This is a genomic window from Archaeoglobus sp. (assembly GCF_017656475.1).
Lineage (GTDB): Archaea > Halobacteriota > Archaeoglobi > Archaeoglobales > Archaeoglobaceae > Archaeoglobus.
In genome coordinates this window covers 1-53,901 of the sequence record NZ_JACDNT010000006.1, presented here as the reverse complement: position 1 = coordinate 53,901, position 53,901 = coordinate 1, and the positions used below count along the sequence as shown (strand labels likewise).

65 protein-coding genes, 1 tRNA gene and 1 pseudogene (1 of these 67 only partly in view) are annotated in these 53,901 nt (G+C 46.9%); 34 read left to right on the top strand and 33 right to left on the bottom strand.

Annotated features, from left to right (window positions below; all coding sequences use genetic code 11):
• Together H0Z19_RS02980 and H0Z19_RS02975 are read left to right on the top strand one after the other, a co-directional pair.
• Nucleotides 1-789, top strand: partial view of an aminotransferase class I/II-fold pyridoxal phosphate-dependent enzyme gene (locus tag H0Z19_RS02980; protein WP_290723667.1) — the 3' portion only. 333 nt of this gene lie to the left of the window's left edge; 789 of the gene's 1,122 nt are visible here — the last part of the coding sequence; its start codon lies off the left edge, out of view; its stop codon occupies nucleotides 787-789.
• Nucleotides 770-1,336, top strand: a complete 567-nt coding sequence (locus H0Z19_RS02975; protein WP_290723665.1) for an N-acetyltransferase — start codon at nucleotides 770-772, stop codon at nucleotides 1,334-1,336. The genes H0Z19_RS02980 and H0Z19_RS02975 overlap by 20 nt, the downstream gene beginning before the upstream one ends.
• Here H0Z19_RS02975 and H0Z19_RS02970 read toward each other — a convergent pair.
• The 3 genes from H0Z19_RS02970 to H0Z19_RS02960 are packed head-to-tail and all read right to left on the bottom strand — an operon-like array spanning nucleotide 1,333 to nucleotide 4,479.
• A complete protein-coding gene (locus H0Z19_RS02970; protein WP_290723663.1) occupies nucleotides 1,333-3,021 on the bottom strand; it encodes a long-chain fatty acid--CoA ligase in 1,689 nt (562 codons plus the stop codon). The two genes, H0Z19_RS02975 and H0Z19_RS02970, sit on opposite strands and share 4 nt — an antisense overlap.
• A gap of 40 nt (nucleotides 3,022-3,061) precedes the next feature.
• Nucleotides 3,062-4,051, bottom strand: a complete 990-nt coding sequence (locus H0Z19_RS02965; RefSeq protein WP_290723661.1) for a tetratricopeptide repeat protein — start codon at nucleotides 4,049-4,051, stop codon at nucleotides 3,062-3,064.
• A 32-nt stretch (nucleotides 4,052-4,083) separates the two neighbouring features.
• Entirely contained in the window at nucleotides 4,084-4,479 is a 396-nt protein-coding gene (locus H0Z19_RS02960) for an Sjogren's syndrome/scleroderma autoantigen 1 family protein (protein WP_290723659.1), read from the bottom strand.
• A 55-nt stretch (nucleotides 4,480-4,534) separates the two neighbouring features.
• On the opposite strand from H0Z19_RS02960, the gene H0Z19_RS02955 reads away from it, so the two are divergent.
• The 5 genes from H0Z19_RS02955 (at nucleotide 4,535) to H0Z19_RS02935 (ending at nucleotide 7,254) form a co-directional block, all read left to right on the top strand.
• Nucleotides 4,535-4,789, top strand: coding sequence for a UPF0147 family protein (locus H0Z19_RS02955; RefSeq protein ID WP_290723657.1), 255 nt, complete (start codon nucleotides 4,535-4,537; stop codon nucleotides 4,787-4,789).
• Nucleotides 4,782-5,333, top strand: coding sequence for a diacylglycerol/polyprenol kinase family protein (locus tag H0Z19_RS02950; protein ID WP_290723655.1), 552 nt, complete (start codon nucleotides 4,782-4,784; stop codon nucleotides 5,331-5,333). The genes H0Z19_RS02955 and H0Z19_RS02950 overlap by 8 nt, the downstream gene beginning before the upstream one ends.
• Before the next feature lie 15 nt (nucleotides 5,334-5,348).
• The gene (gene suhB, locus H0Z19_RS02945) at nucleotides 5,349-6,107 is read left to right on the top strand and encodes a bifunctional fructose-1,6-bisphosphatase/inositol-1-monophosphatase (protein WP_290723653.1); all 759 of its coding nucleotides are present in this window, start codon (nucleotides 5,349-5,351) and stop codon (nucleotides 6,105-6,107) included.
• Nucleotides 6,104-6,844 (top strand): NAD(+)/NADH kinase, encoded by a 741-nt coding sequence (locus tag H0Z19_RS02940; RefSeq protein ID WP_290723651.1) that lies wholly within the window; start codon nucleotides 6,104-6,106, stop codon nucleotides 6,842-6,844. The genes suhB and H0Z19_RS02940 overlap by 4 nt, the downstream gene beginning before the upstream one ends.
• A gap of 275 nt (nucleotides 6,845-7,119) precedes the next feature.
• A complete protein-coding gene (locus tag H0Z19_RS02935; protein WP_290723650.1) occupies nucleotides 7,120-7,254 on the top strand; it encodes a hypothetical protein in 135 nt (44 codons plus the stop codon).
• A 76-nt stretch (nucleotides 7,255-7,330) separates the two neighbouring features.
• Here H0Z19_RS02935 and H0Z19_RS02930 read toward each other — a convergent pair whose 3' ends face one another.
• From H0Z19_RS02930 to H0Z19_RS02875, 12 genes are all read right to left on the bottom strand, one after another.
• The gene (locus H0Z19_RS02930; RefSeq protein WP_290723649.1) at nucleotides 7,331-7,651 is read right to left on the bottom strand and encodes a Zn-ribbon domain-containing protein; all 321 of its coding nucleotides are present in this window, start codon (nucleotides 7,649-7,651) and stop codon (nucleotides 7,331-7,333) included.
• A gap of 8 nt (nucleotides 7,652-7,659) precedes the next feature.
• Entirely contained in the window at nucleotides 7,660-8,007 is a 348-nt protein-coding gene (locus tag H0Z19_RS02925; RefSeq protein WP_365892275.1) for a DUF2073 domain-containing protein, read from the bottom strand.
• A gap of 5 nt (nucleotides 8,008-8,012) precedes the next feature.
• A complete protein-coding gene (locus tag H0Z19_RS02920; protein WP_290723647.1) occupies nucleotides 8,013-8,648 on the bottom strand; it encodes an Era-like GTP-binding protein in 636 nt (211 codons plus the stop codon).
• A gap of 36 nt (nucleotides 8,649-8,684) precedes the next feature.
• On the bottom strand, nucleotides 8,685-9,989 hold the full coding sequence (locus tag H0Z19_RS02915) for a phospholipase D-like domain-containing protein (RefSeq protein ID WP_290723646.1): 1,305 nt from the start codon (nucleotides 9,987-9,989) through the stop codon (nucleotides 8,685-8,687).
• Entirely contained in the window at nucleotides 9,946-10,893 is a 948-nt protein-coding gene (gene mptA, locus H0Z19_RS02910; protein WP_290723645.1) for a GTP cyclohydrolase MptA, read from the bottom strand. Before mptA ends, H0Z19_RS02915 begins: the two co-directional genes overlap by 44 nt.
• A gap of 52 nt (nucleotides 10,894-10,945) precedes the next feature.
• Nucleotides 10,946-11,266: a nucleotide pyrophosphohydrolase gene (locus tag H0Z19_RS02905; protein ID WP_290723643.1), complete on the bottom strand. Its 321-nt coding sequence runs from the start codon at nucleotides 11,264-11,266 to the stop codon at nucleotides 10,946-10,948.
• Between the two features lie 22 nt (nucleotides 11,267-11,288).
• A complete protein-coding gene (locus H0Z19_RS02900; RefSeq protein ID WP_290723640.1) occupies nucleotides 11,289-12,392 on the bottom strand; it encodes a 3-hydroxyacyl-CoA dehydrogenase in 1,104 nt (367 codons plus the stop codon).
• The gene (locus H0Z19_RS02895) at nucleotides 12,389-13,201 is read right to left on the bottom strand and encodes an acetoacetate decarboxylase family protein (RefSeq protein ID WP_290723638.1); all 813 of its coding nucleotides are present in this window, start codon (nucleotides 13,199-13,201) and stop codon (nucleotides 12,389-12,391) included. The genes H0Z19_RS02900 and H0Z19_RS02895 overlap by 4 nt, the downstream gene beginning before the upstream one ends.
• 8 nt (nucleotides 13,202-13,209) lie before the next feature.
• A complete protein-coding gene (locus tag H0Z19_RS02890) occupies nucleotides 13,210-13,956 on the bottom strand; it encodes an acetoacetate decarboxylase family protein (RefSeq protein ID WP_290723635.1) in 747 nt (248 codons plus the stop codon).
• A gap of 21 nt (nucleotides 13,957-13,977) precedes the next feature.
• On the bottom strand, nucleotides 13,978-15,282 hold the full coding sequence (locus H0Z19_RS02885; RefSeq protein WP_290723633.1) for an acyl-CoA dehydrogenase family protein: 1,305 nt from the start codon (nucleotides 15,280-15,282) through the stop codon (nucleotides 13,978-13,980).
• A gap of 19 nt (nucleotides 15,283-15,301) precedes the next feature.
• Complete coding sequence (locus H0Z19_RS02880) at nucleotides 15,302-15,922, bottom strand: SCP2 sterol-binding domain-containing protein (protein WP_290723632.1); 621 nt, start codon at nucleotides 15,920-15,922, stop codon at nucleotides 15,302-15,304.
• 95 nt (nucleotides 15,923-16,017) lie between these two features.
• Nucleotides 16,018-16,575: a hypothetical protein gene (locus tag H0Z19_RS02875; RefSeq protein ID WP_290723630.1), complete on the bottom strand. Its 558-nt coding sequence runs from the start codon at nucleotides 16,573-16,575 to the stop codon at nucleotides 16,018-16,020.
• A gap of 180 nt (nucleotides 16,576-16,755) precedes the next feature.
• Here H0Z19_RS02875 and H0Z19_RS02870 point away from each other — a divergent pair, with 180 nt between their 5' ends.
• On the top strand, nucleotides 16,756-17,466 hold the full coding sequence (locus H0Z19_RS02870) for an RAD55 family ATPase (protein WP_290723629.1): 711 nt from the start codon (nucleotides 16,756-16,758) through the stop codon (nucleotides 17,464-17,466).
• Here the strand turns inward: H0Z19_RS02870 and H0Z19_RS02865 are convergent.
• From H0Z19_RS02865 to H0Z19_RS02855, 3 genes are read right to left on the bottom strand one after another with little or no spacing between them, the layout of a single operon-like run.
• Nucleotides 17,436-18,071: a hypothetical protein gene (locus H0Z19_RS02865; protein ID WP_290723628.1), complete on the bottom strand. Its 636-nt coding sequence runs from the start codon at nucleotides 18,069-18,071 to the stop codon at nucleotides 17,436-17,438. The two genes, H0Z19_RS02870 and H0Z19_RS02865, sit on opposite strands and share 31 nt — an antisense overlap.
• The gene (locus H0Z19_RS02860; protein ID WP_290723626.1) at nucleotides 18,068-19,171 is read right to left on the bottom strand and encodes an ATP-binding cassette domain-containing protein; all 1,104 of its coding nucleotides are present in this window, start codon (nucleotides 19,169-19,171) and stop codon (nucleotides 18,068-18,070) included. The genes H0Z19_RS02865 and H0Z19_RS02860 overlap by 4 nt, the downstream gene beginning before the upstream one ends.
• Nucleotides 19,155-19,775, bottom strand: coding sequence for a biotin transporter BioY (locus tag H0Z19_RS02855; protein ID WP_290723624.1), 621 nt, complete (start codon nucleotides 19,773-19,775; stop codon nucleotides 19,155-19,157). The genes H0Z19_RS02860 and H0Z19_RS02855 overlap by 17 nt, the downstream gene beginning before the upstream one ends.
• Nucleotides 19,776-19,853: 78 nt before the next feature.
• Between H0Z19_RS02855 and dmpI the strand changes: the two genes are divergently transcribed.
• Entirely contained in the window at nucleotides 19,854-20,045 is a 192-nt protein-coding gene (gene dmpI / locus H0Z19_RS02850) for a 4-oxalocrotonate tautomerase DmpI (RefSeq protein ID WP_290723623.1), read from the top strand.
• On the top strand, nucleotides 20,042-21,124 hold the full coding sequence (aroC, locus tag H0Z19_RS02845; RefSeq protein ID WP_290723621.1) for a chorismate synthase: 1,083 nt from the start codon (nucleotides 20,042-20,044) through the stop codon (nucleotides 21,122-21,124). The genes dmpI and aroC overlap by 4 nt, the downstream gene beginning before the upstream one ends.
• Before the next feature lie 29 nt (nucleotides 21,125-21,153).
• On the opposite strand, the gene H0Z19_RS02840 is transcribed toward aroC, so the two are convergent.
• Nucleotides 21,154-22,398 (bottom strand): acyl-CoA dehydrogenase family protein, encoded by a 1,245-nt coding sequence (locus H0Z19_RS02840; protein WP_290723619.1) that lies wholly within the window; start codon nucleotides 22,396-22,398, stop codon nucleotides 21,154-21,156.
• 332 nt (nucleotides 22,399-22,730) lie between these two features.
• Here H0Z19_RS02840 and H0Z19_RS02835 point away from each other — a divergent pair, with 332 nt between their 5' ends.
• Both H0Z19_RS02835 and H0Z19_RS02830 read left to right on the top strand, forming a co-directional pair.
• Nucleotides 22,731-23,099: an ArsR family transcriptional regulator gene (locus tag H0Z19_RS02835; RefSeq protein WP_290723617.1), complete on the top strand. Its 369-nt coding sequence runs from the start codon at nucleotides 22,731-22,733 to the stop codon at nucleotides 23,097-23,099.
• Nucleotides 23,099-23,815 (top strand): alpha/beta hydrolase, encoded by a 717-nt coding sequence (locus tag H0Z19_RS02830; RefSeq protein WP_290723616.1) that lies wholly within the window; start codon nucleotides 23,099-23,101, stop codon nucleotides 23,813-23,815. Before H0Z19_RS02835 ends, H0Z19_RS02830 begins: the two co-directional genes overlap by 1 nt.
• Here the strand turns inward: H0Z19_RS02830 and H0Z19_RS02825 are convergent.
• From H0Z19_RS02825 to H0Z19_RS02815, 3 genes are all read right to left on the bottom strand, one after another.
• Entirely contained in the window at nucleotides 23,805-24,458 is a 654-nt protein-coding gene (locus H0Z19_RS02825; protein ID WP_290723615.1) for an adenylate kinase, read from the bottom strand. The genes H0Z19_RS02830 and H0Z19_RS02825 overlap by 11 nt on opposite strands.
• Nucleotides 24,459-24,541: 83 nt before the next feature.
• On the bottom strand, nucleotides 24,542-26,473 hold the full coding sequence (locus H0Z19_RS02820) for an acetate--CoA ligase (RefSeq protein WP_290723613.1): 1,932 nt from the start codon (nucleotides 26,471-26,473) through the stop codon (nucleotides 24,542-24,544).
• A gap of 116 nt (nucleotides 26,474-26,589) precedes the next feature.
• The gene (locus tag H0Z19_RS02815) at nucleotides 26,590-27,318 is read right to left on the bottom strand and encodes an amino acid ABC transporter ATP-binding protein (RefSeq protein ID WP_290723611.1); all 729 of its coding nucleotides are present in this window, start codon (nucleotides 27,316-27,318) and stop codon (nucleotides 26,590-26,592) included.
• Between the two features lie 145 nt (nucleotides 27,319-27,463).
• Here H0Z19_RS02815 and H0Z19_RS02810 point away from each other — a divergent pair, with 145 nt between their 5' ends.
• From H0Z19_RS02810 to H0Z19_RS02790, 5 genes are all read left to right on the top strand, one after another.
• Nucleotides 27,464-29,155, top strand: a complete 1,692-nt coding sequence (locus H0Z19_RS02810; protein WP_290723609.1) for a succinate dehydrogenase/fumarate reductase flavoprotein subunit — start codon at nucleotides 27,464-27,466, stop codon at nucleotides 29,153-29,155.
• A gap of 7 nt (nucleotides 29,156-29,162) precedes the next feature.
• Complete coding sequence (gene sdhB, locus H0Z19_RS02805; RefSeq protein WP_290723607.1) at nucleotides 29,163-29,876, top strand: succinate dehydrogenase iron-sulfur subunit; 714 nt, start codon at nucleotides 29,163-29,165, stop codon at nucleotides 29,874-29,876.
• 1 nt (nucleotide 29,877) lies between these two features.
• Entirely contained in the window at nucleotides 29,878-30,252 is a 375-nt protein-coding gene (locus tag H0Z19_RS02800; RefSeq protein WP_290723605.1) for a succinate dehydrogenase, read from the top strand.
• Nucleotide 30,253: 1 nt separating this feature from the next.
• Nucleotides 30,254-30,598 carry a succinate dehydrogenase hydrophobic membrane anchor subunit gene (locus tag H0Z19_RS02795; RefSeq protein ID WP_290723602.1) on the top strand — a complete coding sequence of 115 codons (345 nt, stop codon included), beginning with the start codon at nucleotides 30,254-30,256 and terminating at the stop codon, nucleotides 30,596-30,598.
• 56 nt (nucleotides 30,599-30,654) lie between these two features.
• Nucleotides 30,655-30,726: transfer RNA gene (locus H0Z19_RS02790), tRNA-Arg, on the top strand.
• A gap of 125 nt (nucleotides 30,727-30,851) precedes the next feature.
• Here H0Z19_RS02790 and H0Z19_RS02785 read toward each other — a convergent pair.
• The 3 genes from H0Z19_RS02785 to H0Z19_RS02775 are packed head-to-tail and all read right to left on the bottom strand — an operon-like array spanning nucleotide 30,852 to nucleotide 31,427.
• Nucleotides 30,852-31,127 (bottom strand): YiiX/YebB-like N1pC/P60 family cysteine hydrolase, encoded by a 276-nt coding sequence (locus tag H0Z19_RS02785; protein ID WP_290723600.1) that lies wholly within the window; start codon nucleotides 31,125-31,127, stop codon nucleotides 30,852-30,854.
• 1 nt (nucleotide 31,128) lies between these two features.
• Nucleotides 31,129-31,320, bottom strand: a complete 192-nt coding sequence (locus H0Z19_RS02780) for a hypothetical protein (protein ID WP_290723598.1) — start codon at nucleotides 31,318-31,320, stop codon at nucleotides 31,129-31,131.
• A complete protein-coding gene (locus H0Z19_RS02775; protein WP_290723596.1) occupies nucleotides 31,302-31,427 on the bottom strand; it encodes a hypothetical protein in 126 nt (41 codons plus the stop codon). The genes H0Z19_RS02780 and H0Z19_RS02775 overlap by 19 nt, the downstream gene beginning before the upstream one ends.
• A gap of 335 nt (nucleotides 31,428-31,762) precedes the next feature.
• Here H0Z19_RS02775 and H0Z19_RS02770 point away from each other — a divergent pair, with 335 nt between their 5' ends.
• From H0Z19_RS02770 to H0Z19_RS02700, 15 genes are all read left to right on the top strand, one after another.
• The gene (locus tag H0Z19_RS02770) at nucleotides 31,763-32,113 is read left to right on the top strand and encodes a NifB/NifX family molybdenum-iron cluster-binding protein (RefSeq protein ID WP_290723595.1); all 351 of its coding nucleotides are present in this window, start codon (nucleotides 31,763-31,765) and stop codon (nucleotides 32,111-32,113) included.
• A 46-nt stretch (nucleotides 32,114-32,159) separates the two neighbouring features.
• A complete protein-coding gene (locus H0Z19_RS02765; RefSeq protein WP_290723593.1) occupies nucleotides 32,160-32,594 on the top strand; it encodes a NifB/NifX family molybdenum-iron cluster-binding protein in 435 nt (144 codons plus the stop codon).
• Nucleotides 32,585-32,842, top strand: a complete 258-nt coding sequence (locus H0Z19_RS02760; protein ID WP_290723592.1) for a hypothetical protein — start codon at nucleotides 32,585-32,587, stop codon at nucleotides 32,840-32,842. Before H0Z19_RS02765 ends, H0Z19_RS02760 begins: the two co-directional genes overlap by 10 nt.
• Nucleotides 32,839-33,630, top strand: a complete 792-nt coding sequence (locus H0Z19_RS02755) for an ATP-binding protein (protein ID WP_290723591.1) — start codon at nucleotides 32,839-32,841, stop codon at nucleotides 33,628-33,630. The genes H0Z19_RS02760 and H0Z19_RS02755 overlap by 4 nt, the downstream gene beginning before the upstream one ends.
• Complete coding sequence (locus H0Z19_RS02750) at nucleotides 33,627-34,478, top strand: ATP-binding protein (protein WP_290723590.1); 852 nt, start codon at nucleotides 33,627-33,629, stop codon at nucleotides 34,476-34,478. The genes H0Z19_RS02755 and H0Z19_RS02750 overlap by 4 nt, the downstream gene beginning before the upstream one ends.
• Nucleotides 34,479-35,243 carry an Mrp/NBP35 family ATP-binding protein gene (locus tag H0Z19_RS02745; RefSeq protein WP_290723588.1) on the top strand — a complete coding sequence of 255 codons (765 nt, stop codon included), beginning with the start codon at nucleotides 34,479-34,481 and terminating at the stop codon, nucleotides 35,241-35,243.
• 79 nt (nucleotides 35,244-35,322) lie between these two features.
• Nucleotides 35,323-36,072 carry a hypothetical protein gene (locus H0Z19_RS02740; RefSeq protein WP_290723585.1) on the top strand — a complete coding sequence of 250 codons (750 nt, stop codon included), beginning with the start codon at nucleotides 35,323-35,325 and terminating at the stop codon, nucleotides 36,070-36,072.
• 183 nt (nucleotides 36,073-36,255) lie between these two features.
• Entirely contained in the window at nucleotides 36,256-38,724 is a 2,469-nt protein-coding gene (locus H0Z19_RS02735) for a molybdopterin-dependent oxidoreductase (protein WP_290723583.1), read from the top strand.
• Nucleotides 38,725-38,734: 10 nt separating this feature from the next.
• Nucleotides 38,735-39,283, top strand: a complete 549-nt coding sequence (dsrO, locus tag H0Z19_RS02730; RefSeq protein ID WP_290723581.1) for a sulfate reduction electron transfer complex DsrMKJOP subunit DsrO — start codon at nucleotides 38,735-38,737, stop codon at nucleotides 39,281-39,283.
• Between the two features lie 4 nt (nucleotides 39,284-39,287).
• Nucleotides 39,288-40,205, top strand: a complete 918-nt coding sequence (nrfD, locus tag H0Z19_RS02725) for an NrfD/PsrC family molybdoenzyme membrane anchor subunit (RefSeq protein ID WP_290723578.1) — start codon at nucleotides 39,288-39,290, stop codon at nucleotides 40,203-40,205.
• A 31-nt stretch (nucleotides 40,206-40,236) separates the two neighbouring features.
• On the top strand, nucleotides 40,237-40,875 hold the full coding sequence (locus H0Z19_RS02720; RefSeq protein WP_290723576.1) for a DUF1847 domain-containing protein: 639 nt from the start codon (nucleotides 40,237-40,239) through the stop codon (nucleotides 40,873-40,875).
• 21 nt (nucleotides 40,876-40,896) lie between these two features.
• Entirely contained in the window at nucleotides 40,897-42,051 is a 1,155-nt protein-coding gene (locus H0Z19_RS02715) for a cation diffusion facilitator family transporter (RefSeq protein ID WP_290723574.1), read from the top strand.
• Between the two features lie 79 nt (nucleotides 42,052-42,130).
• Nucleotides 42,131-44,101: an acetate--CoA ligase gene (gene acs / locus H0Z19_RS02710; RefSeq protein WP_290723572.1), complete on the top strand. Its 1,971-nt coding sequence runs from the start codon at nucleotides 42,131-42,133 to the stop codon at nucleotides 44,099-44,101.
• Nucleotides 44,102-44,239: 138 nt separating this feature from the next.
• Entirely contained in the window at nucleotides 44,240-44,449 is a 210-nt protein-coding gene (locus tag H0Z19_RS02705; RefSeq protein ID WP_290723570.1) for a DUF5320 domain-containing protein, read from the top strand.
• A complete protein-coding gene (locus tag H0Z19_RS02700) occupies nucleotides 44,449-44,685 on the top strand; it encodes a DUF5320 domain-containing protein (RefSeq protein ID WP_290723568.1) in 237 nt (78 codons plus the stop codon). The genes H0Z19_RS02705 and H0Z19_RS02700 overlap by 1 nt, the downstream gene beginning before the upstream one ends.
• Nucleotides 44,686-44,699: 14 nt before the next feature.
• Here the strand turns inward: H0Z19_RS02700 and H0Z19_RS02695 are convergent, their stop codons facing one another.
• The 4 genes from H0Z19_RS02695 to H0Z19_RS02680 are packed head-to-tail and all read right to left on the bottom strand — an operon-like array spanning nucleotide 44,700 to nucleotide 47,373.
• Nucleotides 44,700-45,011 carry a hypothetical protein gene (locus tag H0Z19_RS02695; protein WP_290723566.1) on the bottom strand — a complete coding sequence of 104 codons (312 nt, stop codon included), beginning with the start codon at nucleotides 45,009-45,011 and terminating at the stop codon, nucleotides 44,700-44,702.
• Nucleotides 45,002-46,705 carry a ferrous iron transport protein B gene (gene feoB, locus H0Z19_RS02690; RefSeq protein ID WP_290723563.1) on the bottom strand — a complete coding sequence of 568 codons (1,704 nt, stop codon included), beginning with the start codon at nucleotides 46,703-46,705 and terminating at the stop codon, nucleotides 45,002-45,004. The genes H0Z19_RS02695 and feoB overlap by 10 nt, the downstream gene beginning before the upstream one ends.
• Before the next feature lie 4 nt (nucleotides 46,706-46,709).
• Nucleotides 46,710-47,156, bottom strand: a complete 447-nt coding sequence (locus H0Z19_RS02685; protein WP_290723562.1) for a metal-dependent transcriptional regulator — start codon at nucleotides 47,154-47,156, stop codon at nucleotides 46,710-46,712.
• Nucleotides 47,137-47,373, bottom strand: coding sequence for a ferrous iron transport protein A (locus H0Z19_RS02680; protein WP_290723560.1), 237 nt, complete (start codon nucleotides 47,371-47,373; stop codon nucleotides 47,137-47,139). Before H0Z19_RS02680 ends, H0Z19_RS02685 begins: the two co-directional genes overlap by 20 nt.
• 211 nt (nucleotides 47,374-47,584) lie before the next feature.
• Here H0Z19_RS02680 and cdhA point away from each other — a divergent pair, with 211 nt between their 5' ends.
• Nucleotides 47,585-49,981, top strand: coding sequence for a CO dehydrogenase/acetyl-CoA synthase complex subunit alpha (gene cdhA / locus H0Z19_RS02675; protein WP_290723558.1), 2,397 nt, complete (start codon nucleotides 47,585-47,587; stop codon nucleotides 49,979-49,981).
• A 10-nt stretch (nucleotides 49,982-49,991) separates the two neighbouring features.
• Entirely contained in the window at nucleotides 49,992-50,522 is a 531-nt protein-coding gene (cdhB, locus tag H0Z19_RS02670) for a CO dehydrogenase/acetyl-CoA synthase complex subunit epsilon (RefSeq protein WP_290723555.1), read from the top strand.
• 4 nt (nucleotides 50,523-50,526) lie between these two features.
• Here the strand turns inward: cdhB and H0Z19_RS02660 are convergent.
• The 4 genes and pseudogenes from H0Z19_RS02660 to H0Z19_RS02645 all read right to left on the bottom strand — a co-directional run bounded on the left by H0Z19_RS02660 (nucleotide 50,527) and on the right by H0Z19_RS02645 (nucleotide 53,617).
• Nucleotides 50,527-52,163 (bottom strand): annotated as a pseudogene (locus H0Z19_RS02660) (long-chain-fatty-acid--CoA ligase).
• A gap of 316 nt (nucleotides 52,164-52,479) precedes the next feature.
• Complete coding sequence (locus H0Z19_RS02655; protein WP_290723554.1) at nucleotides 52,480-52,611, bottom strand: hypothetical protein; 132 nt, start codon at nucleotides 52,609-52,611, stop codon at nucleotides 52,480-52,482.
• Between the two features lie 59 nt (nucleotides 52,612-52,670).
• Nucleotides 52,671-52,961 carry a hypothetical protein gene (locus tag H0Z19_RS02650; RefSeq protein ID WP_290723553.1) on the bottom strand — a complete coding sequence of 97 codons (291 nt, stop codon included), beginning with the start codon at nucleotides 52,959-52,961 and terminating at the stop codon, nucleotides 52,671-52,673.
• A 461-nt stretch (nucleotides 52,962-53,422) separates the two neighbouring features.
• Nucleotides 53,423-53,617 carry a hypothetical protein gene (locus tag H0Z19_RS02645; RefSeq protein WP_290723551.1) on the bottom strand — a complete coding sequence of 65 codons (195 nt, stop codon included), beginning with the start codon at nucleotides 53,615-53,617 and terminating at the stop codon, nucleotides 53,423-53,425.
• Nucleotides 53,618-53,901 lie beyond the last annotated feature (284 nt).

Sequence of the window (53,901 nt, the reverse complement as noted above, 5' to 3'; positions counted from 1 at the left end):
ATTATTCCTACTCCGAACTTCCTCAGCTACTTTACCTACGGCAAAATGTGTGGTGGCAAAATTGTTCAGGTCAAAACTCACGATAACGGCTTTTTACCCGATGTTGACAAGCTTAACGAAGTCGTTGACAGAGATGTGAGTGTCATTTTCCTCAACTACCCCAACAACCCGACTGGGGCTGTGATTAGGGAGAAGGAGTTAAAAGCAATCGTCGAAATTGCAAGAGACAACGGAGCGGTAGTCGTGAGTGACGAGATCTACGACCAGATTTACTACGACGTCAAGCCGACATCACTTGCGGGTGAGGAGAACGTGGTCTGCGTGAATGGCTTTTCCAAATCTCTTGCTATGACCGGGTGGAGGATAGGCTTCACCATAGCTGATGAAAGCTTGCTCGATCCAATGCTGAAGGTTCATCAAGTAAATGGAGTTTGTGCCCCAGCCTTCGCCCAGAAGGCTGTTGCGGATGTTTTTGCTGAAAGTCTTTTCGACTCAATCGTCTCAAGGATGGTCGGGGAGTTCAGGCGTCGCAGAGATTTCCTTTATGCCGAGCTGAGCAAAATATACGATGTAGTGAGGCCGGAGGGAGCGTTCTACATGTTCGTGAATGTGGGAGAGGACTGCATGAAGTACGCTGAAAGGCTGGTCGAGATGGGAGTTGCCGTCACACCCGGCCTGCCTTTCGGTGATTACAACGAAACCTACGTCAGAATCAGCTATGCAAACTCAATGGAGAACCTCCAGAAGGCCGTTGAGACAATAAAGGACTATGAGAGTCAGAAAGCTTGAAAAAGAGGATGCAAGAGATGCTGTAAGGTTGCTAGTCCTCGCATTCAGCAGAGAGCTGAACGGCATATTTGGTGATACCGAGTTGGCGAGAGAGCTGTTTTTCAAGTTCTTTTCCAAGCATACGGAAGAATGTCTTGTGGCCGAGAGTGAGAGAATCGTTGGATTTGCATCCTACTCTTTCAGGCAAAGGCTACCCGTTTCAGATTTTTTAAGGAAAGAGCTCGGATTCGTGAAGGGTGTTAAAGCATCTCTGCTCATCCGCTACCTCTGCCCGAAGCCAAAAAAAGGAAAGGCTGTGATAAACTTCATAGCTGTCTCACCGCTCAGAAGGAACAGCGGAGTGGGTTCGCTGCTGCTCGAAAAAATCATTGAAAGTGTGAGGGAGGGTGGTGGGAAGGAGATTGAATGCTACGTTTCCGTCGACAACGATGAGGGGATAGGTCTTTTGACAAAATTCGGCTTCGAGATTGTGAAAATGCTGGACAACAGGTTTGCCGAAAAAAATTTTGGGGCAAAGCAGTGGTATTTGATGCGTTTACAGCTTTAACTCCTCCTCCTCATTTCCTCCTCTCTCAGCAACCTCCTCAGCACCTTACCTACAAGCGATTTCGGAAGTTCATCCCTGAACTCCACAACCCTTGGAACCTTGTATGAAGCTAACCTTTCCTTGCAGAACTTTATGATGTCCTCTTCCGTGACCTTCCCTTTCCATTCTGGCTTCAGCTCTATAAACGCCTTAACCGTCTCCCCCCTGTAAGGATCAGGAACGCCAACAACCGCTGCCTCAGCCACTGCCGGATGCTCATACAACACTTCCTCAATTTCCCTCGGGTAGATGTTGTATCCGCCCGCAATTATCATGTCCTTCTTCCTGTCAACGATGTAGAAGTACCCGTCCTCGTCTATTTTTGCCATGTCCCCTGTCAGCAACCAGCCATTGATCAGAGTCTTCTCAGTTTCCTCCCTGCGATTCCAGTAGCCTTTCATCACCTGCGGACCTCTGATCACGAGTTCTCCAACTTCTCTAGGCGGGAGGATGTTGCCGTCATCATCGATGACAACTGCAATGGTGTCTGGATAAGGCACGCCTATGCTACCCTCTTTGTTTAGGCCATATATCGGGTTACAGTGTGTTATGGGCGAAGCCTCACTCAGTCCGTAGCCTTCTGTGATCCTCTTCCCTGTCAGCTCCTCCCACCTCCTCTTCACCTCTATGGGTAGCGGAGCAGCACCACTCGTGCACACTCTTAAAGAGCTCAAATCGTAGCCGTTTTGCTCGATAAGCTTCAGCATTCCGATGTACATTGTTGGAACAGCAGAGAGAGTTGTAACCCTGAAAGTCTGAATCGCCTGAAGAACCATCGGGTAGTTTCTTGGATCAGGCATAGGGATGATTGTAGCTCCGACGAGTATTCCGACATTCATCATCGTCATTCCGTAGCTGTGGAAAACGGGAAGCATGCCAATCCCAACATCAGCGGATGAAGCTTTGGGATCCCAGTTCGCTGCCTGATAGGCGTTGGCGACAATGTTGAAGTGTGTGAGCATTACACCCTTGGGAAAGCCCGTCGTTCCTCCAGTGTACTGCAGCATCGCGACATCCTCTTTCGGATTAATTTCCACTCTCCTGTCCGTTTTCTCAGCTTCCATGATGTTTTTCCATGAGTAAAGGCCTTTTCTCTTTTCAGGAGGATCAGGCATTGCTGCACCAACCATAAAATCCTGAAGGCTGCAAGTAATTACTGCTTCAAGAGTACCATCGTCGAGTAGAGGGGAGACATTGGAGTACATCATGTCCATGCAGAACATCACCTTCGCCCCACTGTCCTCTGCGAGGAACTTCATCTCTCTCTGAGTATAGAGAGGATTGCACTGCACTATTATTCCTCCAACCTTCAGAATCCCTGCCATTATCGGTGCAGCGTGAGGTGTGTTGGGCAGAGCGAACATCACCCTATCATTCTTCTCGACGCCCAGGTTGAGGAGAAATGCTGCAACCTTGTCCGAAGCATCTTTTGCTTGCTTGTACGTAATCTGATTTCCGAAAAATATGGTTCCAACCTTGTCCCCGTACTTTTCAGCAGCAATTTCGAGAATTCTGTAAGCGGGCATCACGGGGTAATCGAGCTTATCCCTAACACCCTCATCGTAATGCTTTACCCATATCCTGTTTATTCCACTGCCGTCAGTCTCTCGTATATTTTGCCCCTCAATACCAAGTATTCCACTCATGATACGAAAAAATTGTGATTAACTTAAAAATTTTGCGAAATTAATCATCTAATTTCTGCTTCTGCTTATAATCATTATACTTTTCAAAAGCTTCTCTCGCCCTCGCATCATCTCCGAGATACTGGTAGGCTTCTCCAACATGCTTCCACCACGCCGGATCATTCTCCGCTTCATTCTCACAGTACGCGGCAAACTTCAGCATCGCCTCTCTTGCCTTCTCGGAATCGCCAAGCTTCTCGTAGATCTTCGCCACATCCTCCCAGAACACACCTTCTTCCTCAGCCTCTTTAAGATAGTATTCGAGGGCTTTCTGCCAAGCCCTCTTCGCATTCTCGGAATCGCCAATTTCTTCGTAAAGCTTGGCCACATCCTCCCAGAACCACGGCTCATCCTCAGCGTACTTTTCAAGGCATTCAGCAGCCCTCCTCATTTTCCCAGCCTTTTTGTAGAACTCGTAAGCTTCCTTCCAGTAGTACGCATCACCCTGCTGTGCAGCAAGCTCCTCGTAAATTTCCGCAGCCTTCGAGAACTGCTCGGCCTTTTCGTAACACCAAGCAGCAGATTCTTTCATTCCGGTTTTCAGGTAGCATTCAGCAGCCTTCTCGAATTTTCCTGCTTCCTCATACTTTCTGGCTGCAGCCCTATACCTTCCAGCTTTTTCGAGAGCACTTGCACTTCTCAGCCTCTCGTAGATGCTCAAATCCGGCTCCGAAATCCACCACAGAGCGAAGGCGAACGTAAGAATGTATGCGGCGGTTATATAGGCGACGTGCATTGGCTTATCCCAAGTGTAGCACTGATAAATAGCGTATAGAGAGGCCAGCAAAGACAGCAGTGAGGGCAGAGCGTACTTCGATTTTGCATATACCAGAATTGCAAGCATTACAGCCGAAATTGCAGCAATTCCTAGGAAGAGGAGGAACAAAATCAGTCTGAGAAGGAACAGCGGTGAAAAGAAGTATGCTATTCCTGCTGCGATGGCAACAAGCACCGCTACAAAAACTATGGCAATGGCAGTCAACCTGTCCATGAAATGTGTAGGTATTGCGAATAAAATATTTTCTATTCCTTTATTTTTTTCAGCACATCAACGAGCCTCTCAAGCGACTCTGAAAGCACCTTTATCTCTTCAACACTTCTTGATTCAGCAATCATGTCGCAGACTTTCGAAATTGCCCTTTCAATCTTTTTGGATAGTCCCAAATAATCTGCCTCAGGTTTGGCCTTCTCCAAAGCAGTTTCGTCATGTGCGGTTTCAGATTCGGCCTGAACCTCAGAATTCTCGTTTTCTCCTTCTATTATAACTTCCCTGCCGCATGAGGGGCAGAAAACCTTCCCATCCTTCTCAAATAGGGGCATCTTACATTCTGGACAGCTATATGCAAGCATTTTGGCTCCTTTGTAAAGAAGCTCTGCCGCACTTTCAATCCCATTTTCCGAAATTTTTTTATCACCCACGAGTTCCATTTGATTCCGAACTATTAAAATTTTCCAGTTTTGTGAGGTGAGGCGGATGGCGAAGAAAGAGCTTGATGAGGTTCTGGAAACGCTTGATAGAATAATCCACGACGAGACTGTGCCAAGAAACGTGAGGAAAGTTGCAAGCGAGATTAAAGAAAAGCTCACTACGACAGATGAGGTCTCGCTGGAGGCTGCATCAGCCATATCGGTTCTTGAGGACATCTCTGCAGACCCGAATCTGCCAATGCACGTCAGAACGATGATATGGAACCTTACAAGTCAGTTAGAGAGGATATCCGTTGAGTGAGCTTAAAAGAGAACTTCTTCGAAAATCAATCCATTTTTCCGGAATCACTTACATTCTGGCCTATCTTTATTTAGGAAGAGAGCTTTTGATTGTCGGAGTGGCTATAACTTTGCTCTTTGCACTCATTTTTGAATTCTTTCGCTTGAAGTACAACCTGCTTTCCGGGATTGTGAGGGAACATGAGAAAGCCAGGATAGGGGCTTACATATATTTCGGTGTAGCGATTCTCCTTATCACACTACTCTTCCCAATGGAAGCTGCGTTTTCCGCAGTCCTTGTTACACTCCTTGGAGACGGTTTGGGCGGTGTAGTGAAGAGGCTGCCTGTAAGGAGGGCGGGCGAAATTGCCACGCTATTGATGATTGTTGTTCCTTTTTTAGCTTCTTTGCCGCTTCTCTCGCCAGCGCCCTCATTTATAGCATGTGTTTCGGCAGCGATCGTGGAGAGAGTAGAAAAAATAGGGGATTATTACCTTGAGGACAATTTCACGGTTCCCTTAACTGCGGCTTTCGTTTACCACTCAGTAAATTACATATTGCCCTAAACCCAACCAGTCCTCATGGACGAAAGGGATGCGCTGAAAATTTCGAGGGAGATAGCAGTGGAGGTGAGGAAGACCATAGCTGCAATGCCCCTCAAGGAAAGAGCTAAGGATGTTGGGATGGGTAAGGATGGAACTCCAACCAAGGCCGCTGACAGAGTGGCGGAAGAGGTTGCGCTGAAGGTGCTTGAAAGGGAGAAAGTTACAGTCGTTACAGAGGAATCGGGGGTGGTTGGTGAGGGAGATATCTTTGTTGCTCTCGACCCTCTTGATGGAACCTTCAACGCAACGAGGGGGGTGCCAGTGTACTCAGTAAGCCTCTGCTTTTCCGAATCCGAGAAGCTGGAAAACGCATTTTTTGGCTACGTTTACAACCTCGCTACTGGAGATGAGTACTATGCGGACTCAACCGGAGCCTACAGAAACGGGGAGAAGATTAAGGTAAGTGATGAGAACTCGCTCTACTGCAACGCCATAATCTACTATCCTAATAAAAATTACCCCTTTAAGAGGATGAGGATTTTTGGCAGTGCTGCAACTGAGCTCTGCTTCTTTGCCGATGGCTCCTTTGATTGCTTTATTGATATTCGTCCTGGGGGGATGTTGAGAATATACGACGCTGCGGCTGGAGTTTTCATCGCTGAAAGAGCTGGAGGGAAGGTCACTGAGCAGGACGGGAGCAGCCTGAGGAATAAAAAATTTGATATGCAGGAAAGGCTGAACATCGTTGCTGCGAATGAGAAACTGCACGGAAAGCTCCTGGAGCTGGTTCGATGAAGGCTGCAATAGTTTACAAGACTGATGAAATCCTCAGCAGAGTTGAGAGAGTTCTTGAAAACCTGAACATTTCGTTTGGGTCGTTCAGCTCACCCTCCGAAGAGCTTGAAAATTACGACTTTATAGTCAGCATCGGGGGAGATGGAACGATTTTGCGAATTTTGCAGAAGATAAGAACCTGCCCACCAATTTTCGGGATAAATACAGGCAGGATTGGGTTGTTAACCCACTCAACACCAGAAAATTTTGAGGAAATACTTAAGAAGGCGGTGAAGGACTTCGAAATCGAGGAGTTCCCTAGAATTGAATGTGAGAACCTTCTTGCCCTAAACGAGTTTGCCATTCTGAGCAAGCAGCCAGGAAAGTTGATGGACGTCACGATAAAACTTGATGGGGCGGAAATTGACAGGCTGAGGTGTGATGGCATCGTCGTTGCAACCCAGATCGGCTCTACCGGCTACGCATTCTCTGCAGGAGGACCTGTTGTTGACCCATACATCGACTGCATGATAATCGTCCCCATTGCACCCTTCAGATTTGGATGGAAGCCCTTTGTTATTGATATGAACAGGAAGGTTGAAATAAGTGTTGAAAGCGCTTTGCTGATTGCAGATGGGCAGAAGAGTGTTGAAGTTTCCGGTGATGTTGAGATCCGCAGGTCGGAGCATCCGGCAGTCTTTTTCAAGAAAGAATTTAGGGTTTCAGAAATGTTTAGACGGGTCAAATTTATCGAATAATCCACGACACGAATGGTCTAATTGAAATCAAGAGACATTTGACATTTCAAGTCAAGCAGTATCTTTTTTAACCATTCCTCTTAAACCAGATGTCTTCTGCCGAGTGAAAATATTAATTACTCTCCTGATTATATACTAATGTCTCCGATCGGGGAAGAGGCTGAGGTGGCAGTGCCGACGATGAAGCTTCTCTGCGAGCTCGGGGACACACCATGTCGATAGGTCCCCTCAGGAGTGAGGCGAAAGCCTTACGATGATTGTGGGGCAACCCGGACATGGGACAGCCCCCAGAGGTCAGCCACTCTGAGGCGGCAGAGCCTGCGATGAAGGGTGGTGTTACTCTGGGGGCAGATTTTGACACTACTACCGTGATGCTGGTTTTTGGCGTATCATTAAAACAGGTACTGTAATCTTTTGCATGTTAGCATTCCAATTTTTGGAAAATCAGAGTAGTCTCGAGTATGATTCTCGAAGCTAAAAACTTCTCTACTTCTTAGCCCTTTTTTTCAACAAAGAAGGAAGATGGATAACGTATCTCCCATCCTCCTGTAAGGCGATAACGATTCCTTCACCCTGCAAAAGCCTCTCTATGTTAATCTCGTACTTTCCGGGAGAAATGATGCGAACCGTCTCTATCCCCATCTCCGTAAGCTCTTTTCTTATTTCCTCCTCGACTTTCTCTGGCTCCTTGGGCTTCTTCTCATCAGGGACATAGAGGAACTTGTTGTTCCCACACTCACATCCCTGAAGTAACCGCATGTCGCCTGTTGGGTAGAGCTTTCCGCATTTGGTGCATCTGTGAGCCATGGAAACCCCTAAACCTGGACGAGAGCTTTGATTACATCAGCCTGCTTTTCGAGAGTCTTGAGCCTGTTTGCAGGGCCTATAACCGTCAGCCTACCTTTGGGCTTTCCGAAGAGTTTTGAAAACACACTCCTTTCCTTAACCGGGTACGATTCCACCTCAATGCCTATGAAGTTCTCATGGTCTATCTCCAGCATCGTCATTTCGATTAACTTAGCCTCCTCCTCAGGAGTAAGGCCAGTTTCAAGAACAACAATCTTCCCCTCCTTGACGTTGTCCAGAATCATCCTCAGCTTCTCCATAGAGGGCATCTTTTCGAGCATTTCCTTTGAAATCAGGTGCATCTGCACTCCTTCCATTTCCATCACCCGAACCTCTCGGCCATTGCCTTATAAAGCGAATCTATGTTGATGCCCTTCAAAGCCGAAATCGGCACGACGGGGTGCTGTGGAAACGCGGACTTTATTCTTGCCGGAGAGGCGTTTGGCAGGTCTATTTTGTTAGCAACTATCAGCAGGGGGAGGTTTCTCGCCTCCATGTTGCCTACTATGGTTACGTTCACCTGTGTGAATGGGTCTTCGGTGGCGTCCATGACAAGCAAAACCCCGTCAAGGTCGTCAAGCCACTTTATTGCCTCAATAACACCCTCAGTCGCCTCCTTAGCTCTTCTCTTTGCCTCTTCCTCATCCATGCCGTACTTCAGGAATTCGTGGAAGTCAATCTTCGTCGCAAGTCCGGGAGTGTCAACTATGTCAATCGTGAGAGACTTTCCGTCAACTTCTATTTTCACACCCTCTCTGAGCTTGGCCCTCCTCGTCTCGTGTGGCACATCGCTCGGAGAACCGATTACGTCTCCAGTCCAGTCCCTGAGAATTCTGTTTGCAAGGGTTGTTTTGCCGGCATTTGGAGGGCCGTAAATACCTATTCTCATCTTGTCCTTCTTGAAGAATAGCTTCAGAATGAATCCGAATCTCTTTCTTATGGCAAGCATCAATCCCATTCAGACACCTCACTTTATTTTCCACATAGGTGATAATTAAAACTTATCCTTCATTCTCCTGAAAACTGCAACCGAGGCAAGAAAGGCTGCAAGAGTTAGCAAGATATCCAAGGGTGATACAGCCCTGCTTTCAAATTCATCAACAACAGCATCAGCAGCCTTGGGGCTGTCAATAATCACTCCCACCTCTCTGTTAAGCTTAAGTCCGTGCATGTTCATGTTTGCAGAGGTTATCAGAAGCTTTTCATCCGCTACCACGGCCTTTCCGTGGAGCCTTTCCACGAGTTCCACCTCAACACCCTCCTCCCTGAGAGTTTCCACAGCCTCTTTTGAGGCATACTTGGCATCCAGCACCACCTTTACCTTCGCTCCATTTTGCTTCGCTTTTCTGATGGCCTCAAGGAGACCGCCATCTTTGTACCACTTGAAGTCAATGTAAGGAGCTATGATGTAGAGCCTCTGCCTGGCTGAGGAGATGAATTCAAGGACAGGGTTGCAGTCCGGCAAAATGAAGACGGTTACGGGAGCTTTAAAGGTCAAAACTTTACCGCCAGCACCATTTCTGTAAACCCACTCGGAGCACGATTTTGAGACGTTCATTGAGTATTTTAGGTCGTTTTCGAGCAGTTGTAACAGCATCTTTGACACATTGTGGTTCTCAAAAACTACGATAAAGCCCTTTTTGCTGAACTGCCAGTTTTCCGTCGTGATTACAACACTGTTGTTCTTCACCGCAAACTTGTAGTGAAAGTTTCTGTAGGAGGGTGAAGATAGGAAAACTGTGTTCGTCTCAAACTCTCTACATGGTTTGTTTGGTCTTGCATCAACAAAAAGCGTTGCGGGGTTGAAGGGTGCATGGAAGGTGTATGAGGCTACAATCCATCCACCATCGAGGTAGAAATCGGAGGGAGTTATGATCAGCTTTCCCTCAACGACTTCTGTAAGGCAGGAAAAGTTGCTCCAGTCCTCATACCGAAAATCCCATCCGGATGGTGTTTTGTAGTAAATTACCCCCTCATCGAGGAAGTCGACATCTTTGCCGTAGTAAAAGCAGTCTTTTCCGTCAGCATCTTCAACACACACTTCCTCTCCTCTGTTTGAGAGGGCCATTTTTGGAGAAAATTGAATGTCCGCCTTGTAGCCAAACCTCTCTTCAAAATAGCTCAGATTCTTTGTCGCTATTTGCGTTCCAGCTTCAGCATTAACCCATCCATTAGAATCTCTGAGCAGGCAGCTTGAGTTGCAGTGGAACTTCACGTATTCTGCTTCATCGAGTCCGTAGGGGTTGGGATACACCTCAATTAGAGTTGCTGCGAGAAGCATCAGAAGAGCCAATTTCATTCCTCAACTCCTCGAACGTGGCAAACCTCTCCGCCACGACATTGTGCTGGTGGATGCTCTCCTCGTTCTCCTGCCGCAGAAATGCCAGTATGTCTCCCGGAGCGTCAGGGAAGGCTTTCAGCAGCTCCATCGCCATATATCTGACTCCATCCTCAACAAACCTCGTGTTCCGGTGTGCTGCTTCAACAACAGCAAGCTCATCCTCTCTTTTGAGAATCTCGTAAGTTTCGTAGCTCATGGATGACTTAGCGACCTCAATGAGCTTTGATATGGGAACCTTGAAGCTGTCAGTAACCTGAACCTTTAGCGTCGCCCTCCCACGCTGGTTGTGCGTTGCAACAGGAATTGCATCGAGTATTTTCTGAATTGTCTCCTCATCGAACCCCATTTTTGCCAGTCTCTCTGCTGAGCTTGCTTTGACAAGTTCCTGGGCACATGGGCAGGCTGTTATTCCAGTAACCTCAACTCCCACCATTACAATTTTGTTCCCATCCCTGCTCAGTGTCGCCTCGCCGAAAATTTTCACCACTTCCTGCGTTCTCTGTCCCGTTCTTGGTGTTCTCTTTCTCATTATGAGCTCTGAATTCATCCTCGCCTCCGCTTTTGTGGCATACTCGTGCCTTGCCAGAAGGTGTTTTGCTATTTCAACAACTAAATCCTCGATGTTCTCTATAGGTTTTGCTGTCAGTGCCTCAATAACTTCATCTATAACCTCAAAATTTCTGCTGAGATTGACACCTTTAAGATGAGCGGGTAAGTCAACGAAAACGTCAAAGGCTGAGATTAAAATAATTGGCCTCTTCCCCTCTCTCTGAACCTCCACGAGCTTTTTGATGCCTGTGGCACCAACTCTGCTCAGGCCTATGGGAATTTCAGGCTTCAGAAGCTGGACATCCGGAAGCATGGAGTCAGTTTGCTGGCAGATTAATAACTGTTGTCGATTTGTGAAGGCCTAATCAGAATTCATAAACTCTATCTTTTGGATACTTCCTCTCGTTCTTCTCCATTTTCCTCTTGACAGCCACTAACGGGTCAATTCCGGCAACATCGCAGAGGAAAAGGGCGTAGATGAGGATGTCTGCAATCTCTTCCTCCACCTCCTTACGTTTCCCCTCAAGAACCTTCATTTCATCCTCAATGCTCTTCGTCCACTGAAAAAGCTCAAGGAGCTCCGCAGCCTCAATTGCGATTGAAACGGAGAGGTTTTTGGGTGTGTGGTACTTCTCCCAGCCTCTCGAGTCTCTGAACTCTCTCAGAATGTCGAAAAGTTCCTGCATGGAGAAAGTTAAGTTTAAAAAATTAAAGCTTGCTCCTCAACAATTCACACGGTCTGAATATCTCAAGCTTTGTTACCTCGAAAGCCTCGTTGAGCGCTTTAAGAATGTTCGGGTAGCCAAGCATCTCTGCTGCATCCATTATTCCGTAAGGGGCGTTCGTTGCGAGCATGTAAACTCTGTTTACCGTCTTTTCATCGGCAATCCCGTCTTCAACAATTCTCAAGGCTTCGTTGACTATCGCCGCGACAAGCGGCCTTACATCAGCAGGAGAAGCTGTGGGGATTTTTGCTTTGCTTCCTTCCCACTTGTAAAATCCCTCACCGCTCTTTTTGCCAAGCTTTCCCCACTCGACCATTTTCTCCAAGAAGAAGTCCATTGAGCGAATTCCTTTGAATCTATCCCCGTAGTAATCCCGGAAGCTTTCAAGAACGTCTTTTGCCACATCAAGTCCAATCATGTCAAGGAGCTCAAAAAAGCCGTATTTCAAGCCGAGATTTTTCAGAGCGGAATCGACTTCTTCAGGTCTGTGATAAAGCAGGCAGTACCCAACCGCAACGCCTGCAGCACCGAGCATTCTGTTCAAAACATGCCCTCTGCACTCCTTCTTCAAAACAACTGGCTCCTTACCTATGGTCTTGGCCATGCTAACTCCTTTTTCTAACGCCTCCTCTGATACCCTGCTACCTCCCACCTCCACAAGGGGCATGAGGATTGGAGGGTTGGAAAAGTGGAATAGTGTGAGCCTTCCGGGATTCGAGAGCTTCTCAGCAATCTCGGACGGCATGAAGCTTGAGGTGTTGGTTGCAAAAACAGCCTTATCGTTAAACCTCTCTATCTCCCTGAAAAGCTCTATTTTTGGCTGTAGTTTCTCTGTAATGGCTTCAACAATAAAATCGCAATCCCTGACACTTTTCAGCTCTGTTGTGTAGTGAATGGATGAGACTAACTCATCCCTCTTCTTCAAACCCGCCTCTTCAAGCTCATTTAGGCACTCTTCTTCGTGCTTCTCTCTTGCTTTCTTCAGAGATTCCTTGCTTCTGTCCACCAGAACCACTTTAAAGCCTGTGTTGGCAAAGAGGGCCGCTATATCAGCCCCCATCGTTCCTGCCCCTATGACACCGATCATAGTTTCCACTCTTTAACGACTTTGTCCGGCCTCAGAGCCATGTCGTAATGCATGTAAGCTCCCATCAGAATCTGCTTCACCTCAACCTTGTGTATTGGGTCGGAAAGGGAGGGAGAGTCGTATGTTAGCGTCGCCTCGCCTCCCCAGATTCTCTTTCTACCAAGCTTCACGTGGTCGTATGTGACCTTGACCTCATCATCTTCGTGTATTCTCATGTACGCATACCACCTTACAAGCTGGGCCAAGCCATCACCGCCCTCAATGGGTGGCAGCATTCTGAGCGAGTAAATCGGCGTTTTTTCTGGTAGCATCGAATCCACCATCGCATCTGGAATTCTCTGCTCTGGTTTTATGGAGAGCGTCAGAAGCTTTTTGTTTGGTGGTCTTTCAAGGTAGCCCGTTACAATGTCCATATACTTCTCAATTCCCATCTTTGCGAACTTCTTGGGAGCACCGACCACCTCCCTTCCACCAGCCATCGCCGCATCGTTGTCAACATAGATGTAGGGGAGATAGTAGCCCATTTCCCCTTCAAAATCGACCTGAATCAGAGTGAACATTTCGTAGTAGGGGCCAATTGTGGAGAATGGATAGTGAGCGATAAAGACCGCAGCACTTTGGGAGGGTGTGAGTTCAAGCCCCTCTGGAAGTATAGCCTCAACACTCTTATCTGTCAAAAAGAAGGTCATCACACACTCACAGTTGACGTATTCGGTCACTGCATCTCTTGCCTTCATCGCCTGGCCAAGTGCACCGTAAAGACTGGCGTCGAGAGGGATCGAGAGACCCTCTCTGCTCCTCTTGAGCATTCTCCACCTCAGTACTCCCTAAGAATATCAACAAAGCCAAGTTTCATGTCAAACTGGAAGTAGACGGCCGTCATGAAAGCGTCAATCTCAACCTTGTGGACTGGGTCGATGACAGAGGGAGAGTCGTAGGTAATGTTCCCTGGCCCCATGAAGATAACTCTCTCTCCTTTTGGGTCAGTATGGAAGTCTATGTCCGCATACCACTTAACGAGTTGAGTAACTCCACCCTTGCCTTTTATCGGCGGAAGGTGACGGACTGAATAGAGATAGGTGGGTTTTGGAAGGATAAAATCAATCATCTCCCCCATAGCCCTTGTGTTGGGCTTCATTACGAACGTTACAAGCCTCTTGCCCGTGGGTCTTTCGAGATACCCCATCACAACGTCAAGTTCCTTAACAAGCCCGATGCTCGCCAGCTTTTTCGATGCACCAGCAAGCTCCCTTCCGGCAGCCAGAGCAGAATCGTTTGTTACGTATATGTACGGAATGTAGTACCCCATATCTCCCTGCTCGTCTTCCACCTGAATTACCGTCAGATATTCGTGGTACTCACCAACCGTGCTGAAGGAATAGTGAGAAATCCAAATTCCTCCCTGAGCGGGTTTGCTGTATGGCTTCAATCCTTCCGGCAGTAAATCTTCTACATCGTTCTTGATGGTAAAAAATCCAGTTATAGCCTCGCAGTTTCTATACTCAATCCCCCTTTCCTCATCCACCTCGTAAAGAGGGGAATCTAACGGAATTCCTTTCAACATACCAACCACCTCATAACCATCTCAACTCAAAATTCTCGTAATATGATTTACATCATAAAAGTCCTTTTCGTAATTGTCTATAACATCCTCAGCAGCTTCAAGACTTAGAACCTCCACCGTTCCGTCCTCAATTAGCATGCTCCGCGCATCTCTGAATAACTTCTCAATTATGAACTCCTTGCTCAGCCCGTAGGCGCCGAAAATTTGCACGGCATCGTGTGCAACCTCGTAAGCAATTTTTTTTGCGTAAATCTGCGCAGCCCTCGCATGTCTTGGCGAGGCATCTGCTGTCTGCTGCTCTATTATTTTCTTATGAGTGTATTCCGTTACCTTTCTTACGTAGTAGCGTGCAGTCTCGACCTTCTCGAACATCTCGTAAAGCTTCAGCTTTATGTTTTTGTGCTTCGCTATCTCCACTCCTCCCTGAACTCGCTGTCTGGCGTAGTTCAAAGCTTCCTCAAAACACGCTCTCGCCAGGCCGACAGCAAAGGCCCCCATTCCACAGCTCGTCAGGCAGAGGAGCTGGTCGCAGAAGATGCCGTAAAAGAAGCCCGGTGCAACAACAACGTAGTGCTCAGGAATCCTGACGTTGTCAAAGAATAGCTCTCCCTGAGGATCGTCCCTCATTCCGAGCATGTCTGCCGGCTTTCCCTTTTTTACACCATCTGAATCAAGGGGAACTATGCAGAACAGCCCTTCTGCTATACTTCTCGACCCTTTAAGCTGTGCATGCAGTCCGCAATGAGTTGCGACTGGCGCTGATGAAACCCATGCGGACTTCTGCCCGCTTATCACCCACTCATCTCCATCTTTCTCAGCAACAACATTACCCTTGCCAAACCTCGCAACGAGCTCCGGATCCTCCCTTAAGGTAATCAGGTAGTCACTTCCGTGTTCAGGCTCTGTAACTCCCCAGCAACCGTGAAACTTCCCCTCTTCATCTTCAATCCACGGAACTACCAGTTCCTCATATATCTCAGGTGTTCCAAAGAGAGCAGCAGAAACGAAAGGTATCATGTCCACTCCCAAAGCTGTAGCGAAGCCCAAGCTACCCCAAGCAACCTCCTCGAAAATTATGTAGCGCTGCAAGGGCGTTAATCCCGGACCGCCTTTGTTCTCTGGAAGGTACATGCGATGGTATCCGAGTTTCTTCATCTGCTTCATCACTTTGAAGTACGGCGATCCTGGCTTGATCCTGTCTTCTGGAGGCATTCTGTCCAGTTCGACTGAGGCAGGCCTTATAACCTCCTCAGCAAATCTGTGAACTTCCTCTCTGAGCATGCGGTCTTCTTCGCTTAACTCATCGAGGTCAAGAAACTTTGACATCCCTTAACACCCATAAAAATTAGGATTCAATGGGGATGGATGCCATGAGGTCTGTAAATTTCTTTACGGTGGCCATGTTTCGCATCATATAGCCCATATCTCCCTGCAGCTTGAGTTTACCGCTAACGACAAGAGTGATAGCGTCTGCTTTCCCCATAACGAGCTGCTTGAAAACAGCATACGGCCCAATGAGCTTGAACTTCGCGTCCTCATGCTCTCCCGGCGCAGCAACCTCGATGTGCCTGAATTCACCGTGCCAGAAGTCCATCCAGATGTTGAGCGTAGCACCTTTCGCAGCCTCAAGTATTTTATCGGGATTTTCAGCTATCTTCTTTGCAATCTCTTCCACATTGACCTCGCTCAACTCAGCATCCAGAGACAGGCCGAGAGCCTCAAGCATTTTCTCACTTGGCGTTCCCCTAAAACTCTCCCTTTTCTCCTTTGGAATGCTGTCCAGCATCTCGAGGAAGCCCTTTAGAACCTTCGGATTCTGGAAGTCCTTCAAAGCTTCCTCATCCAGCTCTACAACACAGAGGTAATCTCCTTCCCAGTTGGCTGCCACTTTTTTGTATTCCTCATCGGCGTTTACATTCTTATGCAGCTCTTCCATCCACTCCTTTGACGGAAACACAACTGCCATGTTCAATCAAATCATTAATGAGTATTTTAATCTTTTGAGATTACAATATTTAAACATTAGCTTACTTGCTTACATGTGAGCGTTTATGAGCATAATTACTCTTTTTTAAAAATCAGAGTGTAGCCACCCGGGTAAACAGAGTATCTCACATCCCCTCCGTAAGTTCTCTCAAAAAAATGCTTGATCGCCTTGCACAGCAGCTCAGCAACTCTTCTTCCAACGTTTGACCTCACCAATATATGTGTCTCACTCTCCTCACGGTTCACCTTCGCATCGAGAGCCCAGTTCATTGCTATTAAAGCGATTCTCATAAATTCAATTGCCTCTCCGATGGTGATTTTTTCTATGGGCTTCCCGTAGTACCATTCGAGCAGAAAATTGATCTCATTCTCACTTAACAGCTTATCGATATCTCCCTTGAGGACATTCTCTGCACTCTCGAACCCTATAGCGATAATTCCTGCTTCCTTCATCATTTTCAATCTTAGGCGATCAATCTTTGATATTTCGTTCCCTCTAATTTCATAAAGAGTTTTTACGGCTTCTTCAAGAAGTCTGTTAAGCTGACCGTATTCAGGCAGGAGTTTTTTAATGTAATTTTCGTAGACATTTTGGTCTATCGTCGTCTGTATTCTGACTTTTCTTGAGGCCATACAACAAGTAGAGTTTATGGTCATATAATTGTTATTATTTTTTGTTTTTTTGAATGACGATGTTTATAATGAGCATAAATTTACTAATTAAGGTTTCTCGTTCCATTTATAATTACACAATTATGATTATAATGGAAAAAGCTTAAATGCATCAATGTTCTAATGTTTAATGGTGGTAAAGTGCAACTACTAAAAACCTCTGATGTACCCACAGGCATTGTTCTTCTTGACAGAAGGCTGGATGGTGGTTTACCGCCAGGTAGCTTTGTATGCATCCACGCAAACCCGCTCGCGATGCCTGAAGCGTTCCTTTACCAGTTTGCCACCGTTATGAAGACCTACTACTTTACCACCAGTCGCCCGGCAAAATTCGTCAAAATAGATATGGAAAAACTCCGCCTTGACACTCAATTTGTTACATTCATCGATGTTTACGAGCAGTACTATCTTAACGAGTATGGTCAGTTCATCGTCGAGGACAAATACAGAGATAAAGAAATTTTCGACTATGTTGATGACAGATTATCGAAAATAGCCGAAGAGGAGAGCGGCGAGTATAATATAATTATTGACTCTCTCTCATTCTTCCTGAACCTCAACACCGACTGGGGACTTAAAGACTGGTTGATAAATAAGCTGTACACGATCTCTAAGGAGAAGGGAGTTGTTGTTTACTGCCACCTCGTCAAAGACCTTCATCCATTAGATGTGGTCAACAAAGTCCTGGAAATTTCTGATGTTGTGTTTGATGTTGAAGTTGAGAGGGTGGGTGAGAGGTTAGTTAGTAAGTTCGCCGTGCCAAAGTTGAGAGGGAAGAGACCCGTTTCTGAGTACTTCAGATTTTACATTGAAGAGGGCATTCAGGTGGATACCTCAAGAGACATCGCATAAATTAAAACAAAGATTGAAACAACCAGCAGGAGGTAATCAGCTTTCCCCGGTTTTCTTGTTTTTCCAGCAGCCTTGTACCTGAAATTCTTCGAGTAAAGTGACTCGGAGAAGCTTACCGCTCTCAGAATGGCTGTGGAGACAAAAGCTTTTAGCAATCTGTAGTAGGACCTGCAATAGATGTTCTTGACGTTCTCAAAGTCGCTGACTATTACCGGAAGTATGGATAGGGCAATTTGAAGCAGGCTCACGAGTTTTTCTGGAAACTTGAAAAACTTCAGGGCTCCAATGATTTCAGAGGGTTGAGAAGAGAACACAAGAGACCCGGCGGAGATTATTGCCAGAAAGGCCAGGAGCGATTTTAAAGCCGTGATTCCGACAAAAAAGGCAGTGACTGCAAAGAGGATGTAGAAGGGCAAAAAGGCCTTCAGGAGCTTCAAGCTCCTACTCTTTGTCACAAGTAAAGGAACGAATGTTGCGGTTAGCGAAATTTCAAAAGCCATGCCCGAAGCGTACACGGAGACTGAGAGGAGAGAAGCTGACAGCAGCGCACACCTGCCCTCTCTCTCCCCACCCCTCAGCCCCTCTTTGAGCGATTCGACTATCATAGCTCCATTTTTCTGTCGCAATGCTCAGCAACTTCCGAATCGTGCGTTGCGATGATTGCTGACTTTCCGTGCTTTCTGAGCAGGTAGATCAACCTCTTCCTGAAGTTGCAGTCCTGCCCGGCTGTAGGCTCGTCGAGCAGCAAAATTTTTGATTTGAACGCCTTTGCAATTGCCACTCTCTTCATCTGTCCCCCGCTGAGGGACTGCGGATGCCTGCTGAGAAGCTTTTCTATCCCAAACTCTTTGGCAATGGCTGAATCAACCTCCTTACCCACGCTGTCCTCGACAAGGTGGTAGGATGGATTCTGCAAAACAATCGAAAAATCCAGCCCTTGCCCTCTCATATCGCTTGCCATTCTTTTCAGCATCATCGTCTTTCCCGCCCCGTTTTCCCCAACAAGCGCAATTAGCTCCCCTTCTCTGAGCTCAATTTCTCCTTCATATATTAACTCACCCAGTTCAACCTCCGGAATCTCTACATCCTCAATTTCAAGGCCGATATTCACCGTTCTCTCGAAGTACTTCGAAAACTCAAGCCTGTGGTCTGAAACAACGTGAGGGTAGTCCTTGATAATTCTGATGACTCTCATCGCATTTTTACGGCTTAAATTTGCGAAAGGTTCATCAAAAACGAGTACTTTTGCCTTTGAAACTATTGCAGAAGCGATTTCGACCAACTGAAGCTCTCCGGTGGATAGCTCGTAAGTTTTCCTCTCCAAAAGCCCGGCAATTCCTAGTTCTTCGCAAACTTCTTCAGCCTCTTTTTTAGCCTCTGACCTGCTCACCCCAAGCTGAATGAGGGGGAAGAGGATTTCATCAGCGACTTCTGTTGAGGTTATCATCTCTTCGGGATTCTGCTTGACAAAGAATACAATTTCTGGACTTGGTTTCTGCCCGAAAACCCTCACGTGGCCTTCAAGATTTCCGCCGACAAAGTGGGGAATTAAGCCGTTAATCATTTTGAGGATTGTACTCTTTCCGGAACCTGTTGAACCAATGATGAACTCACAACCTTCAAAAGTCGATTTGAAATCCCTCAAACCTACATTTCCGTTTGGATAAACATACATTTTAACACTAAACTCAATCAATTTCCACACCTCTCTCCTTCAGCATTCTGTGGACGTATTTGAAAACCAGAACTGCAAGAAGGTGGTCAACGAAGAAGTCCTGTGGGATGAATAGCAGCACGGTGGCAGCAAAGACTACCATCGCTGGAGAAGTTAGGCTGAGGCCGAACATTCTTGTAGCATTCTCAGACCATAAAAGGAGGCTTTGTGTGTTGATTGCGAAGCTGTAGAAAACAATAAAGCCGAGAAGGTAGATTGGAGCAGATGCAAAGAGTGTTGAAATCCAGAGCAGCAAGACTTCTTTCCTTTCTCCCCTTTTCCAGATAAACTTCCTGAAAACTCCAGCCAGAAATGACGAGATTGTGAACCCATACAGAAATCCCGCTGTCGGGCCCAACAGCGCCCCCAGCCCTCCCCCACCAGCAGCCATTGGGAGAGCGAGGGCTATGAGGAGTAGGTAAAGCAACATTGCGATAAACCCGTAGTAGGATCCAAGCAAGAAGCCTGAGAGCATGACACCGAAATTCTGCATTGTGTATGGAATCGGGCCGACTTTAAAGCTGAGCTGGGCAGATACTGCAGTTATTAAAGCCATTACCACTGCTAGAACAACCTTTTTAATATCGTTAACCATGAATGCTGACAGGTTAACGAATTTAAAAGCTTTACGAGGTGACAACAACTCTTATATTATTCTGAGCTAACAAATCTTATGCCAGTCTTAATAGTTTACGGGCCAAAACTCGATGTTGAGGAGAAGAGGGAGTTCGTGGAAAAGCTAACGGAAGTTTGTGCAGAAACTTATGGCATGGATAAGAATGCAATAACTATTCTGCTGCACGAACCTCCGGCAGAGAATGTAGGTGTTGGTGGAAAGCTTATAGCGGATAGAGAAAGAGAATGAACACCTTCGGATTTTTTTTAAAGGTCACGACCTGGGGAGAGAGTCACGGAAAGGCTGTTGGATGTGTGATTGACCACTTCCCCTCTGGAGTGGAAGTTGACGAAGATTTCATTCAAAAAGAGATGGAAAGAAGGAGGCCGGGAGGAAAGTATGCTTCGAAGCGGAAAGAAGTTGACCGGGTGGAGATTCTTTCGGGAGTTTTTGAAGGCCTAACGACCGGCACTCCGATTTCGATGATTATATGGAACACCGATGTTGACTCGAAAGCGTATGAAGAGTTGAAGACTGTTTTCAGGCCCGGACATGCCGATTACACCTACTGGGCAAAGTTTGGGATAAGAGACTGGAGGGGTGGGGGGAGAGCTTCGGCAAGGGAGACCGCGTCGAGGGTTGCTGCTGGCGCGATGGCGAAACTGCTGCTGAGGAAGTACGGTATTAAGGTAATGGGGTATGCAAAGGAAATTGCAGGTGTTGAATGCAGGATAAGCGACCCTGAGGAGGCTTTTGAAAGGGCAGAGAAGAATCCCCTAAGGATGCCAGACGAAAAAGCAGAGAAAGAGGCAGAGAAGAGGTTGAAGGATGCAATGAGTGAAGGGGACAGCGTTGGGGGTGTTGTGGAGGTTGTAGTCAAAAATGCCCCTGCCGGGCTGGGGGAGCCTGTTTTTGGCAAACTCGATGCGTATCTGGCATACGCGGTCATGGGCATTCCAGCAGTGAAGGGTGTGGAGATTGGAGCTGGCTTCGAGGCTGCAAGGAAGAGAGGGAGCGAGAATAACGATCCGCTGGCGATAAGGAATGGTAAAATAGCCTTCTTAACCAACAATGCAGGCGGAGTTCTTGGAGGAATTTCCAACGGAGAAGACATAGTTCTGAGGGCCGCAATTAAGCCGACACCGTCCATCTCAAAGACGCAGAGAACAGTTGACTACGAGAGAATGGAGGAGGTGGAGATAAGCGTTAAGGGCAGACACGACCCCTGCATAGTTCCCAGGGCTGTGCCGGTTGTTGAGGCAATGGTCGCGCTGGTTATTGCTGACTGCATGCTGATGCAGGGATTAATTCCGAGAAGATTGCTGTAGGAAGACTTCAGAAAAATTGAATGAGAAATTTATTCGTAAACTTTCTCCCACTCCTTGTACCAGTCCATCGCGTCCTTCTCTACGTCCCTGTCTTTTGATGGTAACCCCATCATCTTGTATGTCTCGTGTTGGATGAGCATCTTCATGATTTCGTTGCTTCCCGTCCATATCGGTGAGAGCCTCATGTCCCTGAGCATCCTCTCAACCGGATAAACCTGTGTGTAGCCTATGCCGCCAAGAATCTGCATCGCTTTGTTGACCACATCCCATCCAACGTCTGTTGCGAAGTACTTTGCCTCGCTCACTAACCTTCTCGGATCTGGGCCTTTCCCGGCGTCGTATAAGTCTACAGCTCTCGCAGCATTGTAGGTTAAAGCCCTTGCTGCATCAAGCTTCGTTATTGCCTCAGCCACCATGAAGTTAACTCCCTGAAACTCCCTAATTTTCCTCCCGAAGGCTTTTCTCTTGTTTGAGTACTTTACGGCAACTTCCAGAGCTGCCCTTGCCGTTCCGAGTGCTCCAGCAGCGGAAGTTAGCCTTTCCGGGATCATCATTCTGTTAAAAATCTCTCTTGCTCCATTAACCTCACCAACCCTGTACTCATCCGGCACCTCGACATCCTTGAAGACTATCCTTGCCGTCCCCATCCCCCTGAACCCAAGCAGGTTGTAGATCTCTTCGATCTCAACACCCATGTCCCTCTCAACCAGAAAAGCGGTAAGAGCCTTGTGTCCGGGAGCATTCGGATCTGTTCTGGCGTAAATCAGGTAGAAGTCTGCAACCTTTCCTCCAGCGATAAACCTCTTCGCGCCATTCAGCACCCAGACATTCCCCTTCTTTTCCGCCCTCGTCGTTGTGCCGAAGAAGTCGCTACCACCTCTCGGCTCAGTCAAACCCTCAGCCGAAACCTTTTTTCCCTTGATTATTGGCTTCAGAAACTCCTCTTTCTGCCACTCCTGACCAAAGCGGTATATGGCTTCTCCAACAATGCTGACCATCGCGAAGCTGCATCCAATTCCGTTTCCCAACACACCAACTTCCTCAACAGCCACACTCTCAGCAGTCCAGCTCAGCCCTCTCCCGCCGTACTCTTCAGGGAATCTCAATCCAAGCATTTTTCTTTTCGCCGCCTCCTCCAAAAATTCGAGGGGATAATCAACCTCATCTCTGTCCATTTTCCTCAAAAGTTCGGGATCAACGGCATTAACAAGCTCCTTAGCCTCCTCCCTTATTTTTATCTCCTCCTCCGTCAGAAGGGCATTGTTTTCAAGCATTTGCATCACCTCTCCAATAACATATTTCTTAACGAAAGTTTGTTAATTTTTCCCCTTTTGTCTGAATTTCTAAAGATAATATTTTTTGATAATATTTTTAAAAAATACATCTAAAACTTCTCTCGAATTCATTCAAGTTCTGGGATTGTTAAAGCACTCCCTTTTCTTATTTGAAAGTTGTTGAATTATTGACTTTATAATATATCCCTTCTAATGATTTATCTAACAAAATAGCAGGTGGATATTAGATAAATACCTAAATGCAAAAAAATTTATATAGTCCTTAGTATAAGTAAAAAATGTAACACTAACTGTAACTGGAGGTGAATCATATGGTTGAAGAGCTAACTGAAAAAGAAGAGAGAATCGTCCAGCTACTATCAGAAACTGGCCTGAACAGAAATATAGCCAAAGTGGTGGTTTTCCTCGCAAAAGCTGGTGAAGCGGTTTCAAGAGATATAGAGAGGGCAGCAAATCTCAGACAGCCAGAAGTGAGTCTGGCGATGAAGGACCTCAAAGATTGGGGCTGGATAAAAGAGAGGGAGATCAAAAAGAAGGGCAAAGGAAGACCGCTCAAATGTTACAAACTCACCAGAGACTTGAAGGAAATAGTTTCAGAGCTCGTCCAGAACAAGAAAGAGGAAATAAAGAAGATTGAGAAGGATCTTGAGGAACTTGAGAAGCTTGTCGGATTAAAATAATGTATCTGGATAAAAAGATAGGAAGAGTATTCGCCAGGATACAAGTAGATAAGGCTTTAGTCATCTGTCATGGATTGCCGTACGAGTCAGGTTCGGTGGTGGAAAAGAGTTACATAAATCTTGCCTATTTATTTTCCAAACGTGGTTTTCCGACCGTAATTTTTGACTTTTCAGGAACCGGGTTGAGTGAGGGATACTTCAGCATTAGGTCGTGGGTTGAGGACTTGCTGACAATAGCAGAAAATTTTGAGGAGGTCAGCGTTCTTGGATACAGCATGGGTGGGGCTGTTGCAGTGAGGGCTGCAGTAGAAATGCAAAACCTTCAAAAGCTCGTTGTTGTTTCCTCTCCCTGCTGCATAGACCTCTTCAGCGATCAGGTTCTGAAAATGATTTACGAAAATGCTCGTATGAAAAACATTTTGAAGGGAATCGGGAGCTTTGAGAGTTTTCGTAACTCTTTTTTGAAGGAGTTTTTCGAAATTGAACCTAAAAACTGGATTGGCGATGTTAAGGTCGAAAAGCTAATCGTGCATGGAAGAAAAGACAACATCGTGCCCTTCGAGAATGGAGTTACTCTTTACAACTTTGCTAAAGAGCCCAAGACATTCGTGGAGGTTGAGGAGGGAGACCACTTTTTAAGACAGGATGAAAGGGTTGTTGGTCTGATCGCTGACTGGCTTGAGGGCAAAATAAAGGTAAAAAGAATCAGGATTTGATTTTTTCGAGTATGGCCTCTATTTCCTTCCAGACCCCTTCTATATCTTTTGTTCCGTCAACGTCGTAGAGTATGCCTTTCTTCCTGTAGTAATCAATGAGTGGTTCCGTGTTCTCTCTGTAAACTCTGTACCTCTCCCTTACAGTCTCCTCCTTGTCATCATCCCTCTGGTAAAGCTCCCCTCCGCACTTGTCGCACTTGTTATCCTCCTTGGGAGGAGCGTAAATTAAGTGATAAACAGCTCCGCAGTTTTTGCATGTTCTTCTGTAAGTGATTCTCTTTACAACCTCCTCTTCAGGTACTGCGACGTTGATAACAGCATCGATTTTCTTGTCCAATTCCTTGAGCATTTCGTCAAGAGCCTCTGCCTGAGCGAGAGTCCTTGGAAATCCGTCAAGAATGAACCCTTTTTCACAGTCAGGCTGCTGAAGTCTCTCCTTAACTATCCCGATAACCACTTCATCCGGCACAAGTTCTCCTTTATCCATATACTCTTTGGCCTTTTTTCCCAACTCTGTTCCTTTGGCAACAGCCTCTCTCAGCATATCTCCAGTAGAAATCTGTGGAATACCGTATTTTTCAACTACCCTCTTTGCCTGTGTACCCTTACCTGCCCCAGGTGGGCCGAGAAAAATCAGGTTCATGTGCTTGCTTTGCAGCTACACCTTTAAATTTTTTGATTTTTAACAGATCCATGTTACTGGCTTAAAATAAATAAATTTTAAATTTAAAGCTTTTTCAGCTTTTCCACGGCCTCTCTGATCTCGTCAACTGAAGCCTCCTCCTCTATGGTGGATAGGTCTCCAAGCTCCTCTCCGAGGAATAGCCTCTTCATAACTCTTCGCATTATTTTACCACTTCTCGTCTTTGGAAGCATGTTCACAAACTGTATGTCCTTGAAGACAACAATCGGGCCAAGAGTCTTTCTAACGTGGTCTATTATCTCCTTCTTTAGCTCTTCACTTGGTGTGTAGCCGGGCTTGAGCACAACAAACGCTGCGATCACTTCTCCTCTGATCTCGTCTGGTATCCCACTAACTCCTGCCTCAGCTACGGCTGGATGGCTTATGAGGGCATTTTCAACTTCTATTGTCCCAATTCTGTGTCCAGCAATTTTTATCACCTCATCTGCCCTCCCTGTGAACCAGACGTAGCCATCCTCATCTATGTAGGCAGCATCACCTGTGCAGTACATACCTCTGCCAGCCCCAACTTCCCAGTAGGATCTCACGTATCTTTCAAAGCTGTCCCAGAGAGTTGGAGTAAGGCCGGGGAAGGGTCTTTTTAGGTACATTATCCCTTTCTCTTTTGGTGGTAGCTCCTTACCGGTAAGCTCGTCGAGAACAACGGGGATAACTCCCGGCAGCGGTAATCCAGCAGAGCCTGGCTTTATGAATTTCTTTATCTCGTCACCGTAAAGTCCGTAGGGGTAGCCGAAAAGCGCACCAGTCGTTTCAGTCTGCCACATGTGGTCAATTACGGGGATCTCCTCCTCAAAAACATCTCTGTAAAGCCAGTACCACACTTCAGGATTCAGAACCTCTCCAGCACATACCACTCTCCTGACAGAGCTCAAGTCGTACTCCTTCGCCTTGCCCTCCCCAAGCTTTCTCAGTATCCTTGCCCCTGTTGGAGAAGTCCATATCAACGTTGCCCTGTCCCTTTCCACAACATCCCACCAGGTGCCGGGTTCAGGATAGTCGGGAGTGCCGTCAAAAAGAATGCACGTTGAGCCAGCTAACAGTGGGCCAAAAACCATGTAACTCTGCCCGACAATCCAGCCTATGTCAGAGGTGTTGAATATCACGTCGTCAGGCTCCAAACCATAAACCCACTTCGCTGCGTAGTAGTTCCATATCTGGTAACCTCCCTGGACGTGCACAACAGGTTTTGGCTTGGCTGTCGTGCCGGAAGTTGGCATTACAAATATTGGGTCCATTGCATCCATCTCAACATAGTCGCCGCTCTCCCCTTTCCTCAAATCCAGAAACTCTTTCAGGGTGAAATCCCTACCTTCTTTCAGGTCAATCTCTTGTTCCGGCATAGCCCTCTTTACAACCACCATTTTGATGTTTGCCCTAACCTCTTCTGGCACGTAGCTGAGAGCCTCGTCAATGTTCTCCTTCAGCCTCACGAGCCTTCCCCTTCTTGAAGAGAAGTCTTGGGTAAAGATCAGCTTTGGTGTGGTAAGCTCAATCCTGTCAGCAACAGCCTTTGGTGAGAAGCCCGCAAATACTGTAACCGAAATAGCTCCAATTCTTGCAGCCGCAAGAAGCATAGCAGCAGCCTCAATTGAATTCGGAAGGTACAGAAGAATTCTGTCTCCCTTATTCAGCCCGGCTCCCCTCAGTGCGGCAGAATATCTCTTAACCAGGCTGAAAAGCTGACTGTAAGTTACCGCATAACTCAGGTCCATCTCTGGGTTTTCGTAGATGTATGCTGGCTTGGATCCATACTTTTTCACCTTGTAGTCAAGGCAGTTGTAGCAAATGTTCGTCTTACCGCCTTCAAACCAGCTAAACTTCGGATAATCCCACTTGAATGTCTTTTCCCATGGTTCAAACCAGTAGATGTCTTCCATAGCTTCTTCAGCCTTTTTACTCCAGAAACTCTCCGGATTTTCGTACGCATCACGCCAAAGCTCCCTAAACTCTTCCATTTAATCACCTCTAATAGATATCTTTATTTATTGTTAAAAATACCTTTAAAAAATTTACGACCTTATAAAACTGAATGCTTTGAGATCTTAAAAGTAGAATTTTAACGGCTAAAAACTCAAAGTATCATGCTCAAGAACTTCCTCGTCCTCTCGTGTTTGGGGTTCGAGAATATCCGCTCAGGCTCTCCTTCTTCCACTATTACTCCACCGTCCATGAAAATGACTCTATCCCCTACCTCTCTTGCAAAGCCCATTTCGTGAGTGACTACGACCATAGTCATTCCATCATTTGCCAGAGATTTCATAACGTCAAGAACTTCCTTAACGAGTTCGGGGTCAAGAGCTGAAGTCACCTCGTCAAACAGCATTACCTCTGGGTTCATCGCTAGAGCCCTCGCAATGGCCACTCTTTGCTGCTGCCCACCACTAAGCTGGGCTGGATAGTAATCAGCTTTGTCCGCCAGACCAACCTTCTCAAGCAACCTCAATCCAAGCTCCTCAGCTTCCCTTTTGTCCATTTTCTTTATTTTGATGGGTGCGAGAGTAACGTTCTGCAGGGCTGTGAGGTGGGGAAAGAGGTTGAACTGCTGGAAAACTATTCCGATTCTCTGTCTGATTTTGTTGATGTCAACTTTACTGTCCGTGATATCCACACCGTCAAGAAGTATTTTCCCGCTTGTAGGCTCTTCAAGGCGGTTTATGCACCTGAGCAAAGTTGATTTCCCGCTTCCTGACGGCCCTATAATAACGACAACCTCCCCTTTTTCAACATTCATCGTAACGCCCTTGAGAACTTCGAGATCCCCGAATTTCTTGTGTAAGTCGATGATTTCAAGTTGCGCCATCGTCTTGAGTTGAAGTTTGCTATATAAAAAACTTTTTCCCTTACGTACTAACCAATACAAAGGATACTAAGTGAATTTTAAACCGAGAGGACGATTAGTATAATATTTATATAGGGTGAACTTTAGATTGATTTAAGGTGATGTAATGGAGCACGACATCGTTATTGTCGGTGCAGGGATTGCAGGGATGAGAGCTGCTATTGCAGCAGCTGAAAAAAGCAGAAAACTATCAATCGCGCTAATAGCCAAAACTTATCCCATCAGGTGTCATAGCGTTTGTGCTGAAGGTGGGACGGCAGCGGTTCTAAGGGAAGGGGACAGCTTCGACCTACACGCGTGGGATACGGTTAAAGGCTCTGACTTTCTTGCTGACCAGGATGCTGTAGAGTTTTTCGTGAGAGAGTGTCCGGTTGAGATAATAAGGCTGGAAAACTGGGGGTGTCCATGGAGCAGAAATGAGGATGGAACTATAGCCCAGAGACCTTTCGGAGGACACAGCTTCAACCGTGCCACGTATGCGAAAGACAGGACAGGCTTTCATGAAGTGCACACCCTTTACGAGCGAATGCTGATGTACGATAACATCGAGATCTTTCCTGAGTACTTCATAACAAATCTGGCGATTGAAGACGGGAGAGTTCAGGGAGTTTCGGCGATTCACCTAAAAACGGGCTATATGGAGTTCTTCCAAGCAAAAGCAGTAATTTTTGCCACCGGAGGTGCCGGGAGACTTTACGGTTTCACGACCTACAGCCATCAGGTTACGGGAGACGGACTGGCTATCGCCTACAGAAACGGCATTCCGCTGAAGGACATGGAGTTCTTTCAGTTCCATCCAACTGGCCTTATTCCGTCGGGCATCTTGATGACTGAGGGCTGCAGAGGAGAAGGTGGTTACTTGCTGAACAAAAACGGCGAGAGGTTCATGAAGAAGTATGCTCCTGAAAAGATGGAAGTTGCCCCAAGAGACGTCGTTTCGAGGGCAATGTGGACGGAAATAATGGAGGGAAGAGGTTTTGAGGGAGAGTACGGGCCCTACATAGCCCTTGACCTAAGACACCTCGGTGAGGAGAAAATAGAAGAAAGGTTGCCTTTGATCAGAGACGCTGCGATAAAGTTTGCGGGTGTTGATCCAGTAGAGGAGCCGATTCCGGTAAAGCCTGTAGCCCACTACACGATGGGGGGAATTGACACTAATGTAAGGTGTGAAACCGCGGTGAAGGGATTCTTTGTTGCCGGTGAGTGTGCTTGTGTCAGCATTCACGGAGCAAACAGGCTTGGCTCAAACTCAACTGCTGAATGTCTCGTTTTCGGAAGGGTTGCGGGAGAGGTTGCGGCTGAATACGCTTTGAATGCCGAGCAGGGTAAGATATCTGCTGAGTTCAGGCAGAAGGAGGAGAAAAGGATTTTCGATGATCTGCTTGGTAAAAACGGTGATGAGAGCCCGTATCAGATAAAGAAGGAGCTCAACGAGACGATGGATAATAACATGTGGATATTCAGGGAAGAGAAAGGGCTGAAGGAGGCTGTAAAGAAGATACAGGAGCTCAAAGAGCGCTACAGAAACGTGGAAATTAACGATAAGTCGAGAGGATTCAACACAGACTTGACTTCAGCAATCGAAATCGGCTACATGCTTGACCTGGCAGAAGTCGTGGCGATCGGGGCACTCAAGAGGAAGGAGAGCAGGGGAGCCCACTACAGACTGGATTATCCAAAGAGGGATGACGAGAACTGGCTGAAGCATACAATTGCCTACTACACTCCTGAAGGGCCGAAGTTTGACTACAAGCCAGTGGTCATCACGAAGTGGGAGCCGGTGGAGAGAAAGTACTGAGGGTGGTATGATGGTCAAGTTCAGAATTAGGAGGTATAACGGCAAGAAATCATACTGGCAGACCTTCGAAGTTCCAGCAAAGAGGGGAATGACAGTCCTTGAGGCTCTCTACTACATCAAGGAGAACTACGATTCAAGCCTTGCTTTCAGAGCCTCCTGCAGAATGGGCATCTGCGGTAGCTGCGCGATGAAGATTAACGACAGGCCGAGATTGGCGTGTGAGACTCAGGTTTTGACACTCGGCAACACTGTTAAGGTTGAACCTCTGGACAACTTCAAGGTAATAAAGGACCTCATAACTGAGTTTGACGAATTCTTTGAGAAGCATAAGGCTGTAAAGCCATACCTTATCCGGAAAAATGATAATTATGCGGAGCCAAAGGAGCTACTGCAGACTCCGAAGGAGCTAAATGAATACTACCTCTTCACCCTCTGCATTAAATGTGGAGCATGCTACTCAGTATGTCCAGCAGCAGCAACTCTCGACGAGTATCTCGGTCCCGCTGCCATGACCGCAGCTTACAGGTTCTGTGCAGATAGCAGGGATGAGGGGCAGAGGGAGAGGTACCAAATAGCAAGCTCTCCCAGCGGGGTGTGGAGATGTCACCTTGCAATGGAGTGCAGCGAAGTTTGCCCGAAGAACGTCGAGCCGGCCAAGGCTGTGCAGTTGCTGAGAAGAAAAACTGCTTTCAGCATACTTAAGAGCCTTTTGGGGTGGTAAAATGAGCGTTTCAGGCTGGTTCAGGTTTAAAGGAAGGAGTCTTTTCAGCTGGGCTTTCACGTTTCAGCGACTGACAGGAGTTGTGCTGCTAATCTACCTGCTTGCTCACCTCACTTACCTCTCAACACTCCTCGATAAGACAGGGCTAACTTACGAGAGCATGATTGCCATCACCGTTTCGAGGCAATTTCTGGTTTTCGATCTGCTGCTGGTTTTATGCGGAGTTTTTCACGGCGTAAATGGCTTCAGGATCATCCTGCACGAGTTCGGAATAGCCTATGAAAACAGGAAGCCGTTGCTGGCAATCTTTACTATAATTACAGTCGTGGTGTGGCTGTATGCCAGTTACATTATGTATTCTCTGACAGGTGGTTGAAATGGAGTCAGCAAAGAGTGTTATGGAACCGGTGGCGTGGATTTTCCAGATGCTCACAGGACTTGTGATGATTTTGCTAGTAACACTCCACTTCTACGTCACTCACATGACATCCCACGAAGCATTAAAATATGCTGAGGTGGTAAGTAGAGTTGCTGAGCCAGAGTTTAAAGCCATGTATGCGGCTTTACTGCTTGTAGTGTCTTTCCACGCGTTTAACGGTCTGAGGGCAATACTTCTTGACACCACTGTAGGGATGAGGAAGAAGGGTGCAGTTTCCGCTTTGACGACACTTGCTTTCCTTCTGGCCTTCATTTACGGGCTTTATCTCCTATTTTCAATTTAATTTTTAGAACTGCATAGGAAAAATTTATCTTGCAGGAATTCAATCCTTCAACAACTGCCCCCGTGGGGTAGCGGATATCCTGAGGGGCTGCGGACTCCTCGACCCGGGTTCAACTCCCGGCGGGGGCACTTTTTACTTCCGGTTTCAATCCCTCTCATGACTTTCAGTACGGCGTCGAAATAGCAGTAGAACTATGGACACTTAATCATTAAAAATGCAAAATATAAAAATGAAGATGCATGGGGCCTTAAGATCAGCTCGCCTGAGACATCAGGTACGTATCTCTATCGTCGGCAAGCTCCTGTGGTGCTACGTTGTAGCCGTATCTCCAGCTCCATCCTGGATTCTGATCGATGTCAGGACCGCCGCTTGCCAGATACGCTGCCCAAATTAACTCACTGCAGTAGTATTTGCTACCGTAGACTTCCTTACCACCAATATAAGTGAGCCACTTATAGTCGTATGGCAGGCCAATCTTCGAGACGGCAAAGTTTATCGCGCTGGATTTAACTCCACTGCTGGTCTTCACACTATATACCGCAATCATCCGCATTTTTGACCATATCTACCGATACGACTCTCATACCATCTTTCCAGGCTTCTACCATCTGACCGTTTCCTATGTACATCGCTGCATGGTGCCAGTGGCCTATTATGTTACCAAACTTATCCTCAAGCCATCCAGCGCATCCTCTGCAGAGAATTATATCTCCCGGCTGCAAAATCCCAGGTCCAGATTGTTTCCGTCTCCAGTCCACTCGCCCGGAATCAGGGCACTTGCTGGGGCCACTGTAAGCAGCAAACCAAGCACCACCAACATTGCACGCATGTGACACTTTAATTATCATCAATTTAAAAATTTTTCGATGATAAACAAGGAAAAATATAAAAAATGAAAAAATAGCTTGTTTTCCAGCGGAAGTTACAACACAGGTCGACACTTTCTCCGGAAATATTATCGGAATTGGGAAAATGTTCAGAGTCCTACGATTACATAAAAAGCTGCTTGTAACATCTTAACATCATCGAGTGCTTGGTAGATAATTTGTTTGTGGTAACAACGTATCCTGGTAATGTTGTCGTCTACGGAGGAAATTAGGAAACAAAAATATGCAAACCCAATTTTTAGAAAAGCCTAAAAATCTTGAGGAAGTGAGACTAAACATGAAGGTATGTGTACCGAGTTACAGAGGAGGGTTGGACGACTACGTTTGCGAGCACTTCGGAAAAGCTGAAACGTTTACGATTTACGACATGGAGACGGGAGAAGTCAAAGTTGTGAGAAACACAAGCGAGCATTTTGGTGGAGTTGGCTATCCCCCAGAACTGATAAAATCTGCTGGCGCAGATGTGGTCATCTGCAGTGGAATGGGGGCGAGGGCAATAGCCATGTTCAAAAGCTTCGGAATAAAGGTTTACATGGGCGCCAGCGGGAGAGTCAGGGATGCCATCGAGCAGTTCAGGGCGGGAAAACTGGTTGAGGCTGATGAGGCAATGGGCTGCACTCATCACTAATTTTAGGTAATCCGAAAAGTTATATGCTGTGAGGCGAAGTAGTGTTATGAGAATTGCAGCAACAACTTTGAAAGGAGGGATTGACGACATCATAACACCGCAATTCGGCAGGGCTGCCACGTTTACGATTGTGGACTACGATGGTGAAGCAAAAAATGTGGAGGTTATAGAGAACAGAGCAGCCTCGCAGGCTAGTGGTGCAGGAATAGCTGCATCGCAAACGCTTGTTGACAAAAAAGTTGATGTGGTATTAACAGGAAACGTTGGGCCCAACGCCATGAATGTGCTGAGAGCAGCCGGGATTAAGATTTACGCCGCTGCTGGATTGAAAGTAAAGGATGCGATTGAAAAGTACGCAAAAGGAGAGCTTGAGGAGATTACCTCGCCTTCAGGCGGTATGGGCGGAGGAATGGGAAGAGGTGGCGGTAGAGGAATGGGAAGAGGCATGGGAGGTGGCATGGGAGGAGGCAGATGGAGGTAGTGCTTCATCTTGCCGGGCACTGCATTGAAACTGCTGCCAAAAGAAGATACGAAAGACTCGTTCAGGAGCTGCTGAGAGAGGAAGACGAGGAGAAGGAGAAGAGAATGGAGGAGGAACTTGAGCTCCTCCTCGACTTTCTGAAGAAAGCTGATTTTTCCGAGTTGAGAAGAAGGGGTTTTGACGGAAGCAGGGAAATGCGGGTAAGGGTTAAGAGAGATGGAGAACGTTTTCTGGTGGAGGAGATATGAGAATTGCTGTTGCTTCTGGTAAAGGCGGGACAGGGAAAACCACTGTAGCGGTAAATCTGGCAGTGTTCAACTCAATAGACCTATTTGATCTGGACGTTGAGGAGCCAAATGACTACATCTTCATCAAGGGCGACGCTGAGGAGAGGATAGCCTACAGAAAGGTACCTGAGGTGAAGGACAACTGCAACGCCTGCGGGGTCTGCAAGGATGTCTGTCAGTATTCGGCCATCTATGTTATTGATAAAGCCTACACACTCCCCGAACTCTGCCACAGCTGCGGTGCATGCGTATATCTCTGTCCGGAGAAGGCGATGGAGGAGGTTGACTACCAGACGGGGAAAATAGTGAGAGTAAAGTCGGATGAAATTACTCTCACGTATGGAGAACTCACAATAGGTGAAGCATCGGCAGTCTTTTTGATAAAGCAGGTCAAGGAGTTGATGGGGAGCAAAGCTATCATCGACTCCCCTCCCGGTGCATCTTGCCCAATGGTTGAAAGTGTGAGCGATGCCGACTACGTTATTCTCGTCGCTGAACCAACACCATTCGGCCTTCACGATTTGAAGATTGCTGCTGAGGTTGTGTCTGAACTCGGCAAAAAGTTTGGAGTGGTTGTAAACAAACATGGCCTGCCTTTCGATGGGGTTGAAAAATACTGCAGGGAGGAAGGAATAGAGATTCTAGGGAAAATACCGTTCAGCAAAGATATTGCGGAAAAGTACTCACGAGGAGAGCTTCTTCGTGATATGAAAGACTACTTCGTCCAGCTTTACGAGGGGATAGTGTGAAGCAGGTTGCCGTGATAAGCGGGAAAGGTGGGACGGGAAAAACGACCTTTTCAGCAACAATTCACACCTTAGAGGGAGGTGTTATTGCTGACTGCGATGTTGATGCTCCAAACCTGCACATTCTGCTTAATCCCAGAATTCTTAAGGCAGAGGACTTCATTGCGACTAAGAAGGCGGAAATAGTGCAGGAAAAGTGCTCAGGTTGCGGCTTGTGTTACGAACTCTGCAGGTTTGGTGCGATTTCAGAAGAGGATGGGTACTTTGTGGATGAGAAAAAGTGCGAAGGTTGTGCTTTCTGCTTCAACGTCTGTCCGGAGAAAGCGATAGAGATGAGGGATGTGAAGACAGGCGATATATACTTCTCAAAGACTCAGTGGGGATATTTTGTCCACGCAAGGTTAAAGCCGGGAGAGGAGAACACCGGAAGGCTCGTTACAGAGGTGAAAAACAGAGCCAAGAAGGTTGCGGACGAGAACGGAAGTGACTTTCTCATTGTGGATGCTGCTCCCGGAGTTGGCTGCCCGGTTATGGCGAGCCTGACAGGCGTTGATGCAGCAATCATCGTGACAGAGCCGACAGCCTCAGGTTTGAGCGATATGATGAGAGTATTAGAGTTATGCAAGCATTTCAGGATAAAACCGTTCGTTGTGGTCAACAAGTACGATTTAAATGAGGATGCAACCCTGAAAATCGAGGAATACTGCCTTGAAAACGGAATAGAGTTTGCTGGAAGAGTTCCTTTCGATGAGAAGATTCCGGAGCAGATTGCAAACCTCACTTTTCCGTTCAGCGGTAAAGCTGCTGAGAAAATGGTGGAATGCTGGAAAAAGGTAAAGGAGGTGTTGTGAATGCAGAGAAGGGTTACGGATGAGGAGATTAAGGAGAGGCTTGACAAAATCAAGAATAGAATTGCTGTGATGAGTGGTAAGGGTGGAGTTGGAAAATCCACAGTCACAGCATTGCTCGCTGTGCACTATGCAAGACAGGGGAAGAAGGTTGGAATTCTGGATGCTGACTTTCTTGGCCCGAGCATCCCCATCCTGTTTGGGCTGAGAAATTCGAGGATCGCGGTTAGTGCCGAAGGACTGGAACCGGTCTTAACACAGAAGTATGGAATCAAGGTAGTCTCAATGCAGTTTCTGCTGCCAAAGGAGAATACACCGGTAATCTGGAGAGGTCCTCTGATTGCGGGGATGATAAGGGAGTTTCTCGGCAGGGTTGCGTGGGGAGAGCTTGACTACCTGCTTATTGATTTACCCCCAGGAACAGGAGATGCTCCTCTTACGGTAATGCAGGATGCAAAACCAACCGGAGTGGTTGTTGTCTCCACCCCTCAGGAACTGACGGCTGTAATCGTTGAGAAGGCAATAAACATGGCTGAGGAGACGAACACTTCCGTTTTGGGGCTTGTGGAGAATATGAGCTACTTCATTTGCCCCAACTGCGGTCACAAGAGCTACATATTCGGAGAGGGCAAGGGAGAAACGCTGGCGAAGAAGTACAACATTGGCTTCATCGCAAGCATTCCAATCGAGGAGGAACTGTTAAAGCTTGCAGACAGCGGAAGGATAGAGGAGTATGAGAAGGACTGGTTTGAAGGTGTAAACTTTTAATTCGTTTCCTTTTTATATTCCATAATCCTTGCAAAACCAACTTCGAAATCTTTTTCTGAATCATAATCCGGGGAGGAACATGGATGTGGTTTATCCGGATAAGGCTCACGTTATTTTCCCAAAACCAGAATACTGGTTCAAGTGGGAGCAGAGGTATGTGTACGAGGATGTGAAGACGAAGGAGATAATCTTCCTCGACGGATACGGAAAGTTGCATGAGGGTAGGGAGGGATACGAAGCACAGGTGTTCCTGAATTCAAAGAAAGAGGTTGTTTCCGTACTCTACCAGAGACTTGTTCCGTACGAAACGGGCTGGATAGACAAAGAGGGCTGGACGTGGTATCTGAAGGGTTCGGGAAACCTGATTTTTGACGACGAGGTTGTCTCATTCGATTATCCGCTTGTGCTGGGTAAAAGGTGGACAAGCAGGGGAAAGTTCGGTGAAGCGAGCGTTGAGTCGAGGGGTGTGGTTATTGCCTACATCTCCCCCGACGGAAAAGTTGAGGTTGCAGACGGATACAGCTACGAGCCGTTGGTTGACCCACCGGAACCGCTTGAGGCTCTCGATTTTATGGAGCTGGACGAGCTTCTCGAAGTTGGCGAGGCGAGGACAAGCTGGGATGAGGTTGTAATACCCGACGGGCCCAGAAAAGGTGAAAATGTGCAGGGATACTACGTCACAATGGTTGAATTTTATCTCAACAACGCTCTTGTAACTAAAACCGAGATATGGAAGGATGTAAGAGGATGTGTACCAGTGATAGTTTATCATCCAGCAGGAATTAGGAGCGAACCGCAAGTTCTGGTGGCAAGGAGCTGGTGCCTGTAAGAATTAGTCAAATGTTTCCTACTTTATATATTCTTTTTGAAACATTAAAGAGTATAACATTTGATCATAAATCTTAACTTGATTTTTGAGAAAATAAACTTATAATTGATAACCTATGTCTTGTTATTGATAATTTCTTCAACCCCGCAAAATTCTTATTAAATAAAATAAAAAAAACATGGTATGGTCACAAGAAGGGATTTTCTGAAAGCCACGGCTTTAACTGCTACGGCAATTTCTGCAGGTATCAAGTTTCAGCCAAGGTCATACGCTGAAGCCACAACCGCAGGCGGTGAAGTAAAATTCGTTCCAAATATATGTGCAATGTGTCCGGCTGCATGCAGCATACAGGTGGAGGTGAGGGATGGCAGAGTTCACAGAATTCACGGCACGCCAGACCATCCGATAAACAACGGGAAAATCTGTGCGAGAGGCAATGCTGGAGTTCAAAGAGTTTACAACCCGGACAGGATTAAAAAACCGCTCATAAGAACAGGAGAAAAGGGAACATGGAGCTTCAGAGAGGCTAGCTGGGAAGAAGCTTTATCGCTCATCGCAAGCAAGGTGAAGGAATATCATGAGATGGGGCATCCAGAGTACATCGGAATGCTCGGCGGATGGTTGCCCTGCACTTACTACAAACCCTTCTTCAAGGCATTTCTGGCAGCACTCGGAACTCCCAACGGAGTGGGTGTGCCTGAAGCACTCTGCTTTATACCCAAAGCTCTCGGCTGGAAGTCTGCCTACGGTTTCGGGACACATCCTGAGCTCTTGACCGACTACGAGAATGCAAGATACGTGATAATGCTTCGCAGAAACGTTGCTGGCAGCATAAGTGTCGTTCATGGGTGGAGGCTTGGACAGAACAGAAGAAAGTTCAAGCTCATCGTTCTCGACCCCCGATACAGTGAAACTGCAGCGAAAGCTGACATGTGGCTTCCAATCAAGCCGGGAACGGACTTGGCGTTCCTGTTAGCGATGATGAACGTCATAATCAACGAGAAGCATTACGACTCGAACTTCCTCGCCAAATACAGCAATGCGCCCATGCTACTCAAAGACGGTAAACCGTTCAAAGTCTGGGATGAAGGTGGGAAGAAGAAGTACCTGGTTTACGATCTCGCAAAGGGGACGGCAGTGGAGCACGACTCAGCGGTGCTTCCAGCTCTTGAAGGGGAGTATGAGGTTGATGGTGAGAAGGTAATTCCAGCATTTGAGGCTTTGAAGAGGAGAGTGGCTGAGTACACACCAGAATGGGCTGAAAAAATCACCGACATCGAGGCTGAAAAGATCAGGGAAATTGCGAGGGATTTCGCGCTTCACAAAGGTGTTGTCGATTCTGGCTGGCACGGGCCGAAGTACAGGAACAGCCTTCTCACGTGGAGGGCAGCAGCAATCGTTAACGCTCTCGTTGGCTCTGTCAATAACGACGGAGGACTGCTTTTTACAGGACTCGCACAGTTCGTCTCGACAAAAGCTCAAACCACTGAGGCGCCACCGCAAAGCGTCCTCAGAATGTGGGCCGAAAAGAGGGGTATAGCAACAGCCTTCCTCGGCCATACAGTCCAAGCATTTTACGATGCGATCGTCAACGAAGATCCGTATCCGATAAAGATGCTTTTCGTTGTTGGCCACAACCTCCTCATGAACATGCCGGAGAGGAAGAAATGGGAGGAGGCTTTGAACAAGCTTGACTTCATGGTTGCTGTTGATATTCTTCCACAAGACCACCTGTACTATGCTGATGTTGTTCTTCCCGAATCGACTTATGTAGAGAAGGACGACCCGCTCTTTCCGATTGCTTACGCCCCAGCTTTCGGGTTCCACACGAGAGTGAAGGCTATAGAGCCAGTTTACGACACCAAGCACGTCATCGAGATGATGGTAGAGATTTCCGCAAGACTGGGAACGGAAGACACGTTTTTCAAGGCTCTCAGCAAGGGACTCGGAGTTGATGCAGAGAAGCTGAAGACCTACTACCATACAGAGGGTGTTGCGGGGATAAGGAGAGCTCAGGCTGAGGCGAAAGGTGTGAACTACAACGAACTGCTTTCCAAAGGTTACGTGGTAAAGGCTGGTCGTGATAAGCTTGTTTACAACATGCCGTATAAGGAGCCCCTACCAACTCCAACAGGAAAAGTTGAGATTTTCAGCTTCATGCTCGCAAACTTCGCCTCAAAGGTTCAGGATCCCTACTGGGACGCTTTGATTAAGTGGGTGCCACCGAAAGTCAGCGAGAGAAAGCTGGGTAGCAACGAGTTTTACATGGTTTACAGCCGCAGCCCCTTCACGACGCACTCATCAACCTCAGACAACCCTCTGCTGGCAAAGCTGATAGAGGATTCGGAGCTTTACTACAAGGGAATCTGGATAAACAGTGAGAGAGCGGCTGAACTTGGAATAAGAAATGGGGATAGAGTTGTGGTGGAGTCTGTCTACACAGGCGATAAGACTGAAGCAATCGCGTTCGTCAACGAGCTTGTCAGAAAGGACACCATATTCACCGTATCCGGCTTCGGACAGAGAAGTGAGAAGCTCACCAACATCCCGCAGAGGGCGATGACCATGGCAAGGCTAATTCCCCTGCAGTTCGACACGATAAGCGGTGCAACAATGAGCCAGGAAACGATTGTAAGGATCAGCAAAGCGTGAGGTGGTCAAAATGGCTCGATATGGTATGGTCATTGATTTGGAAAAGTGCCTTGGCTGCGAGGCCTGTGTTACGGCATGCGTGGAAGAGAACAACGTACCTTATGAAACAGGACTGAGAACTCAGGTTCACAGGGTTGTTACGGGCAAGTTCCCCAACGTCTCCACTATGTACATGCACAGGATATGTCAGCACTGCGAGCATCCGGGATGCGTCAGCGTATGCCCAACCGGGGCGAGTTACGTAAACGAAGATGGTATAGTGCTTATAGATTATGAGCTCTGCATAGGATGCAAGTATTGCATGGTTGCCTGTCCCTACCTTGCAAGATACATTCATCCGGAAAGACACACCCCTGACAAGTGCACGTTCTGCGTTCACAGGGTTAAGGAGGGTAAGCTCCCGGCGTGTGTTGAAACATGCCCTGCGAATGCCCGGATTTTCGGTGACCTCGACGACCCAAGCAGTGAGGTGGCAAAGCTTGTGGCGGAGAACAGAGCCATTCCGATCGGTGCTGAGTACGGTACGAGGCCTAAGGTGTTTTATATAAGACCGAGGTGATAGTATGCTCATACTGAACCCTCAGCATTATTACCTCCTGCAGCAGCCGTGGTGGGGAATACTGATTGCCTTTTACCTCTTCCTTGGCGGTTTGGGAGCGATGGCGTTCTGCATAAGCTTTTACTTCTGGAGACAGAAGGGGAGCGAGCCGCTCGTAGTTGGAGGCTCGCTCCTTGGCCTTATAGCCGTCCTGATCGGTACGCTGTTCCTTATCTTCGATCTCGGACACCCAGAGAGGTTCTACCTTGTCCTTCTGAGCCCAAGACTGAACCCTTCATCCTGGATCGTGGTAGGTTCGACGCTGCTCTCAGCTTTCATGCTGTTCGCAGCCCTATTCGTCGCACCAAAGCTCCGGTGGTTCAAATGGCTGCCATGGGCAAAAAGTGAGACTCTAACCAAAGCATTCGGCTGGCTTGGGTTCATAACGGGAATCGGTGTGGCGGCATACACAGGAATACTCATAGGAATAGTCTTCAACATCCCCTTCTGGAATGCTCCTGCCTTACCAGTGATATTCATGATTTCAGCGCTTTCAACTGGCCTTGCATCGCTGATTTTAATGATGCTCGTTATCGACAGAGAATCTCACGAAATCCACGTGATGGCAAAAATGGACGGCTTCACAATGATATTCGAGCTGATAGTGCTCTCGATATTCCTGCTGATCAGGAGCTACGGACCAGTTGCGGCAATAGAGTCCGTGAACACGATTCTGTTCGGCTGGCTTGCTCCGTACTTCGTCGGGGGAGTGCTTCTGCTCGGGCTTGCAATTCCAATAATGCTGATCTTCGGCTATGAGGTGAGAAGACCGGGAGTGACGGCGGTGACAGCGATTTCAGCCATCTTCGTGCTGATAGGGGGAGCGTTGCTCAGGTACGTGGTTCTTGAGGCAGGAATACTCCAGATTCCCTGCTGTATCTAAAACTTTTTTAATTTTTCATCCAATTTTTTCTATGAACTGTGAAAGTTGCAGAAAGCTTTCGTGTGTTGTAAGGAGTGAAGATAATCCCAAGAACTGCCCAATGATTACAAGCAGAGAAGTCTTTGAGGAAGCAAGAAAGATATACGAAAAAGATGCCGAAACGAGGAGGATGGTTACCGAAGCATCCATTGTTGAAGCTGTGGGATACATGCAGTGGCCACGCCTGAGAGATACAATAGAGTTTGCTAAGAGGATGGGATACAAAAAGCTCGGATTAGCGTTCTGCATAGGCCTTCAGAAGGAGGCTGAAGTTACAGCAAGAATACTTCGAGAATGGGGTTTTGAAGTTGTCTCCGTGATGTGCAAGACAGGCAGTTTTCTGAAAACCGAAATAGGAGTGCCAGAAGAGTACACCATGCAGTCAAAAACTGGTTATCTGATTGGGATGGTAACTTGTAACCCGGTGGCTCAGGCGCTGTACCTTAACAAACACGGGACGGAGCTGAATATTATCGTTGGACTGTGTGTCGGCCACGATGCTGTTTTTACGAAGTATTCAGAGGCTCCAGTTACAACGCTGATAGCGAAAGATAGAGTGCTCTCTCACAACCCAGCAGCAGCCCTCTATACCTACTACTGGAACTCGTACTGGATGAAGGAAAGAGTTTAGTGGGAGGATAAAACAACTCATATGGATGAAGCTCTCAGAGCAGGGAAGGTTTCGGCTATTGCCAATGTTATTTTAACGGTCTTTAAGGTTGTAGCCGGGATTTTCGCAAATTCAACAGCACTTATTGCCGATGGCATTCATTCACTGGTTGATGTCCTCGGCTCCATTCTGGTTTGGCTGGGGATAAAAGTCGCGGAAAGGCCTGCAGACGCAAGCCATCCGTACGGACACTTTAAAGCTGAAAGTCTCGCTGAAATGGCAGTTGGGCTGGTAATAATCCTCTCATCCCTTTTAATTCTGCATGAATCTGTTTTGAGCCTTGTTAATGGGTCCGTACCAAACTTTGAATCCTATGCCGTTGCTGTTGCTCTGTTTTCTGCCATTGCAAACGAGCTCCTTGCGAGGTACAAGATAAGAGTCGGTGTAAAGACGAGGTCAACATCACTGATTGCTGAAGGAAAGCACTCAAGAGTGGATGTTCTCTCCTCAATGGCTGTGGTTGTGGGGTTTATTCTTGTTTATCTCGGCTACTGGTGGGCCGACAGCGTTGTTGCAATAGCCATATCGGTCGTAATACTCCAGATTGGTGGATCAGTATTGAAGAACTCCATTGACGTTCTCATGGACAGGGTCGATGAGGAGCTAGCGTTAAAGGTAAAATCGGTTCTTGAAAAAATAGACGGAGTGAAGTCCGTGGACTTTATAGGTACAAGAGGGACGATGAAAAGTAAAATTGTCGAGGTTCATTTTACCGTCGACATCGGAATGGATGCTGAGACAATCGATGTCATTCAGAAGGAGATTTCGGAGGAAATAAAGGAGAGAATCCCGGAAGTTGTCAACGTCGTGTGTGTTGTGAACATCACAAAACCGAAAGTCCTCGCAATTCCAATCGATTTAAATGGGCATTATACAGGTGAACTCGACTCCCCAAGCTTTGTCATTGTGGACCTCGAAAGCGGAGAGAGGAAGGTTGTGGAGAATCCTCACCATCGGGCGGAGAAAAAGAAAGGGTACCTGATATCCGAGTTTCTTGAGAAATACAGTGTAAACATGGTCGCTGTTAAAAAGGTGGGTGAAGGAGCCAGAGCTCATCTCAGGAGCAGAGGTATACTTGTGAAGGTTGTTAATTCCGGATTGAGGAACATAGAGGACGTTTTGAGAGCTGTTTCATAAACAGTTTTACTAGCAGTGGTTTATGCCTCAATCGGAAAAGCCGCGAAGGATTTAAGTTCAAGAAATATTAGAATTAGTCATGCCAGGACTCGAATCTCTTTTGAAGGAGGAGCGCGTTTTTCACCCGCCAAAGGAGCTTGTCGAAAAATCGAACATCAAGCAGTTTATGGACAAACACGATATAAAAGATGAAGACGAGCTGAGAAAAAAGGCTCTGGAAAATCCAGAGTGGTTCTGGAGTGAGATGGCAAAGGAAGTAGGAATTGAATGGTTTTCTGAGCCTGAAAAGGTTCTGGAGTGGGATCCTCCGTATGTGAAGTGGTTTGTTGGGGCAAAATACAACATCGTCCACGATGCTCTCGACAAGCAGGCTGAGCTCAGGAAAAACAAGGTTGCCTACATCTGGGAGGGAGAAAACGGAGATGTGAGAAAAATAACTTACGGTGAACTTTACAGAGAGGTCAACAAGCTTGCAAACGCACTTAAGGAGTTCGGTGTGAAGAAAGGAGACAGGGTTGCGATATACCTTCCAATGATTCCAGAACTGCCTATTGCTATGCTCGCTTGTGCAAAGATTGGAGCGATCCACACCGATGTTTTCTCAGGCTTTAGCCCTATGGCCTTGAGAGATAGAATCAATGACGCTGAGGCGAAGCTGCTAATCACGGCTGATGGTTTTTACCGCAGAGGTAGTATCATCCACCTCAAGGAAGAAGCGGACAAGGCTCTGGAAGGAGCGCCGAGTGTTGAAAAAGTCATCGTGGCGAGAAGAGTGGGAACCGATCCGCCGATGAAGGAAGGAAGAGACTACTGGTGGGATGACGTGACGAGAGGGCAGAGCAAGGAGTGCGAGAGGGAAGTGATGGATGCCAACGACACGCTGTTCATCCTTTACACCTCCGGAACGACTGGAAAGCCAAAGGGAGTTATGCACGCTCATGGAGGGTATGCTGTTGGCACGGCAGCAACTCTGAAGTTCGTTTTGGATTTGAAGGAGAACGACGTTTACTGGTGCACGGCAGACATAGGCTGGATTACAGGCCACAGCTACATAGTTTACGCTCCCTTGATACTGGGGGCAACATCGGTGATTTACTGCGGTGCTCCAGACTATCCCAAACCGGACAGATGGTGGGAGATTATCGAGAAATACGGTGTTACGGTCTTCTACACCGCACCTACGGCCATAAGGATGTTTATGCGCCTCGGCGAGGAGTGGGTGGAGAAGCACGATTTGAGCAGCCTGAGACTTCTCGGAAGCGTTGGAGAACCGATAAATCCTGAGGCGTGGTATTGGTATTACAAGCACATAGGTAAGGAAAGATGTCCGATAATGGACACCTGGTGGCAGACCGAGACAGGGCACTTCATAATAGCTCCTCTTCCCACAACACCACTCAAGCCGGGCTCCGCGACAAAGCCGTTTCCGGGAATAGAAGTTGATGTTTTCGATGAAGAAGGCAATTCTCTTTATGGCAAGGATATTGGAGGGTATTTGGTCATAAAGAAGCCATGGCCGGGAATGCTTAGGGGAGTCTGGAGGAATCCTGAGAGGTATTTCAAGACCTACTGGGAGAAATTCAAGGATGTTTACCTGACAGGTGATGCGGCGAGGGTTGATGAAGACGGATACTTCTGGATTCAGGGAAGGCTTGACGACGTGCTGAACGTTGCGGGTCATAGAATAGGTAACAGCGAGGTTGAGTCGGCTTTGGTTAGCCATCCAGCGGTGAGCGAGGCTGCTGTTGTTGGAAGACCGCACGAAGTTAAGGGAGAGGCGATAGTGGCCTTTGTCATTTTGAGGAAGGGTTACCAGCCGTCAGAAGAGCTCAAGGAGGAGCTGAGAGAGCACGTTGCAAGAGTGCTCGGAAAAATTGCTCGTCCGGATGAAATATACTTCGTTCCAGATTTACCAAAAACGAGGAGTGGTAAAATCATGAGGAGGCTCGTCAAAGCAAAGCTCACGAAGGGAACAATAGGAGATACGTCAACGCTGATGAATCCTGAAGCTCTTGTTTACGTTGAGCAGGCCATTGAAGGGGGCGTGTAGCGTTTCTTGGGTTTTACTTTACATTTTTTGATTTTACAAATTTTTAGGGATTGGCATTAATCGGGACCGGCCTCCATGCCAAGCTACTAAATTTTAGGTTAACCGAAAAATTTAAGTCAGGTTTGTGTTTAGTTTTAAATGGAGGTGAGAAAAATGCCCGGTGGAGATAGGACTGGGCCCTGGGGATTGGGGCCGAGAACCGGAAGAAGGGCAGGATTTTGCTCAGGCTACAAAATGCCAGGTTTCATGAACCGCTCTGCATTCCCACCCTTCGGTGGAAGATGGCTTGGATGGTTCGGAAGACGGTTCTGGGGTAGAAGAGCGAGAGGAAGAGGGAGGTGGTGGTAATGCCCTGGTGGATGCCGGGATGGGGTGGCAGAGGTTGGAGATGGTGGTACAGAGCCACTGGCCTTCCTGGATGGATGAGATGGGGCTGGTGGGGCTACGACTATCCACCCTACCCACCTGCCATCAGACCTGAAGACGAGCTTGAGATGCTCGAAGCGATGAAAGAAGACCTCGAAGCTGAGCTTGAGGATATCAAAAAGAGAATTGAAGAGCTGAAGAGGGAACTTGGTAAGTAATTTAGGTAGTTTACCTATTTTTTATTTCCCAGCTCTTTAACAGCGTATGGAACTGCAATAAATCCGAAAATTCCGTAGCTAAAGCTTCCGGAGGCTAAATAAACCAAAATTGCAAGAGTTGAGAATGCAGAGGCAATCAAAGATGCTACGAACTTATACGAGTCCTTTTTTACTATTAGTCCTTTTAGATATGTGGCGGTAACTGTCCCAAGCACAAATGCGTTCATCAGCATTCCACCTTCAAAGCCAAACAGGTTCAGGGCTGACAGAATCTCAAGTATTGTCAGGAGAAAGAAGTAAGCTGTAAAAACAAAGGCTAAAACCACATTCCCACCCCCGTGGCGATTAAGGCTACAGCGTATGCAACCGAGAAGCTGAATAAGACTGCAAACATAGCCCATCTCGTCCCTATCTCGGCTCTAATGGCGGCTATCGTTGCGATGCAGGGCATGTAAAGGAGAGTGAAAAGCATGTACGCAAAGGCTTGGTAGGAGGTCATGACGCTCGGAACATCGATGTTCAGCACTCCTATCGTTGCCACAACAACCTCTTTTGCTACGAATCCTGATACCAGTGCGAGAACAAGCTCCCAGCTCCAGCCCATCGGAGAGAAGAGAGGTTGAATGGCCTTGCCCAGCATTGCAGCGTAGCTCTCTTCAATGCTTCCTCCAGGGTAGGTCGTGATGTACCACACCACGACGGACATTGCCAGAATCACCGTTCCGGCCTTCTGGATGAAGTGCTTCGTCCTTGACCACGTCATTAGCCATAACTCTTTCAGGTTGGGGAGCATGTAGGGAGGTAGCTCCATGATAAACTCGCTCTCCCCTTTCAGCAACGTCTTTCTTAAAATCAGAGCGGAAATCAGGGCTATCAGAACGCCTATGACGTACATCGACATGACAACCACGCTGCCTGTCTTCGGGAAAAATATCCCGGCAAAGAGCACGTAAATCGGAAGCCTTGCCGAGCATGACATGAACGGATTGATCAAAGCTGTCACAATCCTGACTTTTCTGTCCTCGATGCTCCTCGTTGCAAGAATTGCGGGGACGTTGCATCCAAACCCCATGATCAGGGGAATTACCGACCTTCCGTTCAACCCGAATCTGGACATGAACCCGTCAACAAGAAAAACGGCTCTCGGCATGTATCCGCTTAGCTCAAGAAGTGAGAGGAAAAGGAACAGAAATGCGATATTCGGCACGAAGGAGAGCACACTTCCAACTCCGGCAACAACGCCGTCTCCGAGCATTGAAAAAAACCACCCATCGAAGCTGGCAACGTAAGAAGCTAAGCCATCAAAGCAGAAGCTGAGGAGATCGTTTAATGGCTGAGCCACGGAGTAAGTAAACATGAACATCATCCACATAAACGAAAGAAATATGGGGATTCCAAGGTGCCTGTCCATAAAAACCTCATCAAGAGCTTCATCAATTTCTGGTTTTTCAAGCTTTTCAACCACCTTAACCTCCCTAGCAATCTTCTCCGCCATCCTGATGATGTCCTGAAGGTCTCCACTGAAGACCTTCGGAACGCTCCCTCCTCTCAGAATTTCCCTCTTGAGTTCCTCGATACCCACACCCTTAACAGCAGAGGTTTTGATGACCGGAACTCCTATGATCTCACTCAGCTTTTTAGTATCAATCCTGATTCTCTCTTTCTCCGCTTCATCAATCATGTTTAGAGCGATGACCATCGGAATGCCGAATCTCGTTAGCTGCAATGTTAGGTAGAGGTTCCTTTCGAGGTTGAGGGCATTCACCACATTGAGAATCAGATCCGGTTTCTCCTTCTCCAGGTAGTCTCTTGCCACTTTCTCGTCAAGACTCTCCGTCTGAAAGCTGTAAATTCCGGGAAGGTCAACGAAAGTTACTGCCTTACCATCTATCAAACCCTTTCCTTCCTTTTTCTCGACTGTAACTCCTGGAAAGTTCCCGACTGAAAAATCCCCGCCTGTTAGAGCATTCAGCAAGCTCGTTTTACCGACATTGGGATTCCCCACCATGGCAACTTTCAAAAAATCACCTCTGCTTGCACGGATGCTTCCCTGTCCTGCAGAACTCTCTAAAATGCTCCAGCCATCTCGGATTTATCGCAGGGCTGGACTCAACAAACCTTACAAAATTTCTGAGCTGCCTGAGAGTTTCGGGATGCAGAACGTGCTCAAGAGCACAAGCATCCCTTTCAGCCACATCTTCAGGAACTCCCAAAGCTTTGAGGAACTTGATTACAATGTTCCTCTTCTCCCTCAGACTCATTGCTTTTCTCATTCCTTTTTCTGTCAGCTTTACGTGAGACCTTTTCTTGTAGTCAACGTAGCCCATTCTGGAGAGCTTTTCAAGCATCTCAGAAACAGTTGCGGGCTTAACATCCAGCATCTCAGACAGCTCCATCACTTTTGCAAAGCCTTTCTCCCTGCTGAGGGTGTAGATTGCCTCTAAATAGTCCTCAGCCCTGCCCCCCAACATCCACAGCCACCTTCATCGCCAAACCTCTTCCAATGACAAACTTTGTACCGTTGACAGAAACAAGAACTGCCCCCCCTCTCCGACCCGCGATTTTAATCTTCTTTCCAGGAACTATTCCCATTGACATAAGTCTTGCTGTACAACCTCTCCCTCCATTAATCGCGACAACTGTGCCTTCCTGGCCTTCTCTGAGAGCTGATAGTGGTACTACTGACATCGTTTCTTAGGTTTACCTAAATGCTATTAAAGTTTTCGGTTGTCCTAAACCAATGATTGGAGAGGCACAAACCATAATAGAAAATAATTGAGTTCTTGGTAATAACATCTCCAAAAAAAGTGTTATCCGCGGAGAAATTCGGAAATAAATCGAAAAGTTCTTAATATGCTAAAATCACGGTAACGATAACCATACAAGAGGTGATTTGTATATGGTGTTAGAATTAGGAAAAGGAGCTCTTGTTATAGATGACATGAAAAACGTCAGCATAAAAATTGGAGAAGTTGTCGAAGAGGAGGAGGAATGGGCTCCAATGGGTCCAACACCGATGCCAGGCATTGCAACCCTTCGTGACTGGGACTTCTTCCTGCTCAAGAGGTACAAGCCGTTCTATGCTCCCGCTTGCGACATGTGCTGCCTGTGTACGATGGGCAAGTGTGACCTGACCGGAAACAAAAGAGGAGCTTGCGGTATTGATCTCGCAGCCCAGACGGGCAGGATCGTTACAATTGCATGCTCAATTGGTGTTTCGGCCCACACGGGACATGCCAGGCATATGCTCCACGACATAGAGCACATGCTGGGCAAGAAGCTCGATGAAATACCTGTTGACCTTGGACCAGAGATTGCTGAGGTAGCTCCGCTCACAGAGCTTATTACCGGAATAAAGCCGAAAACTCTCGCTGATCTGGAGAGGGCTTTGAGGTATTGCGAGGAGCAGATAGTGCAGGTTGTCGATGCCATCCATACCGGGCAGGAGGGTAGCTACCTTGACTATGAAAGTAAAGCCTTCCACCTCGGTATGCTTGACTCTCTCGGCAAGGAAATTGCAGACATCGCTCAGATCTGTGCCTTTGGCCTGCCGAAGGGTGAAGACAATCAGCCGCTTATAGAGGTGGGAATGGGCGTCATGGACAGAAGTAAAGCCATGATTCTCGTCATTGGCCACCACGCACCGCCAGCAGTGAACATTGCAGATTACATCGAGAACAACGGCCTGGAGGATGAAGTTGATCTTGGTGGAATCTGCTGCACAGCGAACGACATGACGAGGTACTACCAGAAGGCCAAAATTGTGTCGGCTCTGAGCAGGCAGCTCAAGGTCATAAGAGCAGGACTTGCTGACGTCATCGTAATTGATGAGCAGTGCATAAGAGCAGACATTCTCTACCACACGAAGAAGCTCGGAATCCCGGTAATTTGCACTAATGAGAAGGCAATGCATGCGTTGCCAGACATGACAGCTAAAGAGCCGAAAGAGATAATCAAGTATCTGCTCGACGGCAATCCGGGCTGTGTAATCCTTGACCCACTCAAAGTTGGTGAAGTGGCTGTTGAGGTTGCAAGGGCAAGGAGGAAGCAGAGGGGCGACGATATCGGGCCGAGACTGACAGAGGAGGAGTTTACAGAATACGCCAAGGCTTGTACGCAGTGCGGAAACTGTACAATTGCATGCCCGCAGGGAATAAGGATCGGTGAGGCGATGGAGGCTGCTGAGAATGGCGACAGGAGCAAGCTGGAGGAGAGATGGGACATCTGCATTGCATGTGGAAGATGCGAGCAGGTGTGTCCGAAGAACATACCCATCATCGACATGCTGAACTACGCTGCCTGGAACAGAATCGTTAACGAGAAGGGCAAGATCAGGAGAGGAAGAGGACCTGTTAGAGATTCAGAGATCAGAAATGTCGGTGCACCGATCGTTCTCGGAACGATTCCCGGAATCATAGCTCCAATCGGATGTGGAAACTACCCGAACGGAACCAAGGAGGTTTACACCATAATAGATGAGTTCGCCTCAAGAAACTACATAGTTGTGACAACAGGATGTATGGCATTCGATGCAGCAATCTATAAGGATGAGGAGGGACTTACGGTTTACGAGAAGTACCACGACAGGTTCGATGGCGGTGGAGTACTGAACATCGGAAGCTGCGTCAGCAATGCTCACATCCATGGTGCCGCTATCAAGGTTGCAAGAATATTCGCAAAGAGGAACATCAGAGCGAACTATGAGGAGATTGCTGACTATATCCTGAACAGAGTTGGTGCTTGTGGTGTTGCTTGGGGAGCCATGAGCCAGAAGGCCGCATCAATTGCTACCGGTTTCAACAGACTCGGAATTCCAGCAGTTGTAGGGCCGCATGGCAGCAAGTACAGAAGAGCCTTCCTCGGCAGACCATACAACGATGAAGACTGGATGGTCTACGACGTCAGAAGTGGAGAGAGGGTAAGAATAGAGCCTGCCCCACAGGATCTGCTTGTTGCTGCAGAGACGATTGAGGAGGCAATTCCGCTGATGGCTAAGCTCTGCTTCAGGCCCAACGACACAGCCCAGGGAAGGTCGATAAAGCTGACACACTACATCGACCTCAGCCTTAAGTATCTCAAGAGAATGCCAGACGACTGGCACCTCTTCGTGAGAAGCGAGGCTGACCTACCGCTGGCGAAGAAGGAAGAGCTGCTTAAGGAGCTTGAGGACAAGCATGGCTGGAAGATCGACTGGGAGAAGAAGAAGATCGTTGAGGGACCAATCAGAAGCTACCACGCAGGCTTCAACCCGACGAATGTAGAGAGATTGTTTAAGGAAGGATTCATGACATTGTGAGGTGGTGAAAATGCCAAAAGCATTCGAACAGCCGTTTGATGCTGCCAACATTCCAGGGCCAAAGATGGCAACTCTGCTTGAGAAGGGAAAGCCGGTGGCAAACATGATAAAGAAGGCAAAGAGACCGCTGCTCATCGTGGGGCCGGATATAACAGATGAGATGTTCGAGAGAGTCAAGAAGTTCGTTGAGAAAGACAACATCACGGTTGTCGCTACTGGTAGCGCCATAACGAGGTTTGTCGAAGCTGGTTTGGATGGAAAGGTGAAATATGCAGTGCTTCATGAGCTGACGAACTTCCTTCTCGACCCGGACTGGCCGGGATTCGATGGGCAGGGCAACTACGACCTCGTCTTGATGATTGGGACAATCTACTATCACGGCTCCCAGATGTTCGCAGCTTTCAAGAACTTCGCTCCGCACATCAGGGCTCTGTCGATTGACCGCTACTATCATCCGAATGCCGACATGAGCTTTGGAAACCTCTGGAAAAAAGAGGAAGATTACTTGAAGCTGCTGGATGAAATCGTTGCAGAGCTTTAAATTTTTATTTTACTTTTTCAATTAAGTATTTTTTGTATCTCTCCCTAAGCAGCTTTTTGTCGAACTTTCCTACGCTGGTTTTCGGAATTTCGTTCACGAAGATAATGTCATCTGGGATCTGCCATTTCGCAAATCTCTGCATCAGAAACTCTCTCATCTTCTCCTTAGTCACCTTATTTCTATACTCCGGTTTCAGAACGATAATGGCTATCGGCCTTTCCTGCCACTTTGGATGCTCTACAGCAACAACACACGCTTCGTAAACTGCAGGATGCGCCATCAGGTAGTTTTCCAGATCAACACTGCTTATCCACTCCCCACTGCTCTTTATAACGTCCTTAACTCTGTCCACAACCTTGACGTAGCCTTCGGGAGTTATGACGGCGACATCACCACTCTTCCACCATCCGTCAACAAAGCTGTCCTTCGTCCTCTCGTCGTTGTAATATTCCTTCGTAATCCACGGTCCTTTTATCCACAACTCCCCCATCGACTTTCCGTCCCATGGAAGCTCGTTACCGTTGTCATCAACAACCTTTACCTCCACACCCAGAACCGGCAGTCCCTGATACCTCTTCACTTCCCAGTACTCTTCGTCGCTCAGCTCAAGTCCTGGTTTAACGAAGTTCATCGTGACGAGCGGTGACGTCTCTGTTGCCCCATAGGCATGGATTATCTCCACACCAAACTCCGCAAAGCCCTTCATCATTGCTACAGGTGGTTCTGTGGCACCTGAACCTATTCTGAGACCTTTGAGATTTGGTTTGGGTTCAATTTTTCTCAGATATTCCAGCATCGGGATTAGTATGACCGGTGCTGCATTTGTTGCTGTCACTCCCTCTTCAACGATTATGTTAACCAGCAAATCTGCATTCTGAAGTGTGAAGAATCCGGGAAATACGAGTTTCGCTCCGACCATCGTCCCGCCAATATGGCCTCCCCAGCCATTTGCGTGAAAATTGGCACGATTTGCATGACACAGTCCTCAGTCCCTATCTTCAGGTTTGCCACGCCTCCCCATGCGTGGAGATATATGGACCTGTGTGAGTAGTAAACACCTTTCGGCTTTCCGGTTGTTCCGGAAGTGTAGCATATTGTTGCTGTACTCTTTTCATCAATTTCATCCCACTCTCTTTCCTTCTTGTTCCTTTCCACCAAATCCTCATAGCTGTAAACGGGATCGAGCTTTGTTTCCACCTCTCTGTCACTCATCACGACAAAGAACTCAAATTCATGCTGCTGTGCGAGCATTTCAGCCATTGGAAGCAGGAGGTCATCAACGAACAGAGCCTTTGCTCCGCTGTGCTCAGCCACATAACTCAAATCGGCTGGTGGCAGTCTCATGTTGAGTTCAAGCAATGCTGCACCCAAACCCGGAACGGAGAAGTAGCTCTCGTAAAAGCGGTGTGTGTTGAAACCCATTATGCCCACAACATCTCCAGCCTTAATTCCGAGTTCTTCGAGAGCGTTGGCCATTGCACAAATCCGCTCGTAAGCCTTTGCGTAGTTGTATCTGAACATTCCTGCCATCGTTCTCGATGCTATTTCTCTTCTGGGATAAATTCTGGCAGCATGCTGGATTATTCTTGTCATGTTCAGCTGGTAGTCATCATTCATGGTCGAGGGTATTCTTCTAATCATATTACCACCCAAAACAGTATACTCCTACAATCTATAATAATTTTTCGTAATGAAATTCTCGACTAAAATTTTAGAATTTAGTGTCCTTATTCTTTATTTCAGGACGAGATGCATCCGCTGAAGTTCCGTGAGATGGGATATGGGAGATTTAATGAAGGATGGTCGAGATGCTTTATATACTGCTTTGGTTCAGAGGATGATTGAGCTACCTGTAAGAGGTGGCTTAAGTGGGTTTAGAAGAGGATTTCGGAAACCTCGCCCTCGTCTTTTCAAATTTTGATAGATTGAATAAGTTCTTTCAAAAGTTTTACATGATTCATTTTATTTTTGCAGGTATCTCAATATAGCATTTTGCATAATCTTCTTTTCCGGACGCAACAGCCATTTGAGTTTTATGTCTACTTGATCCTGGAACAACTTTAGGCTTAGAAATCGTTCGAGCAATCACGATAAGTTTACGCCCTACTAAATAATAACTTCTTATCATAAATTGGGATGCTTTCTCTTTCAGAACTCGTCGAGTTCTTCAAGTTTACCCTCCTTTATCAATTGTAGAAATATTTCATGAGCCAATTCATAAGGTATATTTAGCTTTTCTGCTATTTCGAGAGCAGTAATAATTTCGCCTTTTTTATCGGATATGAACTCTTCTACAAGTTTTTTGGCATCTTCCATTGAAATCTCTTTTACAAAAATTACATGTTCTTCTGCATCTTCTGGAATATTATTTTTCTCTGAAATCAACTCTTCAAGTCGAGATTCGATTTTTTCTTCCAATCTTGAAAGAAATGCGTCCATTTTTGCATCTATGATATTTTGGAAGTCTTCTTCAAAAAATTTTTGGAGTTCTCGTTCGAAGGTGTGGATGAGAGATATTAACAAGATTCTCTTTTCTTCCGGAGTTAAGGTATCAAAGTATTTTTGTTTGGGTTCTTGCTTTGAGTGTTTTTCGAAAATTGGAAGGTTATTGCAGTCTTAAGATTGGATAAGTGTGAAGATAGGAAGTAACTTACCAACTCATGATAATCCATCAGATCTTGTACTTCTTCTACTCTGTCTTTTTTGGATTGATATTTGGATGGGATATTATCACCCCCCACAATTTTTCTAATTGGCGCGTCACTTCATAGAGGCGTATCATGGTTGCATGTAATTCTAACCCTGGCTCATTTGCTTTTAGACTCGATATTATTGCTTCGAGTAAGTCGTTAACTACTGATTTGAGATCGTCGTAATAATCAAGAGAGATGATAGTCTTTTCATCTTTCAGGATTTATGATTCTGTAGAGATAATCAATAGCTTGTGCTTCGTGTTCTCTTTCCAGAAAATCCAAAATTACTTGGAGTTCGTGTAAATCCGTCAAAACACCCTCTGGATTTAAAATAGATAAGTTTCGGTTTACTGACTCTATAATTTTCTGCATTTTATTTAAATAATCGGGCTCAATAGGCATTAGACACCCCTCCTTTTTTGTTTTAGAACTTATATTGTATATACTTTTTGCGATTTTGCAACTTTTTACGACTTATCCCATCAGTTTTTTCTTAAGCTTGAAGTAGATTCAAGAGTGTAATGTTTTTTGAACTCTTTTGACCCCCTTCACTCCAAATGAATTTAAAACTGGTCAATGAAAACTGATTTGATGAATATCGAAGCGTAGAGAACAAATGAAGCATGAAAAATGGGGCCGGTGGGATTTGAACCCACGACTGGCGGGTCTCTTCGGGTCAGAGCTCC

Bases quoted from the DNA above. Each gene is read 5' to 3' on its own strand.
- H0Z19_RS02975 (WP_290723665.1), top strand. From the start codon at position 770: ATGAGAGTCAGAAAGCTTGAAAAAGAGGATGCAAGAGATGCTGTAAGG.
- H0Z19_RS02970 (WP_290723663.1), bottom strand. From the start codon at position 3,021: ATGAGTGGAATACTTGGTATTGAGGGGCAAAATATACGAGAGACTGAC.
- H0Z19_RS02965 (WP_290723661.1), bottom strand. From the start codon at position 4,051: ATGGACAGGTTGACTGCCATTGCCATAGTTTTTGTAGCGGTGCTTGTT.
- H0Z19_RS02955 (WP_290723657.1), top strand. From the start codon at position 4,535: ATGGCGAAGAAAGAGCTTGATGAGGTTCTGGAAACGCTTGATAGAATA.
- suhB (WP_290723653.1), top strand. From the start codon at position 5,349: ATGGACGAAAGGGATGCGCTGAAAATTTCGAGGGAGATAGCAGTGGAG.
- H0Z19_RS02940 (WP_290723651.1), top strand. From the start codon at position 6,104: ATGAAGGCTGCAATAGTTTACAAGACTGATGAAATCCTCAGCAGAGTT.
- H0Z19_RS02935 (WP_290723650.1), top strand. From the start codon at position 7,120: ATGGGACAGCCCCCAGAGGTCAGCCACTCTGAGGCGGCAGAGCCTGCG.
- H0Z19_RS02930 (WP_290723649.1), bottom strand. From the start codon at position 7,651: ATGGCTCACAGATGCACCAAATGCGGAAAGCTCTACCCAACAGGCGAC.
- H0Z19_RS02925 (WP_365892275.1), bottom strand. From the start codon at position 8,007: ATGGAAGGAGTGCAGATGCACCTGATTTCAAAGGAAATGCTCGAAAAG.
- H0Z19_RS02920 (WP_290723647.1), bottom strand. From the start codon at position 8,648: ATGGGATTGATGCTTGCCATAAGAAAGAGATTCGGATTCATTCTGAAG.
- H0Z19_RS02915 (WP_290723646.1), bottom strand. From the start codon at position 9,989: ATGAAATTGGCTCTTCTGATGCTTCTCGCAGCAACTCTAATTGAGGTG.
- mptA (WP_290723645.1), bottom strand. From the start codon at position 10,893: ATGCTTCCGGATGTCCAGCTTCTGAAGCCTGAAATTCCCATAGGCCTG.
- H0Z19_RS02905 (WP_290723643.1), bottom strand. From the start codon at position 11,266: ATGCAGGAACTTTTCGACATTCTGAGAGAGTTCAGAGACTCGAGAGGC.
- H0Z19_RS02900 (WP_290723640.1), bottom strand. From the start codon at position 12,392: ATGATCGGTGTCATAGGGGCAGGAACGATGGGGGCTGATATAGCGGCC.
- H0Z19_RS02895 (WP_290723638.1), bottom strand. From the start codon at position 13,201: ATGCTCAAGAGGAGCAGAGAGGGTCTCTCGATCCCTCTCGACGCCAGT.
- H0Z19_RS02890 (WP_290723635.1), bottom strand. From the start codon at position 13,956: ATGTTGAAAGGAATTCCGTTAGATTCCCCTCTTTACGAGGTGGATGAG.
- H0Z19_RS02885 (WP_290723633.1), bottom strand. From the start codon at position 15,282: ATGTCAAAGTTTCTTGACCTCGATGAGTTAAGCGAAGAAGACCGCATG.
- H0Z19_RS02880 (WP_290723632.1), bottom strand. From the start codon at position 15,922: ATGGCAGTTGTGTTTCCGTCAAAGGAGTGGATGGAAGAGCTGCATAAG.
- H0Z19_RS02875 (WP_290723630.1), bottom strand. From the start codon at position 16,575: ATGGCCTCAAGAAAAGTCAGAATACAGACGACGATAGACCAAAATGTC.
- H0Z19_RS02865 (WP_290723628.1), bottom strand. From the start codon at position 18,071: ATGATAGTCGAATCGCTCAAAGAGGGGCTGAGGGGTGGGGAGAGAGAG.
- H0Z19_RS02855 (WP_290723624.1), bottom strand. From the start codon at position 19,775: ATGGTTAACGATATTAAAAAGGTTGTTCTAGCAGTGGTAATGGCTTTA.
- dmpI (WP_290723623.1), top strand. From the start codon at position 19,854: ATGCCAGTCTTAATAGTTTACGGGCCAAAACTCGATGTTGAGGAGAAG.
- aroC (WP_290723621.1), top strand. From the start codon at position 20,042: ATGAACACCTTCGGATTTTTTTTAAAGGTCACGACCTGGGGAGAGAGT.
- H0Z19_RS02840 (WP_290723619.1), bottom strand. From the start codon at position 22,398: ATGCTTGAAAACAATGCCCTTCTGACGGAGGAGGAGATAAAAATAAGG.
- H0Z19_RS02835 (WP_290723617.1), top strand. From the start codon at position 22,731: ATGGTTGAAGAGCTAACTGAAAAAGAAGAGAGAATCGTCCAGCTACTA.
- H0Z19_RS02830 (WP_290723616.1), top strand. From the start codon at position 23,099: ATGTATCTGGATAAAAAGATAGGAAGAGTATTCGCCAGGATACAAGTA.
- H0Z19_RS02825 (WP_290723615.1), bottom strand. From the start codon at position 24,458: ATGAACCTGATTTTTCTCGGCCCACCTGGGGCAGGTAAGGGTACACAG.
- H0Z19_RS02820 (WP_290723613.1), bottom strand. From the start codon at position 26,473: ATGGAAGAGTTTAGGGAGCTTTGGCGTGATGCGTACGAAAATCCGGAG.
- H0Z19_RS02815 (WP_290723611.1), bottom strand. From the start codon at position 27,318: ATGGCGCAACTTGAAATCATCGACTTACACAAGAAATTCGGGGATCTC.
- H0Z19_RS02810 (WP_290723609.1), top strand. From the start codon at position 27,464: ATGGAGCACGACATCGTTATTGTCGGTGCAGGGATTGCAGGGATGAGA.
- sdhB (WP_290723607.1), top strand. From the start codon at position 29,163: ATGATGGTCAAGTTCAGAATTAGGAGGTATAACGGCAAGAAATCATAC.
- H0Z19_RS02800 (WP_290723605.1), top strand. From the start codon at position 29,878: ATGAGCGTTTCAGGCTGGTTCAGGTTTAAAGGAAGGAGTCTTTTCAGC.
- H0Z19_RS02795 (WP_290723602.1), top strand. From the start codon at position 30,254: ATGGAGTCAGCAAAGAGTGTTATGGAACCGGTGGCGTGGATTTTCCAG.
- H0Z19_RS02775 (WP_290723596.1), bottom strand. From the start codon at position 31,427: ATGCGTGCAATGTTGGTGGTGCTTGGTTTGCTGCTTACAGTGGCCCCA.
- H0Z19_RS02770 (WP_290723595.1), top strand. From the start codon at position 31,763: ATGAAGGTATGTGTACCGAGTTACAGAGGAGGGTTGGACGACTACGTT.
- H0Z19_RS02765 (WP_290723593.1), top strand. From the start codon at position 32,160: ATGAGAATTGCAGCAACAACTTTGAAAGGAGGGATTGACGACATCATA.
- H0Z19_RS02760 (WP_290723592.1), top strand. From the start codon at position 32,585: ATGGAGGTAGTGCTTCATCTTGCCGGGCACTGCATTGAAACTGCTGCC.
- H0Z19_RS02755 (WP_290723591.1), top strand. From the start codon at position 32,839: ATGAGAATTGCTGTTGCTTCTGGTAAAGGCGGGACAGGGAAAACCACT.
- H0Z19_RS02745 (WP_290723588.1), top strand. From the start codon at position 34,479: ATGCAGAGAAGGGTTACGGATGAGGAGATTAAGGAGAGGCTTGACAAA.
- H0Z19_RS02740 (WP_290723585.1), top strand. From the start codon at position 35,323: ATGGATGTGGTTTATCCGGATAAGGCTCACGTTATTTTCCCAAAACCA.
- H0Z19_RS02735 (WP_290723583.1), top strand. From the start codon at position 36,256: ATGGTCACAAGAAGGGATTTTCTGAAAGCCACGGCTTTAACTGCTACG.
- dsrO (WP_290723581.1), top strand. From the start codon at position 38,735: ATGGCTCGATATGGTATGGTCATTGATTTGGAAAAGTGCCTTGGCTGC.
- nrfD (WP_290723578.1), top strand. From the start codon at position 39,288: ATGCTCATACTGAACCCTCAGCATTATTACCTCCTGCAGCAGCCGTGG.
- H0Z19_RS02720 (WP_290723576.1), top strand. From the start codon at position 40,237: ATGAACTGTGAAAGTTGCAGAAAGCTTTCGTGTGTTGTAAGGAGTGAA.
- H0Z19_RS02715 (WP_290723574.1), top strand. From the start codon at position 40,897: ATGGATGAAGCTCTCAGAGCAGGGAAGGTTTCGGCTATTGCCAATGTT.
- acs (WP_290723572.1), top strand. From the start codon at position 42,131: ATGCCAGGACTCGAATCTCTTTTGAAGGAGGAGCGCGTTTTTCACCCG.
- H0Z19_RS02705 (WP_290723570.1), top strand. From the start codon at position 44,240: ATGGAGGTGAGAAAAATGCCCGGTGGAGATAGGACTGGGCCCTGGGGA.
- H0Z19_RS02700 (WP_290723568.1), top strand. From the start codon at position 44,449: ATGCCCTGGTGGATGCCGGGATGGGGTGGCAGAGGTTGGAGATGGTGG.
- H0Z19_RS02685 (WP_290723562.1), bottom strand. From the start codon at position 47,156: ATGTTGGGGGGCAGGGCTGAGGACTATTTAGAGGCAATCTACACCCTC.
- H0Z19_RS02680 (WP_290723560.1), bottom strand. From the start codon at position 47,373: ATGTCAGTAGTACCACTATCAGCTCTCAGAGAAGGCCAGGAAGGCACA.
- cdhA (WP_290723558.1), top strand. From the start codon at position 47,585: ATGGTGTTAGAATTAGGAAAAGGAGCTCTTGTTATAGATGACATGAAA.
- cdhB (WP_290723555.1), top strand. From the start codon at position 49,992: ATGCCAAAAGCATTCGAACAGCCGTTTGATGCTGCCAACATTCCAGGG.
- H0Z19_RS02650 (WP_290723553.1), bottom strand. From the start codon at position 52,961: ATGGACGCATTTCTTTCAAGATTGGAAGAAAAAATCGAATCTCGACTT.
- H0Z19_RS02645 (WP_290723551.1), bottom strand. From the start codon at position 53,617: ATGCCTATTGAGCCCGATTATTTAAATAAAATGCAGAAAATTATAGAG.